Here is a 57671-nt window from a genome sequence, read left to right as displayed (position 1 = left end):
GAAGACTGCTCCAAGGCTCTTAAACCATTCATTGAAATATAGCCACTAGGATTAAAAATAGATTTTTTTACTGGTGTATTTAATAAATGGATTGGTTCATCCCCTAATACAGTACTTGGCTTAATAGCTCCTAATTTATACCCAGTTAGTAATGTTGCTGCCTTAACTGCAGAACCTGCCTCATAAGCTGTTGTAAAGGTGCCATACGAATAATCAACGACTTCATTCTTGCCTGTTTCAGGATTTTTTTCGATTTTTTTACCAACCATTGATAAAATATCGCCTGTATTTGGGTCCATCATTACTAAAAAGGCACGATCAAGTAAAGACGAAGCCCCCTGTGATTTTAATTTTAGCAACTCTTCCTCAACAATTTTTTCAGTTTCAGCTGTTAACTCGCTATCTAGTGTTAAGACTAAATCTTTACCAGGCTCGCCTTCATAGGTTGTAACGGTATCGACTACCTGCCCTTTTTTATTCGTAATATTTTTAACCACTGATTTTTGCCCTTGCAGTAAATCTTCATATTGCGCTTCAATATAACTTTCACCAACACGGTCATTTCGTGAATAATCACGAGCTAAATAATAATTCAGCTTTTCTTTCGGAATCCCTTTTGCTGGTACTGTTGTGCGTCCTAAAATAGCGAGTGACGATAATTTCAAACGCTTCCAGTCAGTTGTTGTGTTAACGCCTGGTAATTGAGTTAAACGCTCAGAGACACGTGCAAATTCATCGGCAGATACATTTTCACTCTTAATAATTTGCGGTGATAAATTGTATCCTGATACCATCTCTCGATAGATTGCTAATACTTCTATGTCCTTTTCTGTCAATTGCAATAATTCTTCGTTTGTGATTCGTTCACGAACAAGTTTATCTATCTGTGCATTGATTTGACTTTCCGTTACATCTTCTTGTGCCCTAATTTTCTTTTCTTCTTTCTCTGTTACTTTTGCATAGGCAGCGTCATGATTTTTTATAATCCAAAAATCTTGTTTGTCACGTAATGTGACACGGGTCGTTGGCTGCTCAATCAATTGTGCCAGCTTTTCGGCTATGTCTAGCATGTCCTTTGTTTTTGTCGTCGACATTTTCGTATACGTAATAGCATTTTCTGGTTGATTATCCACTAAAATACGCCCGTATCGATCATACATACGTCCCCTTGGCACACTTGTATTGACAGCTACCTCCTCTTTTCGCTCTAAATCGCGTACATATTCTTCCCCTTTTACGATTTGCATATAGCCAAGTCTAAAAATTAGCATCGAAAATACGATAAATATAGCAAAGAAAAGGACATTCATACGAAATGTTAAATTAGAGTTATGTTTTGCTTTAACACTCGTCGCGCGATTTTTTCCCGGTGCTTTGCGCATATGTATTCCCCTCCTCATCTAATTACAATTTAAATACACACGATATTTAGTATACCATTCGAAGGTACGACAGGAAAGCATGCACTTGCGAATTTATGATTGAAAACATCATTTTATTTGACGGCACTTTAAGTTGAAAAGTTTCTGTTTTTTACCGATTGCTTGAAAAATAATTTTCACATTAAATATTGGGAGGTGAGGCACAATGTGAAGCTTCCCCAAATTTTCCGGCGATTGTTCCTCCCTTTCAGCCAATAGGCGTGTGGGGCATTCACCTCCATCTTAAATAATATTGGATACCTTAAAGATTATAGAACCTAAAAAAAGGCAGTAAAAAAGGCTATGCCTCGGTGACTCATCACCTTTGACATAGCCTTCTATTAAACAGAGATTATTTTGCAGCTTGGAATTTAGCTTCTACTACATCCCAGTTTACTACGTTCCAGAATGCACCGATGTAATCTGGACGACGGTTTTGGTAGTTTAAGTAGTAAGCATGCTCCCAAACGTCTAAACCTAGGATTGGAGTTTTACCTTCCATAACTGGAGAGTCTTGGTTTGGAGTAGATGTAACAGCAACTGAGTCACCATCAACGATTAACCAAGCCCAACCTGAACCGAAGCGAGTTGTAGCAGCTTTTGCAAATTCTTCTTTGAATGCATCGAAAGAACCGAATTTAGCATCGATTGCTTTTGCAACTTCGCCAACTGGAGTTTTTGAACCGCCTGGGGCGATTACTTCCCAGAATAATGAGTGGTTAGCATGTCCGCCACCGTTGTTACGTACAGCAGTTTGTTTGTCAGCTGGAAGAGCATCAATGTTTGCGATAAGATCGTTAATGTCTTTTTCAGCAAATTCAGTGCCTTCTACTGCTGCGTTTAAGTTTGTTACATAAGTATTGTGGTGTTTAGAATGGTGAATTTCCATTGTTTTTGCATCGATATGTGGTTCTAATGCGTCATAAGCGTAAGTTAATTGTGGTAATTCGTAAGCCATTGTTAAGTTCCTCCCTAAAGTAAAGAAATAATTTAGTACATTCTTAGATTATCAAAATTGGTCAAACCATTCAACGAAAAATACTTCAAATTGAAGATTTCAGCCTTTTGACTGAAAAGCCAATACGATTACTATACTAACCTGTTTTTTAAATGGTTAAACTTCATATGGAAGAAAATCATATCGCTATAAAGAACACGACAATCATGACGATTTGAATTACTGCTTTTGCAAGTGTTGATGCTAAGAAGCCAACGAGAGAGCCAACACCGCTTTTTACAGCCTCTCCAAATGTACGACGCTCTACGATTAGCTCTGCAATCACCGCTCCTAAAAATGGACCGACTAGTATACCTACAACCGGAATGACGAAAGGGCCGATTAATAAACCAATGGTACTGCCCCACATACCAGCATTTGAACCACCAAATTTTTTAATACCAAAGGCATTCGCTACAGAATCAGCAACAAATAATATGACAACAAATATAATTTCACTCGCCCAGAACCACCAGCTTAGCTCTGCAAATGAAAAAAATAATCCATATACTAAAAAACCACCGATTAAAAAAAGCACACCTGGAATTATCGGGTAAACCAATCCAACAAATGAAATGACAAAGCAGGCAATCACTAAGATCCAGCCAACAACTTCCATAAAAATTCTCTCCTTTTGTCGTACATTGCCTTTCATACGGATTTACAAAGCTGAAGGTTTCATTTATCTTCATTCAGCAGATGTATTTGAAAAGGAATGAATTGTGCGGGCACTATTCAAAATCCAGACGCATTGTTTATCTGTGCGAAAGCGAAGCGACAGCAACAAATGTTTTCTGTAGCGAAAGCAAAGCGTCAGCTACAATTACGCCAAGGCGAAATCGATCTAATTTCTAATTCCTAAAATAGAGTCAGCTATATTTACAGCATGATCTCCTATACGTTCTAAATTGCTAACGATATCCGTATAGACGATTCCCGCCGCTCCATTACATTCATTTGTATTTAAGCGCGCAATATGCTTTTGTCTTAGCTTATCTTCCATATCATCTATCAAGCTTTCGAGCTCAGTTACTTCCTGTGCCAAGCTCAAACTAGCTGTATCCAGAGCCGCTATACTCTTTCGTACAGCTTCAATCGCTAAGCTAAACATGCCTATTAAATCTTGTCGTGCTGACTTACTTAAACTTACTTCGTGATGATCTTTATATTGTAAAAGCTCTAAAATATTTTCAAAATGGTCGCCAATTCGTTCAATGTCTCGTACATTTGTTAGAAGGGTATGGTGTCTTACTGAGTCTGCACGAGAAAGTGGCTGCTTAGACACCATCACTAAGTAATTCGTGATTTCCTTGTCTAAATGATTGATCGCTACTTCTAATTGTAAAACTGTAGGAATATGAGTAGCTTCTCCTGTTTTCATATATAAAAATGTTTCTTCTAAGCCATGAAGGGCATGCTCTCCCATACGTAGCACTTCCTCCTTTGCTTGCCCAAGTGCAATCGCTGGAGAAGAATCAATGAATGCTGGATCTAAATGCTTCGTTGTTACATCAATATTGCCATCATTCCCAGGAACTAGCTTCGTGACAAGTACAGCCAATCCTCCGATAAATGGCAGCTGAATCATCATATTAATAATGTTAAATGAGCCATGCGCTATCGCTATTTGCATTTTCGCCTCTAAATGGAATAGCCCGCTAACCCACTGAACGTAATGCATAAATGGTGTAAAGAACACCATGAAAATGATCGTACCTATAATATTAAATAACACGTGTGCCGCTGCCGCACGTTTAGCATATATAGAAGCACCCAGTGAAGCTAATACTGCCGTAATAGTCGTACCTATATTTTCACCAAATAAAATAGGTAAAGCACTATCTAAGCCAATTAAATGCTCAGCATACAAGCCCTGTAGCACACCAACAGTAGCTGTTGAGCTTTGGACGAGCAATGTAAAAACAGTCCCAAGAAAAATTCCTAAAATGGGCTGATTGCTTAGATGAATCGTTAATGATTCAAAGTCCGCTAATTGATGAAGTGACTGCATGCTTGCACTCATTAACTCTAATCCTAAAAATAATCCCCCGAAGCCAAATAATATTTGTCCAATATACTGATATGTCGCTTTCTTAAAGAAAAATAACAGCCCTGCACCAATCGCCAATAACGGATAAAAATAAATGCCGATATTAATACCAATAATAAATGCGGTTATGGTCGTTCCAATATTGGCCCCCATGATGACACCGATTGCTTGACGCAATGTTAAAAACCCTGCACTCACTAGCCCAACCGTAATCACCGTCGTTGCAGAGCTCGACTGGATACAAATCGTCACAATTATGCCTACTAACACTCCCATTAAAGGGTTTGTTGTAAAACGATTCAACCATTCACGCAGTCGATCATCTGCCGATTTTTGGAGCCCATCCCCCATAAATTTAATGGAAAATAAAAAGACTCCTAAACCGCCTAAAAATTGAAACAGTATGCTTTGCCAATCTATTGTCAATTGTATTCGCTCCAATTCCTACGTCTCTACTACTCTATTCCTAATCTTTAAATGATAGTATAGAAAAAGTAAAGAAAACCTTTAACTTCTTTACACAATATTAACATTTCATCATCGTATTCTCAGTTATTATTACTTATTTCATATCTTGTCAAAGTTGAACATGATAAAATATCGATTGGAGGAGATATGTTTATGAAACACTCGCAACTATTTATCGATAGCTTAATTCATCCAAAAAAACTTGCTACCTATCGTTTATTACCCATAGGAAAAGTCATTCAATATACCTTTCTTCTAATTACTGTTGTTACAGTTTTCTCATTTGGTCGTTTTACAGCTGGTATGTCTGTTGATACATTTGATATGAATAGTTTAAATGGTATAACTGAATACATAGAAGGCGTTAAATGGGTATTGTATCCCGTGACATTCATTATGCTTTTTGTTTTTACAACGATGCTTATTTTTGCACAAATTGCTCTCTATGCCTTGGCAGGTCTACTGATCTTAAAAGTCATGAAACGTCGCGGAGAATACCGTCATATTTGGCGTACTACAACATTTGCTATGACTTGGGCAACTCTAATAAGTATGCTATCAGATTATCTACCGATTAACAGTACAATTATCTCTGTTTTCTCTTTATTTTTAACAGTGACTCTACTTATCGTTGCCATGACTAAGTATCCAAAACAACCAAACACAAAATAATGTGCATGATTCCCCTCTCTTCTAAATATAGTGTAGAAAAGGAGGGGATTTTTTGCGTGCTTTAGTGTTAACAGCTATCATCATTATTTTTGCTTTTGTCGTGAAAGTAGATTTAACAGAAGGTTCATTACATCTTGCTACCATTTCTCCGAAAAATACGGAAAACGCCCTTTGTGAAAAGCTGCAAGAGCCAAATTATATCACTGTACAGACTATTCAAGGTGATACCATTCACAGTTTATTTGCACTTCATCCTGCCAAAGTACCCATGACCTTTCCTGAACGTTTACAACTTTTTTATGAATTGAATCCGCATTTACAATTACAGGCCCTTGTTCCTGGTGAAAATATTAAGCTTCCGCTGTCATTTGAATTTGAAAACAAATGTGGAAAATGAAAAGTTAGCGTTTCTTCCTTGTCCTTATTTTCTTACACTGCTAAAATAAATGTCAGTGACGGTCGAAAGTATGGCCCGAAAAGGAGAGAAAGTTAATGACTGAAATTTGTCACCGTACAAATACACGTCCCGTGCGTGTCGGTAACTTAACATTAGGTGGTAGTAATGAATTATTCATTCAAAGTATGTGTACAACAAAAACACATGATGTCGAAGCAACAGTAGCAGAAATTCTTCGTCTAGAGGAAGCAGGCTGTCAAATTGTTCGTGTCGCAGTTCCAGATGAGCGTGCAGCTGATGCGATTGCAGAAATTAAAAAACGTATCCATATTCCATTAGTAGCTGATATTCACTTTGATTATAAATTAGCATTAAAAGCAATTGAAAATGGTATCGATAAAGTTCGCATTAACCCAGGTAATATTGGGCGTAAAGAAAAAGTAGAGGCTGTTGTTAACGCAGCTAAGGCTAAAGGTATTCCGATCCGTATCGGGGTAAACGCTGGTTCATTAGAACGTCATATTTTAGAAAAATATGGTTACCCTACTGCAGACGGTATGGTAGAATCTGCCCTTCACCATATTAAAATCTTGGAGGACTTGGACTTTCACGATATTATCGTATCCATGAAGGCATCAGACGTAAATCTAGCGATTGAAGCCTATGAAAAAGCGGCTAAAGCCTTTGATTATCCTTTACACTTAGGAATTACTGAATCAGGTACATTATTTGCTGGTACAGTAAAATCAGCAGCAGGCCTTGGTGCAATTCTATCAAAAGGTATTGGTAATACATTACGTATATCACTATCAGCAGACCCTGTTGAAGAAATAAAAGTAGCACGTGAGCTATTAAAATCATTTGGTCTTGCTTCAAATATGGCAACCCTTATTTCTTGTCCAACATGTGGTCGTATCGAAATTGATTTAATTTCAATTGCCAATGAAGTAGAAGAATATATTTCTAAACTTAATGTACCGTTAAAAGTAGCTGTTCTTGGTTGTGCGGTTAACGGTCCTGGTGAAGCACGCGAAGCCGACATCGGTATTGCTGGTGCTCGTGGTGAAGGTTTACTATTTATGAAGGGCAAAACAGTTCGTAAAGTGCCTGAAGAAACAATGGTAGAAGAATTGAAAAAGGAAATCGATAAATTAGCAGCTGAAATGGTAGAAAAACGCGCGGCTGAAGAAGCTGAAAAAGCGAACGCCTAAGGAGGTGCTAGCATGAAAAAGCCCCGTTTCGGTATTGATATCGATGGAACAGTGACATGTCCTAGTACACTCATCCCACATATTAATAAACAATACAATGTAAATATTACACTCGACGATGTGTGCGAATATGATTTTTTATCAGCATTTCCCCACCCTGTTGATCGTGTAGCATTTAATACATGGTTTAAAGAAAATGAGCCATTTATGTATGAAGTATCTGAAGCAGCTAAAGATGCGAAACATATTTTAAATACGTGGAAAGAAAACTACGAACTTTATTACATCTCTGCACGTGGTGAGAATGTATCAGATGTTACGGTAAATTGGTTTAATTCACAGTCTATTCCGTACGATCATATCGAGCTCATTGGTAGTCACGATAAGGTTTCTGTAGCAAAAAAACATGGTGTTGAGGCATTCTTTGAGGATAAGCATGATAATGCAGTTATGCTTGCGGAGGAATTAAAAATACCGGTCGTATTATTTGACACTCCGTATAATCGTCTTGCTATTCCGGACAATGTCGTACGAGTTTATAACTGGCAAGAAGCCAACCAATTTATCACTAACTATTTTAAGTAAATAAGGGAGTCGTGTTCATGTATTGAACACGACTCTTCTTCTTTTATACATCAAGTATCCCTCGTAACCAACGCTCCACAAAATTTTCAAAGGTAATGCCATAATTTTCATAAACAGCATGGTAGACGAAATAAGTTCCTAATCGCTCAAGTAATTCATCATTAATCTTCATCACAAACCGCTCCTTTTCTTTTATCAATTTCGCCTTGGCGTAATTGCGTCCGGATTTTGAATTGTGCTCAGGCCTGCACAATGCAGGTCAGTTAGCCGTTTTCGCAGGATGTGAAGGTTTTAGGCTAACATCCTTATGCTCATTCCTTTGAAAATCCGTGACATCCGCCGGAGGCTTTGGGCCAACATGATGTTGGTTACTCAGTCGTTGCCACAGGACGTGGCGTTCTTAGACTGAGTTCCTCTATTTCAGCTGGTGCTTGGACATTCAAGGAAAAGAACTCACACCATCATTCATCTAACCACCCTCTGAGGTGAGAGTTTTTTGTACCTGACGCTTCGCTTTCGCTACAAAAACATTTGCTGAATGAAGATAAATTTACTAAATTTTCAGATACTTAAACTTACAATTTCTCGAACATTCTAGTGGAGGTCGCATCGTTGCAAAACCGTCACAATCTGCCGCCTTCATGCCCTTTCTTCATAGTTTTCTTTTCGTTAATATAGTAGTAACAACTTGCAATACTGGAGGGAATACTTGTGAGATGGATGACAAAGGTAGCTTGTATAACATGTCTTTGCGCGCTGCTAGCTGGCTGTGGTGATCGATTATCTGAAATTAAAGAAGCGGTTTCAGGCATAAATTCAGCAGCAGAAACTGCAGCCAGTGCAGTTGGTCGTGATGTACATGCTATACGAGCAATTGCCATTAACTATAAAGATACATCTTTTACGGTTAATGACCTGTTTAAAACTATTTTACGTGACGTACGCTGGGATTATGACGCTGAAAAAAGTGAGCTTCATGTGAGAGGCACATGGCAAGCACCACTATTTTCTGATCAGCAGTGGGATGATACAATGAAAAAACAACTAGCAGAAACAGGTGTAGTCAAGGTTACGTGCACTTTTGAGAACAATAAAATTGATAGCGCTCTCACAAATGTAACACTTATTTTTAATAACGAAACGATTCTAGAAATGACTGGCGAAGACGCACTTCATCACATATATGATACATTTTTACAAAAACAAACTCCGTAGCTTTTAATCAAGGCAGTTTTCTCAAAGATTGTTACTGTTTTTTTAAAAAAAGGCAGATTTAATCTACAAAACGTGTAGATTAAATTCTGTCTTTTTGTTTTGATATTTCGTGAATCGAAAATTTAACTAAAGCACCCCGTTTATCAAGTTAGAACAGTTCCCTAAGAAGGTTAATGGAATGTCTTCCGTATAGCAATAGTTCACAACGTTTATGATTGAGCTATATCTGTTTGGAAAAATGACTACATCGGCTGGATCGCCTGTTTTTGTTTAATTGTAAGTGTCATTGTCTAGTTGCAGCTTATTCTAGGCTGTTATTCTGTGATGCTAGGTGAGGATATGTATTTTTTCTAAATAATACTTCACGATAGCTAAATATTCTCTGGAGTAGTACTTAATACGAAATTCAGATGGTGTTGCAGCTGGTAAGCCGGTAACGTTAAGTCCTAAATCTTCACCAATGGATTCGGCTCGATATAGATGGAATCGATTTGTCACAACTACAACTGTGGAATCTTTGTCTATGAAATCCATTGAATACTGAAAGTTTTCAAGAGTGCGAGTAGAATTGGATTCGGTGATGATTCGTTGTTCATCAATACCTAATTGCATTAATGATTCTTTAATTACAGAAGCTTCAGACACAATTTCGTCCTGCCCCTGGCCACCAGAAGCGATTGCAATTGTATTTGGATTTTCTTTTAAGTATGCAGCTGCGGTCGTGATGCGCTCTAACAGCAGACTAGACGGTTGATCCCCCGATAAACGTGTACCTAAAATAATGAGGTAATCTGCATTTTCTTTCGCAGTATCTTTGCCTTGAGACACGATAAGTAAGTGTAGGCAAAGGAAAAAAACAAGTACTGCCGCGAGCAATATAGTGATAAGCTTGAATACCTTCTTCATAATAACCTCCTTATACACTGTAACGATTGACATTATATAAATTATCGGTAGCAAATTTCAATATATGAGATTGTTTTTTTAAGGCTTTTCTAAAAGATCGTTGCTATTACTACCCTTTATATCTTTTCTTAAATAGTCTGTGGAATAAATATAAAACGACAGTTAATAAGCTCAGAATAGAAAATTGTATTGTTGATGTCCAAAATATAAATATAACATCTGCGCCTAAAAAAATCTCGCCCGGTGGCAGTTCTTTAGAGGGCGAAGGGAACAAAATTATAAAGGAAGAAATAATAACAGAACAAAAGAATCCTAAATATATAGAAAGTAAGTATTTGTGGAATTCTAATTTAAATTTTATTAGCAAAAAGAAAATATAAATAGGTACAATAACAAAAGGAAAAATAAGAAGTTGCAAAAGAATCGAATCATAAAAAAACACTTGAGCAAAGCAAACAATAACAACGTATGCGATAGATACTATTGCATAGTTTATATTATTCATTTCATCCTCTACGATTAAATTCATACAACACACTATCCTCTCCTTTTAATCTTAATAATCCAATCTGCTTTATAGTAAGACGAACAGAATGGTGTGATGTTCCAATTTTTCTTCACCTAACCTGCACTATTAAGTGAAGAAACAACAATCTTTTAGAAAACATCCTTAAACAAACAAATAATTATGTCCTACTAAATGATGTAGGGTTTTTCGGCAAAACGAGTGGTCGATTTCCGTTCCGGCTGGGCACTTTCCCCGGGGCGACCGATGAACCCCAAGGAGTCGCCCAGCCTCCACTCCAACCACTTTTATACAACATACATCTTCAGGCATGTCACTTTAGTTTATAATGAAAACGAAACTTCAGTAAGAAATTTTTGTGCGAAAGAGCAGCGACAGTAGATGTACAATCGCATCACTGTTATAAGTCTATTCGGTTCGATTATAATGAGTAGCCATAGCGTTTACTTTTAAAATGCATAAAATTTATAAAAGTTCTATGCTATTGTTGATTGGAGTGGAAGGCTACTAGAGTGCTCCTGTCGCTTCGCTCTCGTCGCAGAGCAAAGTTTCCCGTAGTGAAAGCGAGACAGACGAGACCCTACACTGAGCGGAGGAAGCGGCTCGGGCGCTCGCCCACAGGAAAGCGAGTAGCCTGGAACTGAAGTCAACCCTCGTTTTGCCGAAGAGTCGTATTTTATTTAACATGACAATTTTATTGACTTATTGTTTTTCAAGGACATCTAGCTTTTCTAACATTTAGTTGTTAGGAAAGCTATTTTTATGTTCATCCAGCAAATAAGCCCCTCCCCCAAAAGAAATCTTACAATTTCGAAATATTGGACTCTCTTATTTGAAACCGACCAACCCGGCAAGTTATAATCAAAGTATCACGTGATGGTTTGGAGGTGTTTGCATTGGGACAGAGAGATTAAAAATTGGCGAGCTTGCAGAAAAAACAGGTATTACCAAAAGAACAATCGATTATTATACAAACATTGGCTTATTAGAAGCTGAACGTTCTGCATCCAATTATCGCTACTATGCCCCTGCAATGATTGAACGACTTCATATTATTGAGCAACGCAAACAGCAAGGTCTTTCACTCATAGATATACAACATGAACTAAACATCACTCCGCATGAAGAAATCGATGTACAAATGCTACGTGTAAAAATGCAAAACTTAGAGCAGGATGTAACTTTTCTACTTGAACAAATAAACAAACAAGACAATAAAGATATTGAAAAGATTAAAAAAAATGTTTCTACCGAAAGTATTGCACTCATGCAATCTTTACTTTTACTTATTCATAATTAGGAGGTGACGTTCTGTTCATACAGAACGACTATTTGGAGACCATACTCAACTTATCGATTTTCACCATTTTATTAGCTTTAACTGGCTTTTTCGTGGCAACGGAATTTGCTATTGTAAAAGTACGTTCCTCAAGGCTTGACCAATTAATTGCGGAGGGCAATAAGAGAGCCATTTCTGCAAAGTATGTTGTCAATCATTTAGACGAGTACTTATCTGCCTGTCAGCTTGGTATTACTGTAACAGCGCTTGGTATCGGGATGGTTGGTGAAAAAACCTTTGAATTTATGCTACACCCTCTTTTTAACTTGATTGGCATTTCAGATAAATATATGACGATCTTTACAATTGGTAGTGCTTTTGCCATTGCAACATTTTTACATGTTGTTATCGGGGAGTTGGCACCAAAAACTGCTGCGATTCAAAAGGCTGAAACGATTACACTCCATTTTGCCAAACCTATTATGTTGTTCTATAAAGCGATGTATCCATTTATCTGGTTCTTGAACGGCTCAGCTCGAGTATTAATTGGCATATTTGGTATGAAGCCAGCTTCAGAGCATGAGTTATCGCATACAGAGGAAGAATTACGATTACTGCTATCTGAAAGCTTTGAAAGTGGTGAAATCAATAAAACAGAGCTAAAGTTTGTAAATAATGTCTTTGAATTTGATGAACGGATCGCTCGTGAAATTATGGTTCCTCGAACAGAGATAATTGGAATTGAAAAAAATGAATCTTTTACAAATATGATTCATTTTATCGCCGAAGAAAAATATACTCGTTATCCTGTTTATGATGGTGATCGTGATAATATTTTAGGCTTTATCAACGTTAAGGAATTGTTTACACACGGTTTGCTTGAGCAACTTACAGACGATTCATTAATCCTTGAAGATTTCATTAATCCTGTCATACGAGTAATTGAAACGATTCCAATTCAAGAATTACTTGTGCGTATGCAAAAAGAGCGAATTCATATGGCCATTTTAATGGATGAATACGGCGGGACATCGGGGCTTGTAACAGTCGAGGATATTTTAGAAGAAATTGTAGGTGAGATTCGCGATGAGTTCGATGATGATGAAATTGCAGAAATCCGAAAAGTAAGTGACCATCACTATATTTTAAATGCAAAAATGCTCATTGAAGATGTTGAAAAACTATTAAATGTAACACTTGAAGCAGAAGAAGTCGAGACATTGGGCGGTTGGTTTTTAACAGTAAATAATGGCATTAAAGCAACTAAGAATATTGAGTTGGCCCCATATATATTTAGTATTTATGAGCAGCAAGGCCATCGGATTCATTACATCGAAGTCCGTCCCCTTCGCAATATATTACCTACTGTTTTAGAAGCATAATCTGACTGAACGATACGGTTCTCTTAATAGTTTATAACAATTTTAGCTTCACTAGTATCATTCAAATAGGGCCATTCTAGTTTTTCCAAATACTTTTTTCTTATTCCATTATTAGGCATATCCATATATAATAAATATATGGATATGATTCTATTTTCAGGGGGCATTACATATGAAATTGTTTAAACTATATCATTCGGACGGTATTCATATTATTACCGACGTCAAAAAACACAAAACTAACATTGAATTAAAAACAATTACAGGTGAAGTATTATATATTATCGTCGTAACAGATGAAAACTACACTGTGTACGATGATCGCTTTGCTGGTGCTTCAAAGCAATTAAATTCTGTGGAGGCATTTGATATTGACGGAAACTTCCGTAGCTTAGATTTTGATAATATGCGTTCACTCTTCAAAGAGGCATTTACGAAGCTATTACAAGAGATTGCAGAATGTGTCAATGAAAATGATGAGCTAGTAGATATTGATACACTACGTCATAAAATAAGCGCTCAAATTAAAGGTATCCATTTCCGCGTTATTTCTGACACGAAAAAATACGAAATATAAACATCTAACAGACTGTCCAATGAATAGATTGCAGACAGTCTGTTTTTTTACGTTTCAATTATTATTACTTTACTCTTAATTTAACCACAGTTACCCGCGAAACAAAAAACATCTCTTAGTACTTTCATGTATAATAGTATTTAACTATCTGGAAGAAAGGGTGTTTTGGATGGATCGTGAACAATTAATCACACTTATTTCAGAAAAACTGAAATTAATCCGTACCGAAAAAGATTTAACACAGGATCAGATGAGTGATTTACTCGGGCTCTCTAAAAAAACACTTGTTCAAATTGAAAAAGGTCGTATTTATACTGGCTGGACTACAACGGTTGCGGTTTGTGCATTATGCCGGGAAAGCTCAATTTTACAGCATGAGCTTGGCGGGGATCCACTTGAAGTTGCCGACTTAATCGCTAATAACGGAACCTTACAACCTAAGGAAAAAACGATGGGTGGATACATATGGTGGAAAAATCTTAGCGAGTACAATGGTTATCGCCTACAACAAAACGTCATTAGTCAGCATTTTCGAATTTTAGATACAGAAAACTATCGACTACTATCAACATTCGACGAGTCAATAGTACAGCAAGTATGGGAAAATCTTCAGGAATAACTCAATTATGCCTCGGCATAATTGCGTCCAGAATCGGCTTTGTGCTTAGGCTTGCATAAGGGCCGACACGATGTCGGTCATTTCGGCAATGCCACAGGACGGGCGTTTTACTTCGGCTCTTCTATCCACGACTTTACTGGTTCTATCCATCACTTTGCCTTTTCTATCCGTCGCTCCGTCTTCAGACTGAGTTCCTCTATTTCAGCGGATGTTTGGACACCCGCTGAAAAGTGACTTAAAACCGCATTCATCTCACCACCTATAGAGGTGAGAGACTTCTGTAGCTGACGCTTCGCTTTCGCTACCAAAACACTTGTAGCTGACGCTTCGCTTTCGCTACCAAAACACTTGCTGAAAAAAGTTAAATACTGTACTTTCGCATAGCGTAGCAGCATTACATCCAAATACTTCTACTTATGCGCGAGTAGTACTAGGATTGCAAGAATATTTGTTAATGCTGCACTTGCACCACCACCTTTCTCCATTCGCCCTTTTTCTTTATTTATTGCTTACTCTCACCTCTCTTAGCTCTTTTCATAATGCCATTACATCCATGCCTTAAATTTCCATCACCTTACCTCCTATAAAGATGGATTTTCTGTTCTATTATTACTCCTTAGCTACTTAAACCATCACTGAATACATTAAAAAATGGCATCACTATATTCTTCATAATCTTATTGAAATGGCTGTAGTAAATAATTCTCTCCCTTCGCTATTTCAACACTATAGACAAATGAATAAGGAAATGGAATCACTTCGTCATATGATAAAATGTAGCTAGAAACCGATAGAATGAAGTGATAACTTTTCATTCAAACTTTTGGTTAAAAGTTACATTAGTCGAAATTTGTAAAACTATTCTCTATACTTAATAATAGCTTCTCTAATACTGGAAAGGATGCTCTTTTATGGATCGAATACTAGCAATTAGTGATATACATGGGGAATTAGAACTTTTTGAAGAATTATTATTACAAGCTAATTATGCTACTATGCAAGATCAACTATTTTTACTTGGTGATTATATTGATCGAGGACCTGCATCTTGTGGCGTTTTAAACTTAGTGGGAGAATTGCAAGCAAAAGGTGCACGTGTTCTACTAGGAAATCATGAAGCCATTATGCTAAAAGCATGTCGCTCTGGTCATCCTAAGCCCTGGAATCATTGGGTGGGACTTTGCGGTGGTGATGCAACACTTGCAAGCTATGGTTATCAGTTAGACGATTTTAAAGAAGCCATTGAAAATGATACATTACCTAGCTTTATTCAGACCTTACCAAAGCTCGAAGAACATTTACAGCTTATCGAAACCTTTGATACTTACATCGAATTAGAGGATGCCATTTTTGTACATGGCGGTGTTGTTCCTGGAGTAGCTTTAGCAGAGACGGATCCCATACAATTTTTATGGATTCGTGAAGAATTTCATGTAGGTTATCAAGGCGAGAAAACTGTAGTCTTTGGTCATACACCTACCTACAGACTTCACCAAAGTCCAACTGATTACAGTGTCTATTTTGGTGAAAATAATATTATTGGGATTGATGGTGGAGCTGTTTTTGGAGGTAAGTTACACGCATTAGAATGGCCAAGTCGTCAAATAATCTCTGTGGAAAAGGAAAAGCCAACAAGTGTAGAATAACCTGTTGGCTTTTCGTGCTGATGAAGATAAAGCTTTAATACAATTTAAAAATAACACCTACTAAAGAGTACACAATAACCGTTGTAAATAAAATGGTCATATGGATAAGTGAGAAAACAAACATTTTTGTCGCCCACTTTATTTGATCTTTATTACTATGATAACCGTAAATACTCATCACAAGCCAGGCAATGCTTAGCAATAGAGCAACAAGCATAATGCCAACACTTAATGTGCCAAATAAAAAGCTTGATAATATTAATAAGATTAAATAAAAGTTCGATTGATAATAAGTACGACGCATCCCTTTTACAACTGGAAGCATTGGAACGTTTGCCGCTTCGTAATCAGCATGCTTACGAATGGCAATAGCATAGAAATGAGGCATCTGCCAAATAACCATAACTAAAAATAGGCCAAGTATCGCAGGATGTGTAATATCAGTAGAAACTGCAGCCCAACCAATTAAAGCTGGAACCGCCCCACCTATACTCCCTATTTCCGTATTATAAATCGTGCGACGTTTTGTCCACATTGTATAAGGTACTACATATAAAAATACTCCTAATAGACCAAATCCTGCAGCTAGTGGAGAAGCGAGTGCCAACACAGCTGCCCCGAGAATGAGCATGGCAAAAGCTAAAGTTAACGCTGATTTAGCTGACATTTCACCAGTTACAGTTGGTCGACTTTTCGTACGAGGCATTATAGCGTCAATGTCTCGGTCATACACATTATTAAATGTTCCAGCAGCACCAATAACAAGTGCTGAGCCAATCGTTGTGAAAATAATTTCAGGTATACTCTCTACAAAAGTCATTTTATTTTTGTACATACCTAGCGTTAATCCAGCCCACATAGGAATTAAATTGGATTTAATGATTCCTGTTTTTACTGTCTGCGCTAAAATAGAAGAGCGTGAGGACTTCTCCAATGACTTCTTGGAAGGTTGTTGTTTATGCTCCGTTTTTAGATTTTGTCCCATTCATCTTAATTCCTTTTCTCTCTTAATTTCTACACGCTTTACCATTAGAAAGCGACAAATTTTGTATTAGACATATCAAATTATTATTCTACCTCTTTTGATAGAGTCTGTCTCAATGTTCACATAAAGTACATGATTTTCTTTATTCTTTTATTTTCTACCTAATGAAAATAGAGATACACGTTCATTCACAACATCTTCTATGATACCACCGACTGACGTGAATTTGAACCTAATTGGCTTGATTCTTTACATATTACTATTCAAGTAAAACAATCTACTCTATACTAAGGTGTATGTTTTAACTATATGAAGGAGTGTCTACCACGTGAAATACGGATTTATCGGCCTTGGGAATATGACTACGGCCATTATTAAAGGAATGTGTAAAAGCGGAGATTTTGATCCTACTTTTATTTATGGCCATAATCGTACCAAAGCAAAAACAACAAAATTAGCAACCTCTTACGGTATTCAAGCCGTAAGCTCTATTGAAGATATTATGTCAAATTGTGACGTCATTATCCTCGGTGTTAAACCCCAAATGTTACCAGATGTTTTACCAGAGGTGAAAAAGCATTTACAAGACAACCATGTCATTGTTTCCATTGCTGCAGGTAAAAATATTTCATATTTTCAAGGTTATCTATCTGAAGTAACCCCTATTATTCGTGTAATGCCAAATATTAATGCGCTTATTGGTGCCTCTACAAGCTGCTATACAGCGAGTGAAGAAGTACCAGATGTGCAGCTTCAGCATGTCATTTCACTGTTTGAAACAGTTGGCACAATAATTGAGGTGCCTGAACACTTATTTTCCATATTTACAACGATTGGTGGTGCTTCTCCAGCCTTCACCTATATGTATATTGACGCTTTAGCACGTGCTGCTGTACGTGAAGGGATGCCAAAAAGCATGGCGCTTGATATTGCAGCAAATGCAGTACTCGGCAGTGCAAAAATGATTATACAATCACAGGAACATCCCTGGGCACTTGTAGATCAGGTATGCTCACCGGGAGGGACAACTATTCAAGGTGTATCCTCATTACAAAGCAATCATTTTGAAACAACGATTCACGATGCAGTAGCTGCCGTGACTGACAAAGATCGAAGCTTATCAAAATAACTCTTGATTGATTTACTAAAGAATAAAAACGAAACCGAGACATCCTATATGTCTCGGTTTTCATTTTATTGAATATTACCTTGTAATTCCTGTGCCAAAAATGCAGTTAGATCACGGAAATTTTCTGGTGTCACACCATGACCATCTGGATATTGTTTAAATGTCACAGTAGCACCAAATTGCTCAAATTTTTCTTTACTTTCAACGCCCCATTGTGACGGGATGACATAATCAAAATCACCATGAGAAATAAATGCATGTAAATGATTGACTGGGCGAATAGCAAATTCCTCTGTTACGAATTTTGGAGTGTAGCCGCTTAATGCTACAATTCCTGTAATTAAATTCCCCATTGCAAAAGCAAGTGACTGTGCCAAAACTGCCCCTTGACTGAATCCAAGTACGTACACTTTATGTGGATCAATTTGATATTCATCAATAGCCTCTAGAACAAATCGTTGTAGAGCAACTAATACTTTATCAAAAATTTCGCGGTCTGGTTTACCAACCTCCTGGATTGTGAAAAAAGCATAGCCAGGCTTTTGCGTAATAGGTCCGCGTAAGCTAAAAACATGGCATTGCTCTTTAAATTCCTGCACTAATTGCGGTAAATCATCTTCATTGCTACCCATTCCATGTAATAAAAAAATCGCTGGATATTTTTTATTTGGGTCCATATTCGTTGGTTGTGTATGTTTAAATGTAAATGGTGTATTCATTATAAAATTCCTTTCAGGTGAACTTAGTGTCACCTTATTATACTGCATAAGATATTAGCTATCATTATTAATAAACTATAGGCCCTTCGCCATATTGTGGGTTGATTTCCGTTCCGACTGGGCGCTTTCCTGGGGGCGTTCAGTCGGAACGGAAATCAACTTATATACATGACATACGTTTTAACAAATGTCACCCCAATTTTTAGTGATGAGCCAAACTATATTATTTCTGTTTTATTAATAATCCCATCTGTGTGATAGGCAATATAGCCATTAATTATGCGAATCGTTTCTTGTGGATCAGCGTTAAATAGCACTTTTGATTGCTCTGGTGTTGAGACAAGTACCGTTAATAAATCTACGCGCATTGAATGTCCCGCAGAGCTATAAGCATAATCGTAAACAATATCTTCCTCTGTCACATTGTCTGTCACATACTGCGTATGAAACAATTCTATAGCGGCATCCAATTGTTCTGCGACCTGCTGACGAATACGCATTTGATGCATCAATAGCTCTTCCTCAAGTACAGAGGTCTTTAACCACTCTTTCTTTTCGAGCATCTTCAAAAATTCTTTTTCCCAAACTTGCTCACTTTCAGTAAAATACAGCATATTCATCATTAACCTATCCCAAAAGTCAATTTGAGATTGTGCTGATTTACGCTGCATCTCTATTACTTCTTTAAAGTGCTCCTCAACCTTTGTAATATTCATATTGCGCACTAAATGATTACATACATTTTCAATAAATTTATTTGCCACTTCTTGTGCCATCAAAAAAACCCGTCCTTTATATCTACAAATCATTTCTCCACTATCATATCATGATTGTAGAATATAAAGAAATGGGTAACGTTTTATCTGCCATATAGGCTGGGCATAGATTTACATAGCTAACAAAAAAACATCCTCGTCATAAGACAAAACAAGGATGTTGTATGAACACTTTATGCTTCAGAAGCAGTAATTGAATCTAAAATATACTTTGCCTCATTGTGAAGTGTTTGGTAGTTCTCCTGTAATAAATTTGGAGGTATTGGTTTACTGAATAAGAAGCCCTGTACAGTATCACATTTGCTTTCTATTAGATATGATAGCTGTTCGATCTCTTCTATCCCTTCTGCAACTACCTTTAACTGTAGATGCTTTGCCATAGAGAGAATCATGTCAACTAATGCCTTGTCTGTAGAGTTCGATTGTATTTTCTGAACGAAAGACCGATCAATTTTCAAGCAATCTATAGGAAAATCCTTTAAATAAGATAATGACGAATAGCCTGTCCCAAAATCATCTACTGCGATCGTAACCCCAAGTGCCTTCAATTTGTGTAAGATCGTCGTCATATGATCAATATTGATGGTCATACTTTCTGTGATTTCTAGCTGCAAATATTTCGGCTCTAATTGTGTTTTCTCAAGAACATTATGAATAATTTCAACTAAATTTTGCTGAAAAAGTTGACCTAATGACAGATTGACCGCTACTTTAATGGGTGGCAATCCAGCTGCTTCCCAACTCTTTACTTGTTTACAGGCTGTTTCTAGTACCCATTGTCCTATAGGAACTATTAATCCCGATTCCTCAGCAATTGGAATAAAGACTCCCGGCGAAATCCAACCCTTTTTCGGATGCTGCCATCTGACTAAAGCCTCTACTGACTTAATTTGGCCAGTATGTAAATCTAGTTGCGGTTGATATTCTAAAAAAAGCTCTTGATTAGCTAATGCATCATGTAAATCATTTTCTAATAAAAGTCGTTCAGTCATTTCATTTGATATTGAAGACTCATAAAACCGTATACGTGTTGGCGTTTTCTGTGCTTCATGCATGGCATAAAGTGCAAATCTAATAAGTTCCTCTTCCCTACAAGAATCTGTTGGAAATAAAGCAATACCTATATTTAATTGACTATTTAGAGAAAAATGTTGTATTTGGAATGATTCTTCCATGACAAATTGAAGCTGTTGACTTAGTTGGATCAATTGATGAGTATTATTCACCTCATCAATATAAACGACAAAATAATCTTCTCTCAGTATGCATAGTAGATATTTCTCTGGTAAAACATTTTTCAATCTTTGCGCGATAAGACCTATCATTTGGTCTGCATATGTACTGCCTAAAGACGCTTTAATAGCAGAAATTCTTTCTATACCGATAGCAAGAATTGCCTTTTGTGAATTAGATATGTATAAATCTTTTTTTAATAATTCCATCAAAAAACGTTCATTTGGTAAATTCGTAATCTCATTATGATACGCCATATAATGCATCTTTTCACGAGATTCTTCTAAATGCTCTTGTGTATCAACTAACTGCTTAAAAGGTTTTTCGATAGATGAAAAATAAATAGCTCTAAATAAAAGATAAAATGCACATAACTCAAACATATGTCCTATGAAGTTTTTCATATCATAAACATCTTGATACATTGTATAAAGAAAATCACTCATTATTAAATAAAACGAACTACATAATAATAAAAATATAATTTTAGGTGCTTTCTTAAAATTTTTAAGTAATAGAACCATAATCACCAAATGAAGCGCTACAGCTGTATATTGTAAAGTATTTTTTAAAACGGTAGGACCTTTACCTTCTATCATAAGAGGTGGCAAAATAGGCGTTGGAGCATAAAGAATGCCAAAACAACTAATGATTATTACAAATGGCAAACTGTAAATTAACCAGCGATAAATTAATTTGATTTCCTTCTCCTTGACAAAATAAATACAAAGAAAACCAATCGATAATAGTAATCGACCAAGCATATAAAACCAAGTTGCCGCATACGGTGTACTTTCAGTTATGAAGAACGGCATTCCTGTATAGGTGAGTGTATGTGCCATTTCTATGAAGCTAATTGTTAAAAATAATGCCCCGACATAGAGGACTCTATTAGATAAAATATACGGTGATATTAACCACGTCTGAATCGAGATAGACATCGTCACCACAATGATGAGAATTTCCATCATTAAATGAATCGTAGGGTAGTTGTTCTCTCCAAATATTCCATAAAATTCATCACTACCTAATCCAATTACGATTAAGAAAGTCATTGATAATAGGATGAATTGAATGATGTGCCTCACGAACGGAAAATCCTCATTAAATTTCCACATTTAACCCCCTCCTTTGATCTCAAAATTTTTACAAAAAGCAGATTTCACTCAGCTTGAAGTTCTAAAACAAAAGAGTTTTACCTTAGATAAATCATGATATTTCTTTCTGTTCCACTATTTAACAAAGAAATTTTGGCATAATTATACTATAAGATTACCATTAAATAGCGACTTTTCAATCAAAACTCAAAACCGAATAGAAAAAGGGATAAATAACAAAAAAATAGGCTTATTATCATAAAATATTGTTTAATTCTGTTTGACTGAGCACCTTCATTTTGACGTCCATTAGTCACTTGAGTTAACGTGCGACTGCGAAGTACTAACGGAGCGACAGCAACAACAGTTTTTTTGTGCGAAAGCGTAGTGCTAACGAAGCGACAGCAACAAGCGTCTGTCTGGAGGCATTATCACAGAACGTGATACTTTTAGACTTCGTTCCTCAGGTCAGATTTCAGCAAAAAAAAGACGTCTCAACTTATTGAGACATCTTCTGACGCTTCGCTTTCGCTACCTAAACATTTGCTGAAAGAAGTTAAATGTTATGAAAATACATAGTTATCCATATTATCGATTGTATTTTGTATAGCATCTTTTAATGATCGCTGATGCTCGCCACAAACGTCTAGTGCTTCCTCTAATGTAATCGCAGCATTTGCCATAAACGGTGCCATCTGCAAATCCTTCGCTAATTGAATAAGAACAAGTGCTTTATTCCATTTCCAACGCGCATTTTTTGGATCTAAGTTAATAGCTTGCTCTAAGTAGCCAAGTGCATCGAATGGCAACCACCCAAAGCGATGCATCGTTTGACCTGTGATCCCCCAATATAACGCCTTGTTCGGGTTTTCTTTTACTGCTTGTCTAAAACAATGGACACTCTCGTTGTAATGATGTGCAAACAAAAACAGTTCACCTTGTGTAAAATAGGATTGTGCCTTTTCATTTGAAGTACCTGTTGTCGCTACATCCTCAAGTTCTTTAACACGCTCTGAAAACTCTGTTTCATCTTTTATCGCACGAATTTCGACGACGGTATCCGATTCAGGATAACTTTCATCCGCTCGTTCTTCATGTTGGGTTTCAACAACTAGTGCAGTCTTTGGATAGCTAGCAAAATCATACTCTTCTAATAATTTAATATATTTATAAGCTAACGCTTTCTCGTTTTCATCTGTAACTTGCTTAGCCGCCTCATAACACTTCATTAGCTCACCATTATAAAAATAATCATCCATTGTCATTCAATATTCCTCCAATGTACAACTCTTCAGTATATTTAGTATACACTACAAAAATAAAAAAGACTGATCAAAAATAACTTTTGATACAGTCTCAGCTTTACTTATTTTTTTAATACTTCTTTATTTAAAAATGTACGCAAATCTTCTTCTGATAACGCACCTACAAAACGATTAACCTCTTTACCACCTTCAAAGCGTATAAAAGTTGGTGTCGCTTTAATATGGTATTGATCCCATAAATCTTGGTTATATTCATAAACATTTATTTGGGCAATATCAACGCCAAGCTCCTTAGCAATAGGCATTAGCTTGGGTGTAAAAGCTTTACAGTGTACACATACTGGACTGAAGAAATAAGCATTTACATCTTCACCTGCCGCCAATCTTTTTTCAAGCTCATCGGGTAACATAATGTTTTGATAATTTTTGTCATCCAATTGATCAATTGTTTCTTGTTTCAGTTCTTTGTCGCCATAAGGATTATTTGCACTTGCTAATTTACTGTTGTTCGATACATTTGTTAGCACAATAATTGCTACAAATAACAAAACAATAACTGAGCCAATAATAAGTAATTTTTTCACTAGAATGTGTTCCTCCTTTTTTACACTAAAAACCCTAGTTTTAGTGTATTCGCGATTGATTATAAATGGTTTTTAAATCCTAGTAAACTAATTAGTCTTTGAAAATAAGTTTTTCCATAATTCAAACATAATTTGGCCCAAGTTTGGGAACATACATATAGAATGCTTAATACGAATGTGGGGTGGTTAATATGAAACACACTATCCAAAATGTTTTTCAAATTTATAAACGTGATATCCATAATATCTTAACAAACTGGGTAGTTGCTGTCATTATTGGTGGGCTTATTTTTTTACCTTCTCTTTACGCTTGGCTAAATATCTATGCCTCTATGGATCCCTACGCTCATACAGCCAACATGAAAATTGCTATTGTTAATGAAGACACAGGAGCAAATGTTAGAGGAGAGGATATTAATGTCGGTAACGAGGTAGTAGACACTTTAGGTACCAATCAAAACTTTACTTGGGATTTTACCTCTCATGAACAAGCCATTGATAATTTAAAAAACGGTAACTATTTTGCGGTTATTGTTGTCCCTAGTGATTTTTCTCAAAAACTAACCTCCATCCTGTCAAATGTGCCTACTAAAGCGCATATCGACTATTATGTAAATGAAAAAATAAATCCCATCGCACCCAAAATTACAAGTAAAGGTGCTAGTGGCCTAACGCAACAAGTTTCTAGCGAGTTTATTTCAACTGTCAATGGTACACTTTTTTCTATTTTTAATACGATCGGTGTTGAAATGGAAAGAGAAATTCCAGACTTCAGAAAGTTTGAAAACTATATTTTTACAATCGAACATCATCTCCCAGATATTGAAACATATTTAGCGCAAACTGCCAAAGGTGGGAAAGAAGCTGAAACATTACTAAACCATACAATTACCCAAGTTCCTGAGGTTGAAAAATTAACAAATGATGGTCTTACAACTATCCATCAAGGTTTAACATTGATTAATGAAGCTGATACACTGTTCAACCAGCTATCCCCTATCATTAAAAAAGATCTAGAAGCTGTACAAAATATTGCTCAACGATTTACAGATATAATAGGGAAGCTACAAAATACTAATGTGGATTCAGCTACCATTGCACAAATAAAGGAGACGATTAAAAATCAGCTGGATGCATCTCGCGAGAAAGTAAATACTAGTATCCAAACACTTGAAGCACTTCAAAAATTAACACAAGCTGATGCTTCGACTCGTAAACAGCTTGAAAACAAGGTGCAAAACATCCTGACAGCCCTACAGCAAAGCAATTCTGAAGATGTTAAGACTTTGCTAACGAATAATAAAATTATTGAACAACTTGAAGCTATTCGTGGAGATTTACAGGCAAATCCTAGTTTAACCGATTATTCTTTAAGCTCTTTAACAGCACTAAATCAGCTAAATACATTACTAACAGACGTCTCAACTAAAGTACAGCAGTTAAATAATATTGATGTCGAAACGATAAAAAAAGATCTGGCAGATGTTCAAAATGTTGCACAAAATGCTTCTAACAATCTTCAGCAATTTCTTACGCATTATAACGATAAGCTAGAGCCACAAATTCATACGACCTTGTCTTCTGCGAAAAATACGTTAACAAATGCTTCAACTATGCTAACGAATGTAAAAAGTTTTCTGCCTCAAGCAACAGATCGTTTAACCAATGCTAAAAATATGTTAGCAACAGCTAATAAGACAATTGGTACCGTACAATCAAATTTCCCTGCTTTAAGTACAAAAATTAAGGCTCTTGCAGACAAGCTGAGAAAATTAGAAAGTGAAGCTGATATTTCTGAAATCGTTCAATTATTGAAAAACGACGTTAATGCTGAGCGGGATTTCTTTGAGGAGCCTATTAAGCTTCAGGAACATAGAATGTTTCCAATTGCTAATTATGGAACAGCCATGACACCGTTTTACACTGTGCTTTCCATCTGGGTTGGTTGTTTATTATTAATTTCTCTTTTATCTGTAGATATTCACGATAATCATCAATACAGTATTCGCCAAATATACTTTGGACGTTTATTAACATTTGCAACTTTTTCATTTATTCAAACGCTCATTATTACAATAGGAGATATTGTTCTTTTAGATGGATCCATTAGTGCTCCTTACTTCTTTATTCCATTTGGGCTATTTATTAGCTTAGTGTTCATTACAGTAGTCTATACGCTAGTATCCGTATTCGGAAATGTTGGAAAAGCGTTAGCCATTGTCATGTTAGTGCTGCAAATTGCTGGTTCGGGTGGCACATATCCCGTAGAATTACTACCTAAGTTTTTCCAAATGATAAATCCATTTCTTCCTTTCACTTATGCAATTGGAATGATGCGAGAGGCAGTTGGTGGTATTATTTGGTCAAAGGTATGGATTGATCTTGCCTTTTTATCTTTCTTCTGGCTCATTTTCATTCTATTTGGTGTCTTCTTAAAAAAATTACTGAGTGAGAAAATGGAACTTTTCATGAACAAAACACGCGGATTAGATATATTTCATTAATTTTCACTTGCGCTTCCTGTAAATGTTTAAGTGCACGATGTTATAATGGAAGTATTGTAAACATGTAGGAGGCGCTTTTGTTGAAAAAACTTCTATCAATTTTTGTTTTGTCGTTATTCGTGTTAAGTGCTTGTGGTGTAGATAAACAGGTTGTTGAAAAAAAGCAGAATGAAGCACAAAAAGAAGCTTCACATGAAGAACATGGACATGCTTCTGGAGATATTCAAGAGGAAACAGCATCTGCTGATGTTTTACCATCGTTTTTAGATAATAAATCAGAAGATATTCGCTTAGTGTATCAAATTGCTGGACAGTCTACAGAAGTTTTAGAGTGGATACCATGCTATTGTGGATGTGGTGAATCAGCTGGACATAAAAGCAATTTAAACTGCTTTATTCAGGAAAAGCGCGAGGTTGGCACAATCGTCTGGGATGATCACGGTACCCGTTGTCTCGTTTGCTTAGAGATTGCTGTACAGTCTGCAAAAATGCATAAAGACGGTATGAGCCTGAAAGAAATTCGTCAAACAATTGATGAGACTTATAAAGAAGGGTACGCAAAACCAACACCGACTGATATGCCTGCTTAATAACAAAAAACTCATCTTTATGATGAGTTTTTTTGTTATTTAACGAGTTGTAGCACCGTTTTAAAATGTGGATGATCTGCACGTTGTAGTAACTCGTATAAAATCATTTCCACACTCGTTGGTAAAATTCCAAGTGCTTTCATCTTCTCTAGCCCGATCTCTTTATTGGCCTTAGTACGAGAGGACACTGCATCTGCAACAACTTCAACTTCAAACCCTTGTTCTTTTAGCTGTCGGGCTGTTTGGTAGACACAAATATGTGTTTCGATACCTGTCAAGATAAATTGAGAACGACCACTTGCCTTCAATGCATCGACAAACTCTTGGTCCTGGCACGCACTAAAAGCCATTTTAGCAATAGGTTGTTGACCTTGAATATGCTGAGCAATATTTAACGCAGTCCCACCTAAACGACTAGGATTTTGCTCGAGCCATAAAATAGGTACATCCAATGCTTGCATAGCTTGTACCAGCTTGGCCACATTTTCAATCACCGCTTCACTTTCATCAACAATTGTCGCTAACTTCCCTTGTACATCGACGACAACTAAACACGCTTCTTCTATTGTAAACATTTAAAACACCCCTTCTATCCGTTTTCACAATTCATTATACCGAAAGTTACTTGTTTATGTGGTAGGTTAGAAAAATTTCGTCCATCTAACTTTATCAGTCCTAGAAAAGCAGTCAATGTTGGCTGTTTTTTGTGTTCCTTTCTCCCTACCTAACTATCCCTTCTCAATGTATTAAACTATACCCTATAAGAGCATAGACTACACCCGCGAAAAGCGTCCTTCTGGAGTGGAATGTACAAGTGAGATAGGAGAAATTCCATTTAAATAAACACGAACATTTTATGATTCCACTGTTTAAGCAATGTGTAAATCACGAAACATCAACTCATTTATGTACATCCACTTTTCAGTTCGTTCGTATTTAAACTAAAAACGCAATTATAAATTTTACCTCAATTGTGTACATTTTGTTGCGTGCCCGTCATTATTCTGCTTGAATAGTGAGAATTTTATTTTTTCTCTTGAAAATTGAGTTATAATCCAGTAAAGTGCTTTTATCGGTCAGTATTCCACTTAATCTATTATCTATAAATGAAAAAAGTTAGCTAGATGACTATGAATTGATTGTAAAAGCCCGATAGATTCAATAAGTTTAACCTTATAAAACCAAACAAGGAGTGTACCACTTTGACACAACGTGCATACAATTTTAACGCAGGCCCTTCTGCCCTACCACTAGAAGTATTAGAAAAAGCCCAACAACAATTAGTAAACTTCCGTGACTCAGGCATGTCAATTATGGAAATGAGCCACCGCAGTGCCATTTTCGATGAAGTACATAATGAAGCAATTGCTTTATTAAAAAAGCTTTATGCTATCCCAGAAAACTATGAAGTCCTTTTCCTACAAGGTGGAGCTAGTCTTCAATTTACTATGATACCGATGAACTTCCTACAAGCAGATCAAAAAGCAAGCTATGTATTATCAGGTTCATGGTCTGAAAAAGCATTCAAAGAGGCTAAATTATTTGGTACGCCCGTAGAAGCCGCTAGTACAAAAGAAAATCAATATCGCAATATCCCAGCTTTAGCAGACATTCAATTCAATGAAGAGGATGCATATTTGCATATCACTTCAAACAATACGATTTACGGTACACAATGGAAGGAATTCCCTGAAACAGGTAATGTACCGTTAGTTGCGGATATGTCTAGTGATATTCTTTCTAAACCAGTCGATGTAAGTAAATTTGGTCTTATTTATGCAGGGGCTCAAAAAAACCTTGGTCCATCTGGTGTAACAGTAGTCATTATTCGCAAAGATTTATTAGAGAAAGCGAATGTAAATATTCCTACAATGCTTAAATATTCAACTCATGCTGACAGCAACTCTTTATACAATACACCTCCAACTTTTGGTATCTATATGTTAGGTGAAGTATTAAAATGGGTAGAATCAAAAGGCGGCGTTGCTGAAATTGCCAAGCATAATGAGTTAAAAGGAAAAGTAATTTATGATGCTATTGACAATAGCAACGGATTCTATAAAGGTCATGCAACACCTGAAAGCCGTTCTTTAATGAACATCACTTTCCGTGTTGCTGATGAAGAGCTTGAAAAGCAATTCCTTGCAGAAGCAAAAGCAGCAGGATTTGTTGGACTTAATGGACATCGTTCTGTAGGCGGCTGCCGTGCTTCTACTTATAACGCTGTACCGTTAGAGACTTGTGAAGCATTACGTGACTTTATGGTAGAATTCCAACAAAAACATCAATAATAATCTATTTCGCCTTGGCGTAATTGCGTCCGGAGGCTTTAGGCCAGCACGAAGTTGGTCACTCAGTCATTGCCACAGGACGTGGCGTTCTTAGACGGAGTTCCTCTATTTCAGTAAGTGATTGGATACCCACTGAAAAGGGGCCACACATTCGCATCCATCTTCACCTTCAGAGATGGGACCCTTTTACTGAATGAAGATAAAAAGACGAATGATTTACTTAACGTAATCATTCGTCTTTTTAATTTGCGGAAGAAGACAAATACACGTGAAGCAGCAAATACCTTTTATTCAATATGAAAGGAAATAAATCTTTTTAAATGCCTAGCGGACATATTACCAATCTCTTTTCACTCAAAAATCATAGATTATTAGAGTGAGTCACAATAATAGTTGGTGAAGGCCTTTGTAACCTGATACACCTGCAATAACTCTAACATTGAAGCTACTTAGAAAAACATAGTTATTATTAAAGGGGTAGTTCCAAGTGAAACCTCACTTGAAACTACCCCTTTCTTCAAATATTGTTATGTCAGATTTTACAAAGTTTCATGCTTACACTCTGGACATTTACCATAGATCTCAAATTTATGATTTTCAATTTCATAGTCTGGTAGCTTTTCTCCAAGCATTTCCATAGGGCAGAGATTTAGCTCCTTAACATTGCCGCAATCCATACAAATAAAATGATGGTGATGATGTTCAGACTCACAATGCATACGGAAATTTCGCTCCCCAGATAACTCAGTTTCCTCCAATATTCCTAGCTTCACAAACGTTGCAAGGTTGCGATATATCGTATCGAAACTCATACCTGGAAAATCTTTTTTCAAAACATCTAATAAGTCTCGAGCAGTTAGATATTTATCTGTTGCTGCAAACATATCTAATATTAACTCCCGCTTATCTGTTTTTTTAAAGCCGTTTTCTTTTAAAATTTCCCACGCTCTAGAAATATTCACTGCGCTACCTCCTCCCGTTTTGTAGCCATTTTAAATACTATTTTCTTCACTAGTATAACAAGTAACAAAATTAAGATAGAAGTGACGACAATTGTACCACCAGGTGCTAAATCTAAATAAAAGGCACTGACTAAACCGATTAACACAGCCGCTTCGCCAAAGACAATTGCATAGATGATTGTTTGCTTAAAGCCCTTTGCAAGTCGCATTGCGGCAGCCACTGGTAACGTCATAAGTGATGATACAAGTAAAATACCGACGATGCGCATACTTGCAGCAATAACAAGCGCTGTAACTATCATAAATAAGAGATGAATCCAACGTGCAGGCAGACCGCTAGCTTTTGCATATTCCTCATCGAAAGATAAAACAAAAAGTTCCTTAAAAAATATAAACAAAAAGATAATAACAACGACAGCAATTCCTACCACTACCCATAAATCCTGACGTGATACAGCTGACACTGAACCAAATAAATAGCTCATTAAATCCGTGCTAAAGCCACTTGCAAGCGAGATAAATATAGCACTAATACCAATCCCACCTGACATAATAATTGGAATGGCAAGCTCTTCATAGTGCTTATATAAACGTCTAAGACGCTCAATTAATATTGAACCGCTGACAGAGGCAAGTATGCCTAAGTAAATTGGATTTAGCATTGCCAAGGCTGTAACAGATTGACTGATATATAAGCTTCCCGCTATACCTGCCAGTGTCACATGTGATAAGGCATCTGCAATAAGTGAGAGCCTGCGAACGACAATAAAAACACCTAGCAGCGGTGCCAGTATGCCAATTAATAGCCCAGAGAAAAAGGCATTTTGTAAAAATTCATAGTTAAAAATTGCTTCGATCATTATGCCTTCTCCTTCTAGTGAATCTTTCTCACAGAATGGCCATACCATGCATCAAGCGCATCCTGGGAAATTGTATCAAATTCATTTTTGTAACCGTGGAAGTGGATGGTTTGATTTAAACATGCCACATGACTGATACGGTTCGATACTGTATCAACATCGTGTGTTACAAGAATCATTGTAATTCCCTGTTCCCGATTCAATTTCGCCAGCATATCATAAAATGACTGCACATTCTCATGATCAATGCCGACAGTTGGTTCATCTAATATTAATAGCCTCGGTTCACTAACTAATGCTCTTGCAATAAAGACACGTTGCTGTTGCCCACCAGATAACTCACCAATATTACGATTCATAAATGCTTCCATTCCAACAGCTTTTAATGCTTCTAACACTTTTTCCTTCGCATCTCGTCCAGGTCTTTTAAATAATCCTAATTTTTTGGATAATCCACTTTTCACTACTTCTTGGACGGTTGCTGGAAACCCTGAATTGAAGGCATTAGATTTTTGTGACACATACCCTATCCATTCACGATGCTTAAAAGTCGTACTTGGTTCACCAAATAGCTTTATTTCTCCAGACATTGGTTTTAGTAACCCTAAAATAATTTTTAATAATGTAGATTTCCCTGACCCGTTCGGACCGAGAAGTGCTAAAAAATCTCCCTCTTCTACACGGAAAGAGATATTTTTTAATACTTGCGTATAGTCATATTGAAATGACACGTTTTCAATATCAATTAATGATTTTTTCATGTATGTTCTCTTCTTTCTAATTCAAAATCATTACGATTTACAAGTTGTAAGTATAAATGAAAGTACAGTTTTTGTAAAGAAAATAAGATTGCTATTCTACTGTTAATATTTCAAGTTGTTATAGACATTGATTCTGACACATTAATGTGAAGGTTTTCATAGCTGTCACGACGTTCGCAAGAATGATTTTGTTTCAAGAAACTAAACAACTTTAAAAGGAGGATTAGCTTTGAGTATTCAATTTTTACAGCAATTAACACAAAGTAGTGATAAGGAAGTTGTTGCGATTGCACGTGCTGAAGGATTTGAAATTACTACTTCTGAAGTAAGAAAACTCCGGCCTTATTTGGAGCAATTCTCATTTACGTGGCTCTTTTTAGGTATTCCAAAAGATATTCTTGTAGAGGTTGAAGCTGTTTTAGGTAGAAAGCGTTCCAGACAACTAATTGCATTGTTTACGAAATAAAAGAAAGGCCCGAAAATCAGTCTTATGCTAGCTGATTTCGGGCTTTTTATTCTATCCTCTTAGAGCATCGATTAACTCTGGTTTAAACTCGCCATTACGAAGCATTTCAATTTCATGTTTATAAGGAGCCGATTTTGATTTGGCATCACTATTTAATGCAACATATGGTGTTTCTAGGATTTTAGGAATCTCCATTAATTGTGGATGATGCACAATATTTTTTAATGCATCAAAGCCAATATGACCGAAGCCAATATTTTCGTGACGGTCTTTTCCTGCACCACGGACATTTTTTGAATCATTGATATGCAGGACTTTGATACGATCAACACCTATTAGTTTATCAAACTCATTTAAAACGCCATCAAAATCTTCTACAATATTATAACCAGCGTCATGAGTATGGCATGTATCAAAGCAAACTGAAAGACGCTCATTATGTGTTACACCGTCTATAATTTTAGCAAGCTCTTCAAAGGAACGACCACATTCAGTTCCCTTCCCCGCCATTGTCTCTAATGCGATTTGTACAGGATACTCCTGTGACAACACTTCGTTTAAACCTTCAATAATCTTGGCAATACCTGCGTCTGCTCCCGCACCTACATGGGCACCTGGATGCAAAACAATTTGTGTTGCTTCCAACGCCGCTGTACGTTCGATTTCAGTTTGTAAAAAATCTACACCTAGACGGAAAGTTTCAGGTTTTTCTGTGTTCGCAATATTTATAATGTATGGAGCATGGACAACAATATTCGTCATACCATGCTCTTTCATGTATAGTAAGCCATTCATAATATTAAGGTCAGCAATTGCTTTACGACGAGTGTTTTGCGGTGCTCCTGTATAAATCATAAAGGTATTTGCCCCATATGAAAGGGCCTCTTTACTTGATCCGAGCAACATTTCTTTTCCGCTCATTGAAACATGTGATCCAAGTAGCATTTGAATGCCTCCTTATTTTTTACCGCGAGCTTTTAATCGACGTTCACGTTTTTTAACTTTTTCCATTTCCCATTTCATATTACGCTTGTAGCCTGGTTTTACTTTTTTCGGCTTACGCACTAATGCTTTTGCTTTCGCATCGATTTCATTTTCATGCTTCACACGATTTTTACGTGCATGGCGATCTTTTAGTTCAGACCATTCGCCATCTTTTACATCTTTTTGAACGAATGGAATGCCCATTTTCTCAACACGTACTACTGCATCCTCATCTGATGGCTCAAACAAAGTGATAGCAGTTCCTTTATTTCCTGCACGCGCTGTACGTCCCACACGATGAATAAAGAATTCTAAGTCCTCTGGAATTTCGTAGTTAATGACATGTGAAATTCCTTGAATATCGATACCACGCGCTGCAAGATCTGTTGCAACGATATATTGATAGTCCAACTCTCGAATTTGCTTCATCATCTTCTTACGATCACGTGGACTTAAATCACCATGTATTTGACCACAGCGAATCCCGTTTTCATTTAAGTAGCCTGCAACATGCTCTGCTGTTTTTCGTGTGTTGGTGAAAATTACCGCTAAAAATGGATTGATTCCTTCAATAACTTCCAACAGACGTTTGTTACGTGATTTAGAACGCACTGGTACAAGCACAAAGTCGATTCCTTCTGCGACTGGGCGTTTATCGTTCATATGGATATGAACAGGTGCTTCCATATATTTTTTTAAGAAAGGCTGAAGCTTTTCTGGAATTGTTGCTGAGAATACAAACATTTCAAGCTTTTCTGGCATTTGGGAAGCAAAACCATCGATTTCTTCTATGAAGCCCATATCGAAGGCTAAATCTGCCTCGTCGACAACTAACATTGACGTCGTATGCACAAATAACGCTTGCGCTGAAACTAGATCACGAATACGCCCTGGTGTCCCGACAACAATTTGTGGTTGCGTTTTTAACTTATCAATGGAGCGTTGTTTGTCTGTACCTCCAATAAATAGTTTCGCTTGAATAGTTGTTCCTTCTATTAATTGATTTAACGCATCAAAAATCTGTTGCGCAAGCTCACGTGTAGGTGACGTAATAACAGCTTGTACTTCCTGCTTGTCAGCATTAATTCGTTGTACAATCGGAATTAAAAAACTATGTGTTTTTCCCGTCCCTGTATGTGCTTGTCCGATTGCACTCTTGCCTTTTAAAAGTAACGGAATGATTTCCTTTTGAATCGGCGTTGGTTCTGTAAAGCCAAGTCTTGCAATTGCGTCCTGCAAAAATGGCTGAAAATTATAATCAGTATATTTTGACATAATTCGTTCCTCCTAACATCTTTCCCATTGTATCATGATTCAACTTGTAGGTATATTAACGTCCTATTATCTAAAGCATGAACATAATTTTATATTTTTATCATAACTGTAGCGAAGCCCTTATCAAAGTTACTCGAAATGCAGTAAATATGCAATAAATTTTGCCTTGGCGTAATTGCGTCCGACATGGAAAGCGCCCATTCGGAGCGAAAATCAACCTTTTTTAATACACTTTATTTTATATTTATTATTTTTTTGATAAGCTGAAGCGCTAAAATGCTGTTAAAAAAAGTAAAAAATTAGTTTTTTTCATGTCAATTTATTGTTAACTAATGCCTTGAAGAATTACCATATGTTACGATAAAAATGTAAGATACTAGAGGAGGTTGACTTATTATGAAAGCAGCAAGATGGTATAAAGCAAAAGACATCCGTGTAGAAAACATTGAAGAACCAGTAATTTCACCTGGAAAAGTAAAAATTAAAGTACATTGGACAGGGATTTGTGGTAGTGATTTACATGAGTACACAGCTGGTCCAATATTCATTCCAGTGGAACAACCTCACTATGTAAGTAAAGATATTGCGCCAATTGTTATGGGACATGAGTTCTCTGGTGAAGTAGTAGAAATTGGCGAAGGTGTTACAAAAGTACATGTAGGAGATCCTGTAGTTGTAGAACCTATTCTTGCATGTGGCGAATGTGCAGCTTGCAAAAAAGGAAAGTACAATATTTGTAAACACTTAGGGTTCCATGGTCTTTCTGGCGGTGGCGGAGGTTTCTCTGAATATACAATGGTAGATGAAAAAATGGTACACAAAATGCCAGAGGGTCTTTCCTATGAACAAGGTGCACTTGTTGAACCAGCGGCAGTAGCATTACATGCAGTTCGTCAAAGTAAACTAAAGGCTGGAGATACAGCAGCTGTCTTTGGTACTGGGCCAATCGGTCTTCTTGTAATCGAGGCATTGCGTGCAGCTGGAGCAGCCGAAATTTATGCGGTAGAGCTTTCAGCAGAGCGTGCTGCTAAAGCATTAGAGCTTGGTGCTACAGCAGTTATTAATCCTAAAGATGAGGATGCAGTAGCTCGTCTACATGAATTAACAAATGGTGGCGTAGATGTTGCATTTGAAGTAACAGGTGTTCCTGTAGTATTACAGCAAGCTATTGATTCTACAACATTTGAAGGAGAAACAATTATCGTTTCTATTTGGGAAACTGCCGCTTCTATTCTGCCTAACAATATTGTACTGACAGAGCGTTCTGTAAAAGGTATTATTGCTTATCGCGATATTTTCCCAGCCGTTATGGAATTAATGAAACAAGGCTATTTCCCTGCCGAAAAACTTGTTACGAAACGAATTGTTCTTGATGAAGTCGTAACAGAAGGCTTCGAGGCACTAATGAAAGAAAAAAATCATATTAAAATCCTTGTAAATTCACAAGCTTAATTTATTTATAGCGACAGGTAGAGAAAACTAAGAAGCTTTTCTCTACCTGTTTTTATTTGTTAAATTTTTATCCCTCTATTGCTCATCATCATAACGTAGGGTTGATTTCCGTTCCGACTGGGCGCTTTGTTGTTGCTGTCGCTACGCTTTCGCACAGAGCAAAGCTTCCTGGGGGCGTCCGATGAGCCGCTTCGCTTCGCTGCAGGGTCTCATCTGTGACGCTGATCCCCGAGGAGTCGCCCAGCCTCCACTCCAATCAACTTATATACATGGTAAACTTATTAACAAATGTCATCCCTAACTTTTGGTGATGAACCTATTTCTCATCCATTTTTTTCATAATATCTAGATTGGCTATTAGGTAGTTTACCCTATTTTCTCCAAAAGTTCCTAACGTACGTTTTTCTGTATTTGCTTCTATAATTTTTTCAATCTCATCCTTCGAAAGCCCACTTGCTTGGGCAATTCGTTCGACTTGTATTTCTGCAGCCTTCACACTAATATGTGGATCCAACCCTGAGCCTGAAGCGGTCATTAAATCAGCGGGTATGTCTTGTCGTTTTACGGCTGGGTTTGCTAGTAAAAAATTCTCAATATCTGCTTCTATCCGTTTCTTCAATTCTGGATTGGATGGTGCAAAGTTAAAAGTTCCAGAGCTAACACCACTATAGTTCACATGGCCATTTTCGTCTGGTATCGTATCCTCTTTCGTATAGACATTATAGTTAACAGATGAAACTCGCCCCCAGAAATATTCTGGTGTAGTAAAAGCTTGACCGATTAATTCTGAACCAACATCTTCACCATTCATTTCTATTAAACTGCCATTTGCTTTATGATGAAATAGCCCTTGAGCTAATGCAGTCACTGCAAACGGGTATATAAAACCACATAAAACGAACATTGTCATTGTGATGAGTAAAGCTTGCTTTGAGTTCTCAAAAAATTTTCGCATGTACTTTCCTCCTATAACCCAAACATATGGGATAGTGGTCCAACTAGTAAATCAATCAACTTAATGCCAATAAAGGGAGCGATAATCCCACCTACGCCATAAACAAGTAAGTTTTTATTTAATAATTTTGTAGCACTCATTGGCTCATACTTTACACCCTTCATTGCAATAGGTATTAATAGTGGTATAATCACTGCATTAAAAATTAAAGCAGAAATAATCGCACTTGATGGTGAATTGAGTTTCATAATGTTTAATGTCGCCATCTCTGGTACAGCGACCATAAGCATAGCTGGAATAATGGCAAAATACTTTGCGATATCATTTGCAATACTGAAAGTCGTTAACGCACCTCGCGTCATGAGCAACTGCTTCCCTATCTCTACAACTTCAATAATTTTAGTAGGATTTGAATCTAAATCGACCATGTTCGCAGCTTCCTTTGCAGCGTTCGTTCCCGAATTCATGGCAAGACCTACGTTAGCTTGCGCTAATGCGGGGGCATCATTCGTTCCGTCACCTGTCATAGCTACTACTTTCCCTAGTGCCTGCTCATCTTTAATAACTTGAATTTTGTCTTCTGGCTTACTTTCTGCAATAAAGCTGTCAACCCCCGCTTCCTTTGCGATGGCTGCTGCAGTTAGTGGATTATCTCCTGTACACATGATCGTTTTAATACCCATTGCTCGGAGCTGTTCAAAGCGCTCCTTGAGTCCGGCCTTTACGACATCCTTTAAGTAAATGACACCTAAAATTTTTTCGTTTAACGCTACTACTAGTGGTGTTCCGCCAACAGAAGATACTTGTTGAATCAGCTGTTCCAAATTTGTAGGAATGCTATGACCTGCGTTTATGCTCTCTTTTTTTATCGTATCATAGGCTCCTTTTCGAATTTTTGTGCCATCTTTCATATCTAAACCACTCATACGAGTCTGTGCGGTAAAAGGAATATGTTCACTTGACTTGATAATGTTTTCTTCATCGTCAGTATTCACTCCTAATTCACAAGCGAGTGACAAAATAGACTTTCCTTCAGGTGTATCATCCGTTAAAGAACTAAGCCATGCAGCTTGCATTAAATCTTTACTTTCCACCCCTTTTACTGGGAGAAATTCTGCTGCCATGCGATTTCCATAAGTAATAGTTCCAGTTTTATCTAAAATTAATGTATCTACATCTCCACACGCCTCCACGGCTCTCCCAGACATCGCAATGACATTAAACTGAGTAACTCTATCCATGCCTGCAATACCGATTGCCGACAATAATCCACCAATTGTTGTGGGAATTAAACAAACTGTAAGTGCAATTAACGTTGCGATAGAAATCGGTACATTTAAATAAGTTGTCATCGGATAGAGTGTCACAACAACTAATAAGAAAATAATCGTTAAGCTTACTAAAAGTGTATTGAGTGCTATCTCATTCGGCGTTTTTTTACGACTAGCTCCTTCGATGAGCGTGATCATTTTATCTAAAAATGATTCTCCAGGCATCGAGGTAATTTCGATCATCAGCCAATCACTCGTAACCGTCGTACCACCTGTAACTGATGAAAAATCTCCACCCCGCTCCTTTACAACAGGCGCTGATTCACCTGTTATCGCCGATTCATCCACAGTAGCAATTCCTTCAATGACTTCTCCATCATTCGGAATAACTTCTCCTGCCTGAACTAAAACAATATCGCCCTTTTTTAATTCATGTGCCTGTTTAAGTATTTCTGAGCCATCACTAAGTAAAACACGAGCCTGTGTAACTGTTTTTGTCTTTTTTAACGTTTGAACCTGTGCCTTTCCTCGTCCTTCAGCAATCGACTCAGCAAAGTTTGCAAATAGAATGGTTACAAAAAGAATGACAGCGACGATCGCATTATACAATCGATCATGTTCTCCTCCTCCGCTACTAAACATATTCGGAAAGAGGGTTAATAGCAGTACAAACATAAACCCTACTTCTACTACAAACATAACAGGATTTTTTAGCATATATAGTGGACTAAATTTCTTTAAAGCATCTAGAATCGAGCTTTTTAGCATATTGCCCGTCATCAAACCTTTTCTTGCTGTTTCCATAGGTGTCTCTCCTTATTTATGAATAAAGTTGTAAGTGCTCTGTAATTGGCCCGAGTGCTAATGCCGGTAAAAATGTAAGAGCACCAATCATTAAAACGATAGCAACAAGTAAAAATGTAAAAATAGTATTATCTGTTCTCAATGTTCCCACCGAATCACTGTGAAACATTTTTTTCGCAAGTAGAGACGCTATAGCTAGTTGAATAATGATCGTCAAATAACGTCCGAAGAACATTGCAAGCCCTGTCGTCACATTCCAAAATGTTGAGTTGTCAGCTAATCCTTCAAAACCTGAGCCATTGTTAGCAGAGGCAGATGCAAATTCATATAGAACTTGAGATAAACCATGTGCACCTGGATTCGTTATGGCTGCTACTCCTGACGGTGTTAGTACTGCAAGTGCTGAAAATAGCAAAATAATAGCAGGATGGATTAGAATACAAAGCGCAATTAGCTTCATTTCCTTCTCCTCAATTTTCTTACCTAAAAACTGAGGTGTTCGACCAATCATCAAACAGGCGATAAAAATTGTTAATAACACATACATCATCATGTTCATCAGGCCTACTCCCTTGCCTCCAAACACAACATTTAGCATCATATTAAACATAGGTACAAGACCACCAAGCGGCGTTAATGTATCATGCATATTGTTGACAGACCCAGTTGTAAAAGCAGTTGTCACTGTCGTAAATAACGCTGATTGTGCCACCCCAAAGCGCATCTCTTTTCCTTCCATACTTCCAAGCTCCTGTGCAATTCCGAGCTCACTAATGATCGGATTACCAGCTCTCTCCGCAACATACACCGTCACCAATCCAACTAGGAACAGCGCACTCATTGCCACAAAAATGGCTAGCCCTTGCTTTCCAAAGATGGTTTTCCTTTTTCCATATGCAACCATTAAACTAAATGCAACTACACAAGCACCTGGTAATAGCATCATAGATAGCATTTCCACAATATTAGAAATGACCGTTGGGTTTTCGAAAGGTGTTGTTGAATTCGCCCCATTAAAGCCACCACCATTTGTTCCTATATGCTTGATAGATTCAAGAGAAGCTACAGGTCCAAGTGCAATATCTTGTAATTTACCTTCTATTGTTTGTACCGTTTTATTCGCACTTAAGGTTTGTGGTGAACCTTGAGATACTAAAATAATGGCAACGACAATAGATATAGGCATTAACACACGTGTGATAACACGCACAAAATCCACGAAGAAATTACCAATAGTGTCGGTTTTAGCAACGAGACGACGGCAGAACGCCATACAAGCCGCATAACCAGTAGCTGCAGATGTAAACATCATAAAGATAATGATTAGCATCTGTGATAAATAACTTAGTCCTGATTCGCCACTATAGTGCTGAAGATTTGTATTCGTCATAAATGAAATAATGGTATTAAACGAAAGTGTTGCTTCCATATTGTCAATATCATTTGGGTTTAAAAACAACATTGCTTGAATTCGTAAAAGAACATATCCAATAAACACCATAAAGGCATTCGACAAAATTAATGAGAGAATATACTGTTTACCAGTCATGTCTCCTTGCTTAATGCCGCATAACTTATAAATAACTGCATCAAATCTATCCATTATTGGATCAAGCCATGTTTTTTGTTGCATTGTCACCCGAAATAGATAGTGACCAGTTAAAATAACGATTGGTAAAGAAATAATTAATACGATGGCGATTTGCCACATACCACAATACCTCCTACAAGCCTATTAATAGTTTTCAGGATAAAGTAATGCATGCCCTAGATAACCAAAAAGGAACACAAGTACAATCCCCATAACAATCGACATTTTTTATTCCTCCTTACTTTTCATCGACTAACTTGAAGCACCAAGCTGTTAATGCATATAGACATGTAAAGCTTATAATGAGTAAGCCAATCATATAAAAGTCCATCAATCGAAACACCCCTTCTCTAATTTGGATGCTCTCATCATACTAACTTTCAAATTAATGTAGTGTTAGGAAATCGCTTTTTCTATTAAGAAACTATAAAGAGGGAAAATCTTAATACTTTCTTAATGGAAGATAACGCTATAATACAAATGAGGTGAAAGAGGATGGAAAATACACGTCCAACTCCAGAGACGTTTTTAGCGAGGCTTCAACAAGAGGAACAATTTATAGGGAAGCTAAAGATCTTTCTTGGTTATGCTGCTGGAGTAGGTAAAACTTATGCAATGCTAGATGCAGCACATCAAGCACAAAAACTTGGTAAAGATGTGGTAGTTGGCTATGTAGAACCACATCCTCGTCCAGATACGTTAGCTTTACTCGAGGGACTTGAGCAAATTCCTACGAAAAAAATAATTTATAAAGGGAAACCTTTTCAGGAATTAGATATTGATGAAGTACTTAAGCGCAAACCGGAAATTGTCATTATTGATGAATTGGCACATACCAATGTTCCAACGATGCGTCACAAGAAACGTTTTGGAGATGTAGAGGAATTACTTGCAAAGGGTATTCATGTCTATACAACCGTAAATATTCAACATATTGAAAGCCTACACGATATAGTAGAAGAAATAACCGGGATAAAAGTACGAGAGCGTATTCCAGATTATTTAATTGATCAAGCCGCACAAATAAAAATTGTCGATATTGAACCAGATGAGTTGATCCAGCGCCTACTAGAAGGCAAAATTTATATAAGACAACAAGCTGAAAAAGCGTTGCAATCTTTTTTTCGTAAACAAAATTTAGTATCGCTTCGAGAAATTGCACTACGGAGAGCTGCTGATACAATTAACTATAAGCAGGTAAACAGCGACGAATCTATTAAGCATCATGTACAAATCGAAGAGCATTTACTTGTTGGTATTAGTAGCTCTCCTACAAATGCCAAGGTTATTCGAACTACTGCGCGACTAGCGCAGGCATTACATGGGAAATTTACAGCTCTTTACGTTCAAAACGTCCAAGAGCATATTAGGAATAACGCAAATTCTGAACGACTTCAGCAGCATATAAAGCTTGTTGAACAGCTTGGCGGCCATGTCGTAATTGTTCAAGAAGATGATGTAGCTGCTGCTCTTGCCAACTATGCACAAATTAGTGGTGTCACCAAATTAGTCATCGGTAGAACTAGCATGAGAAAAAAATGGTGGCGACCAAACACCAAAATTAGTGATCGACTCAACGAATTTGTGCCGAATTTAGCCATACATATAGTCCCAGATCAGGAAAATGAACAATTCTACTTCCCTACTGTAAAAAATAAGCTGTCATTTGAATGGCTTGACTTATTAAAAATGGCTATAGTGTTTGGCATAGTATCAGTTGTTGGGCTATATTTTTACACAATTGGTGTCAGCGACTCGAACATTATCACTATCTACATTTTAGGTGTTTTAATTCTTGCCATTTGGTCATCAGGATGGATGATGAGCATTATTAGCTCCATCATAGCAGTACTACTTTTTAATTATTTTTTTACAGAACCACGATTTTCATTTAACGCCTATCATCGCGACTATCCGATAACCTTTGTGATCATGTTCCTTTCAGGAGTGATTACAAGTAGCTTAACGAAAAAAATAAAGGAGCAAACCATTGTAGCTGTTCGTAAATCTTATCGAATGGAGGTGCTCCTTGATACAAATCGTAGGCTTCAACATGCTAAGTCAATAGAAGAAATTATTACTGAAGGCATGTCACAAATCGTTAAATTAGTAGAAAAACCAGTACAATTTTTTGAAATAGAAAATAACTTAATTGTGAACTCTATTTTTTTCCGTACCGAGAGCATATCTAGTATTGAAAATAAGAAGATAGCATCCCTTTTTGAGAATCCGAATGAGCATGGTGTAGTAAGCTGGGTTATCAATAATAAGCATGTAGCAGGGGTATCCACTGATATATTTCCTGAAGTGAATGCCTACTATTTACCGGTTATTTCAAATGGGCGTGTTAAAGGCGTTATTGGTATTGCCCTGTCAAAGCAATCACCATTACCTGCATTTGAGCGTAATATTTTGCATGCCATTATTAATGATTTTTCATTCGCACTTGATAAATGGTATTTACAAAAACTCAATGCAGAAGTAGCTAGAGAAGCTGAAATGGAACAGATGCGAGCAAACCTTTTGCGCGCCGTTTCTCATGATTTAAGAACACCACTAACTGCTATTTCCGGTAATGCAGATATATTACTATCTAATGCACCTCAAATTCGTGAGGATGAAAAAAGCAAAATATATGAGGATATTTATAAAAATTCGAAATGGCTTGTACAAATGGTTGAAAACTTACTTGCTGTGTCTAAGTTAGAAGATGGACAATTTGCAATGGAGATGCAATTAGAACTTGTAGAAGATATTATTCAAGAGGCACTCACGCATGTTGTTCGTTTAAACAATACACATGAAATATCCTATCATATTGAACCAGAATTTTTATTTGCTGTAATGGATGCACGACTGATTATTCAAGTTCTAATTAATATTATTGATAATGCATTGACTTACACACCATCAGGTAGTGTTATTACTATAAAGGTCAATGAATCTGAACGGTTCGTACACTTTAGCATTGCAGATAACGGACCTGGCATTGATGATGCTATAAAAAACTGCCTTTTTGAGCCATTTACTACCGGAAAAGTACAGCGCACCGATAGTCGAAGAGGCTTGGGTTTAGGCTTAGCGCTATGTCAAACAATTTTAAAATTACATGAGAGTGAAATAACAGTTTCAGATAATAAACCAAAAGGAACGATATTTAAGTTTTCACTGAAAAAAAGTTCATTACCAAAAATTAGGGATGACCTATATTAAATTGGAGTGGAGCTTGGGCAGTTTCTCGGGATCAGTGTCATAGATGGGACTCTAATCAGACGTCCCTATGATGTAAACGACCAATTGGAATAGAAATCCCTCCACTCACGTTCTGGGGATGCGCTGAAAAAGGAGTAGTGAAATTCGATGAGTAAACGAATTCTAGTAGTAGAAGACGATGTAGCCATTGGTAATTTAATTAAAATGACATTAGCAACTCAGCAGTATGAATTCGACATTGCACGAGATGGAAATAGTGCTCTACAAAAGGCTCTTGCTATGAATCCAGACGTTATTATTTTGGATTTAGGACTACCAGACATAGACGGTGTAGAGCTTATAACGAAAATTAGAAGCTGGACTCAAACACCAATTATCGTAGTTAGTGCACGAGGCGAAGAGCACGATAAAATCAATGCTTTAGATGCTGGTGCAGACGATTATGTTACAAAGCCTTTCAGTGTTGAAGAGCTATTAGCCCGAATTCGAGTAGCTTTGAGAAGAATGTCTTTTGAGCATCAGCTAGAAAATGAATCTTCTATTTTTGTAAATGGTCATTTACAAATAAACTACGCGGCAAATACAGTGTTTGTAAATGGGAAAGAAGTTCATTTGACACCTATTGAATATAAGCTCTTGGTTATTTTATCAAAACATGTCGGTAAAGTTTTAACGCATAATTTTATTTTAAAGGAAGTTTGGCACAACGCACTTCAATCGGATGTTCCAAGTCTAAGGGTTTTTATGGCTACTCTTCGAAAAAAAATAGAGAACAATCCAGCTAACCCAAAGTTAATCCAGACACATGTCCGCGTTGGGTATAGAATGCTTCGTTGTCACGATGAAGAATAAGGTTTGATCTTACTTTAACTCTGCTATTCCAATACTACTTTCAACAGTAAACTTATTATTGATACACTAGATAAAAAATGATAAGATTTTTTTGATAATGATTATCACTCACAAGAAAGTAGGTAGATCTTATGAACCTTCACGCGGTTCAATTGGGGGAAAAAGTTAAAGTAAAAGATCTACAGCAAATTGACTCTCTTTTATGTAAACGATTAAATGCTTTTGGAATAAAAGAAGGCTGTCAAGTTTGTATGGTCCAAAAAGGATGGTTTTCTGGAGCTTGTATATTGGAATGTCAAGGACAGAAAATCGGGCTTAGAAAAAAAGATTTAATGGATATAAAGGTCGAACAAGTATGAGTAGATTAGCTTTAATAGGAAACCCTAATATCGGTAAAACATCATTGTTCAATACATTGACAAATTCATATGAATACGTTGGCAATTGGAGTGGTGTAACCGTTGAAAAAAAAGTAGGACAAGTAAAAAGACTACAAAAGGAAATAATTGATTTACCTGGTGTATATACGCTTAACCCCATTTCAAGAGATGAAAGTGTTGTCACTTCATTTTTACTTGAAGATCAGGTGGATGGAATTTTAAATATTATCGATGCCTCTAATTTCGAACGAAATATGCAATTAACAGTAGATATACTTGAACTTAGCAAACCTGTTTTCGTTTGTTTAAATATGATAGACGTTGCGAAAAAGAAAGGCATTTCAATTGATGTCGAAAAATTAGAGAATTCTTTGGGAGTACCTGTTATTCCAATAAGCGCTCGTACTGGTAAAGGTGTCGAAGGTATTTATGCTGCTATTCAAGCCTCCGATCGTACTCAACAACGTTTTACATTTACCTATGATGACCTAATTGAAGAAGGCATCTCAAAAATTGAAGCATTGTTACAACATGTTCCTGAAGAACAAAGAAGATGGTGTACTATTCAATTTCTAATAGGAAATGAAGCTGTTGACGTTTTTTTGAAAGAAAAGGAATACTTTGAACAGCTTGCTGCAATGCGAGATGCTTTAGAGAAGCAAATAGGTGAACCACTAAATAAAGCTATTGCTAAAAAACGTGATTTATATATATCTAACATCTACAAAGAAGTAATCATACAAGAGAAAAGTGAAACACAATGGTCAGAGAAAGTTGATAAAATTTTAACACATCCGATTTTAGGTATTCCGATTTTCTTAGCGCTTATGTTTTTAATGTTTCAAGCAACGTTTGCATGGATCGGTACCCCGCTTTCTGATTTCCTGGATGGCATTGTAGGCGGCCCTCTTACAGATATTGTTACTCAAGTCTTAGAAGCTATTGGTGCAGCCCCTTTTATTATTAATTTAATTTGTGATGGGATCATTGCAGGTGTTGGCGGCGTCTTAGTTTTCATACCACAAATCTTTGTACTATTTTTCTTTATTTCACTATTAGAAGATTCAGGGTATATGGCGAGAATTGCTGTTGTCATGGATCGCCTTATGGAATTTTTCGGTTTAAACGGCAAGGCTTTTATTCCGATGATTGTAAGCTTCGGATGTAACGTTCCTGGCGTAATGGCTGCAAGAACAATTGAACAGCCAAAAGAACGACTATTAACTATACTAGTAGCTCCGTTTATGAGCTGTTCAGCAAGATTACCTGTGTATGCTTTATTTGGCGCAGCATTCTTTACTAAACATCAATCTTTAGTGGTATTCTCCCTATATATAATGGGAATAGTGATAGCACTTATTGTGACAAAAATATTATCAATGACGATTTTGAAAAATGAAACTTCAGTTTTTATTGTTGAATTACCAGCCTATCATGTACCACAGCTTAAAACACTTTGGCGTTCTACTTGGGAAAAAGGAAAAGGATTTTTCCGCAAAGCTGGTACTATTATCTTTGCCGGCTCCGTGATTATTTGGCTTCTTTCTTATTTAGGACCACATGGCGCTAATGTCAATATGGATGACAGCTTTTTAGCAATTATTGGAGGCGCTTTTGGTGTATTGTTTATCCCGCTTGGCTTTGGAACATGGCAAGCTGGTGCATCCCTTATTGCTGGTTTCCTGGCAAAAGAAGTGATTGTTTCGACAATGGCGATTATTTATGGCGTAAGTGAAGGTGTCTTATCGTCTACAATGACCACTCATTTTACTGCTTTGAGCGCTTATACATTCTTGGCCTTTGTTTTACTTTATATGCCTTGTTTAGCCACAGTAGGCGCAATAAAAAGGGAAACACAGTCTGTGAAATGGACTTTATTTGCAACAATATATCCATTTGTTGTAGCTTATCTTATTGCACTTATGATTTATGGTATCGGGAACTTATTGATGTGAGGTGTAGAGAATGTCTTTATTGATTAATATCTTAATCGGTAGTATTATATTTGGCTATGCTGGTATTACCTTATATAAGAGCATTAAGAAACAGAAGAAGGGCAAGTGCGCATCATGCTCATTACAGAAGAGTTGTTCCTCTAACGTTTGTGCCCCTCCTTCTAAACTGAGAGATATTTCCCATAAATAAATTTGTAGAAAAATAGAGCGAGGTAATTCCAAATGGTTAATTCATTTGGAAACTACCTCGCTTTTTTGTGATCTTTTAGACATGGAGGGCTTTGACGGAAACCAACCCCACATTATGATAATGAGCCTTATATTTTAAATTTATTGATTTCTTCCTTCACGGACACCGCTTCTGCACTTAATGCCTTTGCAACAGCATTAATTTCTTGAATGGTCGCAGTTTGCTCTTCGATTGTCGATGCTATTGTTTCAGATTGCTGTGCAGCATAATTGGAAGAAGAGGACATTTCATTGACCGACGCTGCCATTTCTTCAGTACTTGCAGAAATTTGTTGCGTAGAAGCAGACACATCCTCAATCTGAGATGTCATATCACCAATCGCTTTTAAAATTCCATCAAAGGCATTTTGGGCATTCTGAATAAATGTGACACCCTCATCTACATTTAATACAGTTACACTTACTGCCTTTTCTACTTCCTTCGTTTCTTGCTGAATAAGTGCTATGACATCCACTATTTGATTGGCAGATGCTTTTGATTCCTCTGCTAATTTGCGTACTTCATCTGCCACGACTGCAAATCCTTTTCCATGCTCCCCTGCACGAGCCGCCTCAATCGCAGCATTTAGTGCTAGAAGATTTGTTTGCTCAGTAATGTCAGTAATTACTTTCGTAATATTAACAATTTCAGCTGATTGTGTGCTTAGCATCTTAATTCGCTCATTTGTTGTATTTGAAGATTGTTGGATAATCGACATTTGGTCTTCTGCGATATGTAACGTTTTTTCACCATCATTTGCAATAGATTGTGTATCTACCGCTTTAGAATGAAGCATTTGAGTAGCCTCCGCAATACGTTGAACACCTTGAGCAGTTTCATCCATTGCTATCGAACTTTCACGACCAGTAACAGCTGCTTGGTGATCACTAATTGCCATTCTCTCTACAAGGTTTGCAATATCATGAGAGGAATTTGAAATTTCATCTGTACTTGCTGCTAACTCTTCAGCTGCTGATGTTGTATGCTCAACATTTGCAGTCATACTATGTATTAATGAATGTAAATTAGATTTCATCAAATTAAAAGAATCTGCTAAATCTTTAATTTCATCCTTCGTTCTGACTTCAATATCCTTTTGACATAAATCTCCTTTTGCAATTACCTTTGCTGCAGAAGTTAGCTTATTGACGGGAACAACGATAGAACGTACGAATACAATCCCAACTGCTATACAAATCATTAAAATAATACAGAACATCCATAAGAACCACTGCTTATTATCATTAATAAGCTTTTCAACATTTGCTAAAGAATTTTGCATGTCTGTAATGTTTTCTTGTTGAAACAAATCTACTTTGTCATTAATCTCAACGGATGTAGTATCAAATTCAAGCATCATTTTATTCCCTAACTCAGGCCCACCTTGAATATAGCTGTTAGCCATTTTTTGACCAGCACTATAATACTCATCAAACGCTACTTTAATCGCATCTAATCTTTCCTGGTCTTCCGGATGCATTTTTTTCACTTGTTCCAAATCTTTATAAAAAATTTTACTATATTTTTCTGCTTGCTCAAATCCATCATCTAAATTATCGAGTGCTCTTGTTGCACTAATATCAGTCAAAAACTGCTGAACCTGCACAACTGCTAACTTCATCTCATCTGCTAATAACGTCGTTTGAAGTGTTTTTTCTTTTATCAAATGTACTTGTTCTTGTTGGGATTTGGCATTTTGTTGTTGAAAAATCCCCATAACTAAAACTAATAATACAATAAGACCAAACGACACTATACTTCTAATTTTAATTGTCACAAAATACCTCCTATTTTTTACCGCCGCTATCAAAAAATATTTTATCAATTTATTTACATTAATGTAATACATTCAAATCTTCTTTTTCTAAAATGATGATTTACTAACAAATCATTATACCTTTCAAAACGGCTGGAAAAGTGAAAAAAATGTGTAGTTTTCAAGAATTTTTTACCACTAATTAACTACAAATAAAATAAGTAAACCTTCCAGGATATAGTGAGATACATTTACAATCGCCCTAATTATTTATTTGTGCGTGTCGAACGCTAACTTACCCATCTGCATATCATATTTATAATCAGGTATGTCATCAATGTTAAATCACTATCGAAAGGAGATCGTTATGGTATTTAGACCACAGTTCCCGATGTATCCTGGTGGCATGAGAATGCCCATGCAAATGCCGATGCAAATGCCCATGCAAATGCCCATGCAAATGCCAACACCTCCACAAATGTCACCGCAGTCCTTTTTCCAGCCTGGAGGCTTCCCAAATCCACGAATTCCAGGTGGCTTTCCAATGTCCAGTGGAATAGGAGCATTTGGAGGACAAATGCCAATGCCATCAATGCAGGAACCTTCAAAAATCGGTTCATTTTTGCAGCAGGCGAATAGCTTATTTAACTCAGCGAAAACATATACGCCTTACATTCAGCAAGCAATGCCAATGGTAAAAAATATTCCGTCACTTTTAAAATTGTATAAAGGTTTTCAAGGTCTTCCTGCTGCAGGAGCTGCCGCAGGTGCTGCAGCAGTAGCAGCTGAAGCAGCGACTAGTGGAGGAGCAGGTTCAACTAAAAGTCGAAAAGCGTCTCGACAAAATGGATCATTTACTCCTGCTGAACCACTTCCATCTAAGCCCCGTATATTCCAGCCGCCTATGTAGATGAAGGTTTCTTTGTATTCGCCGTCCCTGTCCGTTATAATGTAGATAGGTAAGCTTGAAAGGAGTCACAACCATGCAAGTATTAAAAATTAATCCACGTGGCTATTGCTACGGTGTTGTTGATGCGATGGTCATCGCTCGAAACGCCGCACTCGATAAAACATTACCAAGACCTATCTACATTTTAGGTATGATTGTGCATAATAAACATGTTACAGATGCCTTTGAAGCAGATGGCATCATCACATTAGATGGCGAGAATCGTTTAGAAATTATTGAACAAGTTGAAACTGGCACTGTTATTTTCACAGCCCATGGTGTTTCACCCGAAATTCGTGAAATTGCGAAGCGAAAAGGCTTAGTATCCATTGATGCTACATGTCCTGACGTAACAGTTACACACGATTTAATTCGTGAAAAATCAGCAAATGGCTATGATATTATATATATCGGTAAAAAAGGCCATCCCGAGCCAGAAGGAGCAATTGGCGTTGCACCAGATCATGTGCATTTAGTGCAATCATCCACTGATATTGATACATTAAATTTAACGAATGATAAATTACTAGTAACGAATCAAACGACGATGAGTCAATGGGATGTCGCTCATTTAATGGATAGTTTAAAAGAGAAATTCCCACATATTGAAGTGCATAAGGAGATTTGTTTGGCAACCCAGGTACGCCAAGAGGCAGTTGCTAAGCAAGCTGGGGAAGCAGATTTACTTATTGTTGTTGGTGACCCAAAATCCAATAACTCGAATCGTTTAACGCAGGTGTCTGTTGAAATAGCAGGGACGCCATCTTATCGAATTGCAGACGTTTCTGAGCTGAAAATTGAATGGTTAAAAGGAATTAATTCCGTCGCCGTTACAGCAGGTGCTTCAACGCCAACACCAATTGTAAAAGAGGTTATTTCATTCCTTGATCAATTCGATGAAAATGATGAATCAACACATATCATTAAGCGTACAGTTACAATAGATAAAATTTTACCTAAAATTAAAACGCCAAAGCCTGTTGAAAAAATTATGCCTTACTAAGAACAAATGCGCTAAAGCGCTCGTTTACATCCGACAAGCGCTAGAGAGCCCGAAGCAAAAGTAAACGCTCCACCACTTTTGCCCGAGGGATCGAAGCGACCTCGAGGATGTAGCGCTTTTGCCTAGACGAAAACTATGCCTTTGGTTATCCATAACTTAAAAATCAATAATTACTTTAACAGTAAAAAATCCTGATTGTCTATTTTAACAATCAGGATTTTTCATTATTTACTAAAATAATAATTGACCGGACGACCAATGCCACCATAATGCACATCCATCGTAATTTCCTCTTGCTTCTCTAAATAATCTAAGTATCGTCTTGCTGTTACGCGTGCAATACCTACGCCACTGGCAACTTCTTCTGCCGATGCTCCTTCTACAGATTGCAAATAGTGCACAACTTTCTCAAGTGTTGCACGATTAAAACCTTTAGGTAAACTTTTTTCTGACCGTAAGACATTTGATTGCTGAACCTCATTATGCCCACCATGATAATGGAATAACTGATCAAGCTCCCCTTGTGTTAGCTCACGCTCCGTTTGCATTTGCTTTTTGAAGCGCAAATAATTTTCAAGCGTTCCTTGCACTCGTTCAAATGAAAAAGGTTTCATAATATAATCAAAGACGCCCAGATGCAGGACCTGTTTTACAGTTTCCATATCATTAGCAGCAGTTACCGTAATTACATCTACTGGTAACTTGAGTTCACGAATTTTTCGTAAGCTTGTCACTCCATCCTGCTCTGGCATGAAAATATCCATAAATACTAATTCTGGTTTAAGTTTTCGAATTTGGGCAATCCCTTCAACTCCATTTGAGGCTTGTCCAATTACTTCAAATCCAGCTATCTTCTCAATAAATTGGCGATTAACCTCTCGCACCATTGGATCGTCCTCTATTAATAAAACCTTTGTTTGTGTCACTGTTAGTCCTCCATACACTCTGTTCTATCTCTAAATGTGTAAATATTCACTTAAGGAAGCTATCTAAGAGAGCGTCACACTGTTCCCGTAGAATTTCTCGCTTCAATTTCAACTATTCATATTACATTTCTCATAGGATTGATCTCCATTACAACCAAGCTCTTTCTTAGGGACGTCAAATGAACCCCAAGGAGTCGTCCAGTCTTTACTCCAATCAAAACAACGTTATCACCAACATTTGATAATGAGTCTATTAAGTATGGTAAAAAGTTATTAAAAAGCTTGTTCCTTTATTCGGTTCACTTATGACTTCAATTTCTCCCTTTCCTTTTTGTACAATTTCTTTTATTAAAAAAAGTCCAATGCCTCGACCTTTTTTCTCTTTTGTTGAATAGCCATTATCAAAAATATGTGCCTTTACTTCATTTGTCATGCCTATACCATTATCTGTTACTAAGATTGCCAACACATCCTCATCCTCATCAACAGAAACATGGATAACTTTTTCTTCAATTTGTACATCCCTTAATGCATCAAAAGCATTTTCAATTAAGTTACCAAACAAAATAACGAAATCATGATGATCTAGATTGTTAGGAAATGTTGTCAAACGGCTTTCTCTATCAATCTCCAGTAGAATTCCTTGTTCTTTTGCATAGGAAATTTTACTAAGCAATAGCCCTGAAATATTTTCATTTTTAATCCGTTCATTTAGAAAGTTTGTAATTTCATCGTGTTCTTCTTTTACTTGCGTTAAGTAAGAAAGTGCTTGTTTATGATGTCCAAGCTGTAAAAGACCAGCAATTGTGTGCAATTTATTTTTATGCTCATGTGTTTGTACGCGTAATGCTTGTACAAATGCCTTAACACCCGTTAATTCCTCTGCAAGCTTTTTCACTTCTGTACGATCCTTAAACATGGCCACAGCTCCAACCGTTTTCCCATTAACTTGTATAGGAATACGATTACTCATAATACTATGATCATTAATATAGAGCTCACGATTGAAAATAGGTTGATCTAGCTCCAAAATTTCCGGTAATCGTGTATCAGGTAAAACGTCAAAAATTTTCTTCCCTATTAATGTTGACGCTTGTTTGTGTACACCTAATATTTCACATGCTTTTTCATTAAATATTGTGATTGTCAAGTCATTATCAATAGCAATAATCCCTTCATGCATCGCGTTAAAGGTTTCTGTTCGTTCTACATACATTTTAGCAATTTCGTGAGGCTCTAGCCCAAACATTTGCTTTTTCATATGAATCCCTAAAGTATGGGCCCCCCATGCACTAAAGAAAAGAGACAATAAGATAGTAATCATTAATTCTGTTTGAATAGATTGTAGTAACTCTGCAATAGTTAAAACACTATAGCCTACTACTACTACACCTATTTGTCTTCCTTCTTTACTCATGATCGGGACGAATGCTCGTACCATATCTCCATGCTCACCATGTGCGATGGATGTATAATAATGCTCAGAAAATGCAGCGTTTAGATCACCTGACTCCGAGACTTGCCCGATCTCCTCTGTATTTGGATGTGAGTACTTGCGCCTTTGCATATCCAGTGCAACAATATACTGTGCGCCATTGATATCACGTATTTCTTCCACTACAGGATTTATGTGTTTCGTAGCCTCGTTAAAATTATTATTTGAAATGTAAGTTTTCAGCTCAGGAAGCTGTGATACTGTTTTTGCCACAAGTAAAGCTTGATCTCCAAGCTTATCCTTTTGCTCATTCATGACAAACCCTAGCAAAAATGTTCCACCTATACTAAAGGAGAGCATGAGAATAAAAAAAGTCAGAGACATAATTTTTCTCTTCATCGATAATTTTTGAAATTTCAAGATGTACGCCTCCCTCTTACTATATTTTAGCTTACTCCATATGTTAGAATAACAAAAACATCAGAAAATACGAATAAATTGGGTGTAATAGATGAAAAAATTTATTATTGGAACTATAGTAACCGTTTTACTGTTAACGATAGCGATTGGTGTTCAACAGGGGTTACTATTCGCCAAGCCTCTCCCCTATGACGATGAGCAAAAAGGCTTGGATACACAAATTACGATTCATTTAAGTCATGTTGTTGCTGAGAATACACCAAAAGGACAGGCGGCAAGTAAATTCGCCGAGCTTGTTGAGGAAAAAACAAATGGTGAGGTGAAGGTCCACGTCTACCCAAACTCCTCCTTGTTTAATGATGGAAATGAGTTTCAAGCTTTGCAAAATGGACAAGTAGAAATGATTATCCCTACTTTTTCAAAGATGACATCCCATATACCAAACTGGCAGGTTCTCGATCTACCTTACCTTTTTAATACGGATGACGAAGTTCATGAGGTTCTTACAGGTTCGATCGGTGAACAATTGTTAAATGAGCTTAAACCTTTTCATATAAAAGGACTGGGCTTTTGGCATAATGGCTTTAAACATTTGACCTCTGTCGATCACCCTATTCAAACATTTGAAGATTTAAAAGGCTTACGTGTCCGTACAATGCCAAGTAAAACTCTTGAAAAGCAATTCGAGGCTGTTGGTGCTACACCAATCCCGACTCCCTTCAGCGAGGTTTTCACTGATTTAGAATCGAATGCCATCGATGCTCAAGAAAACACAGCGTCCAATATTTATTCTAAAGGTTTCTATAAAGTACAGAAGCATATGACATTAACAAAGCATGGCATTTTAGGATACACCGTTTTAATTAACGAAAAGTTTTGGAAGTCCTTACCTTTAAAAATTCAAAAACAGATTATGGAGGCTATGAAAGAAACAACAGACTGGCAATTTGAGCAAGCTGTAGAAATAAACAAAGAAGATTTGCAAAAACTTGAGCAGCAGGATAACTTTGAGATTTATACGATGAGCAATAAGGAACGCAAACGATTTAAAGAAAAACTAGCACCTGTCTATGATTTTTATAGAAACAATGTACAAAATAATGATGTTTTATCGGAAATTGAAAAAATTGTTTCCCCTTAAAGTATTTCTTCACTGCGGGATCAATACTTTTGTTCATTAATGATAAAATCCTCACAAGCGTGGGGATTTTTTTCTTTTGTATTATAATAGATTTCAAAATTATAAAACTACTATAAAACAGCCACAAACCCTTGTTATTACTAGTTTCATTCATCCCTCAACTAAAAATGAACAAAATGAACAATAGAAACTTTACGGTCATAAAAACTATTGTCGGAAAATTTCAGCTATGATAGCCTCATGAAAGCGTTCACATAATATTCATAAATAGTGTAAGGGGAGAACTTTATGCGTATAAATTTTAAAAACTTAACTGTACAAGTACTGATTGCTATTGTACTAGGTATTATTGTAGGTGCTACGTTCCCAGAGTTCGGAGCGAAGTTGAAAATATTAGCAGATATTTTTATTAAATTAATTAAGATGTTAATAGCTCCTATCATTTTCTTAACAGTTGTTATTGGAATTGGTAGTATGGGTGATGTAAAAAAAGTTGGTAAAATTGGCGGGAAGGCATTAATCTATTTTGAAATTGTCTCTACTTTCGCACTTGCAATCGGCTTAATCGTTGTCAATATTGTACAACCTGGTAAAGGCTTTAATACAGCGGCTGCAAATGGTGCAGATGTTTCCCAATATACAGAGGCAGCAGCAGCTACAGAGCATGGTATTGGTGCATTTTTTATGCAAATTATACCTGATAATGTTGTCGGAGCACTTGCAAATGGAGAGTTATTACCTGTTTTATTCTCAGCTGTTTTATTTGGCATAGCTGCTGCTGCTATTGGTGAACCAGCTAAACCAGTTATTAAATTTTTCGAACAAGTAGCAGATATATTCTTTAAAATTGTTAATATGGTCATGAAGGTTTCACCGATTGGGGCATTTGGTGCTATGAGCTACACAATCGGAAACTTCGGTCTTAAATCACTAGGAAACTTAGGATTTTTAATGCTTTCCGTTTATATTACAATGTTTATTTTTATCGTATTCATTATTGGGCTTATTACACGTTACTTTGGATTCAGTATCTTTAAGTTTATTAAATATATTAAAGATGAAATTTTCATCGTTATTGGGACATCATCATCAGAATCTGCACTCCCTTCGATGATGCGCAAATTAGAAAACTATGGTTGCTCTAAACAGGTCGTTGGTCTTGTCATTCCAACGGGGTACTCCTTTAACTTAGATGGTACATCCATTTACTTATCCATGGCGGCTATTTTTATCGCACAAGCTTATGGAATTGATTTAGATATTTGGCATCAAATTACATTGCTTGCTATTTTAATGCTAACATCTAAAGGTGCGGCTGGTGTAACAGGCTCAGGCTTTATTACTCTCGCAGCAACATTAGCAGCATTCCCAATGATTCCAGTAGAAGGGATTGCACTTTTAATCGGGGTCGATCGCTTTATGTCAGAAGCCCGCGCCGTTACAAACTTAATTGGTAATGGTGTAGCAACAGTTGTCGTTTCAAAAATGGAAAAAGAATTCGATCCAGAGCAGGAAAAACGTGCTCTTGCAGGAGAAGTTACAACTCAACAATAAAATGAAAGGTTGACCGAACGTGAAGAATTTCACATGTTCGGTCAGCCTTTTTCAGTGGTAAACTTCATATTCCATTTTTAAAAACTCGAATGTGCTTCCGTTTGTTGCTTGCATAAAAGTAGATACATCTTTCTTCCTGATCTGCTTCCATATCATAAAATGAATATTCCCCGTCATAATGTTAATTAAAGGCGATGTCTTCTGCTTCCTCTTGTGTCATAATACTAAATTTATAGTTCATTGAAATCCACCTCTCTAACTGTTTATTAAAATTTTTATTGAAGGTGAAACCTAGAGTAAAGCTTCTCCGTATAGTAAGTAGATTGGAGGCTTTTTTTATGACTACATTTACCCTTACCTATCCAAAAGCTTTCGAAAGCTTTGCAAATATCCCTATTATGAATGAACAAAATGAGACAGTTTGTGTGCTTCAAAAGGTTGAACGTTCATCCGTTGGAAAAGTAATTAACGCTGTTATGCTCGCTGCTGCACAACAGTCATTACCACATCGCTATGAAACACGCACTACTTTAGGGGCACCACTTTTTCAAGTGCATTCTACACTATTAACAAAGGGTGTTAGCCATCAGCTAATTATGCCAGATGGATCCATTCTACCGATACAACGGAAAACGGTTCAATTACTTGAATCCTCCTACTCTTTTACAATGGATGGACTCGCTTTTCGCTTTGAAAAGGATTTTACTTCAACTGCCTATTTATATTGTAATGATGAAAAAATAGCAAGCGCTAGTAATATAGAAACTGAACTTGTGCGTACTGGTATATCTTTTAAGCTTTTTAATTCTGACGATACGCTCTTTGTTGCTTTGCTAGCAACTCTGTATCAGGCTTTATTTTCAATGAGTAATTAGGGGCTTATCACCATAGAGTGGGTTGATTTCCGTTCCAACTGGGCGCTTTGCTAGGGGTGTTCGATGAGCCCCTTCACTCGCCAGTCCCTCGGAGTAGGTCGACCTCACCTCAATCAGCTAGTGGCAGAAAAAGCAGTTTTGGCGGCGAAGCGGACGGCTTTAGCGGCGGAAAAAGCAATTTTAGCGGCGGAGCGGACGGCTTTAGCGGCGGAAAAAGCAATTTTAGCGGCGAAGTGGACGGCTTTAGCGGCGGAAAAAGCAATTTTAGTGGCGAAGTGGACGACTCTAGCTACGGAAAACAAAGTTCTATCAACCGAGAGTAAGCTCCTAATTAACATAAATACATACCGGTTTAAATAGAAAATGAAAAAAACTCCTATTGTTGAAGTGACCCCTAAAAGTTAGACACGGTTATTTCATTAGGCAGCTTGGGTAAAACGAGTTCGGTATTGCACCGGACTCGTTTTTAATTTTGCCT

53 protein-coding genes and 1 pseudogene (1 of these 54 running past the window's edge) are annotated in these 57671 nt (G+C 36.9%); 27 read left to right on the top strand and 27 right to left on the bottom strand.

What is annotated here, in order from left to right; all coding sequences use genetic code 11:
• The 4 genes from ABH968_RS05220 to ABH968_RS05205 form a co-directional block, all read right to left on the bottom strand.
• On the bottom strand, nt 1-1382 hold the 5' portion of the coding sequence (locus tag ABH968_RS05220; RefSeq protein ID WP_370042971.1) for a peptidoglycan D,D-transpeptidase FtsI family protein. 823 nt of this gene lie to the left of the window's left edge; the window shows 1382 of its 2205 coding nt (coding positions 1-1382); it begins with the start codon at nt 1380-1382; the stop codon falls past the left edge of the window.
• A 391-nt stretch (nt 1383-1773) separates the two neighbouring features.
• Nucleotides 1774-2379, bottom strand: coding sequence for a superoxide dismutase (locus ABH968_RS05215; protein ID WP_248716503.1), 606 nt, complete (start codon nt 2377-2379; stop codon nt 1774-1776).
• Nucleotides 2380-2557: 178 nt separating this feature from the next.
• A complete protein-coding gene (locus tag ABH968_RS05210) occupies nt 2558-3037 on the bottom strand; it encodes a DUF456 domain-containing protein (RefSeq protein WP_370042970.1) in 480 nt (159 codons plus the stop codon).
• A gap of 225 nt (nt 3038-3262) precedes the next feature.
• Entirely contained in the window at nt 3263-4894 is a 1632-nt protein-coding gene (locus tag ABH968_RS05205; RefSeq protein ID WP_370042969.1) for a Na/Pi cotransporter family protein, read from the bottom strand.
• Nucleotides 4895-5089: 195 nt separating this feature from the next.
• On the opposite strand from ABH968_RS05205, the gene ABH968_RS05200 reads away from it, so the two are divergent.
• From ABH968_RS05200 to ABH968_RS05185, 4 genes are all read left to right on the top strand, one after another.
• Complete coding sequence (locus ABH968_RS05200; RefSeq protein ID WP_370042968.1) at nt 5090-5608, top strand: DUF1189 family protein; 519 nt, start codon at nt 5090-5092, stop codon at nt 5606-5608.
• Between the two features lie 52 nt (nt 5609-5660).
• A complete protein-coding gene (locus ABH968_RS05195) occupies nt 5661-6005 on the top strand; it encodes a hypothetical protein (protein WP_370042967.1) in 345 nt (114 codons plus the stop codon).
• 95 nt (nt 6006-6100) lie between these two features.
• Nucleotides 6101-7216 carry a flavodoxin-dependent (E)-4-hydroxy-3-methylbut-2-enyl-diphosphate synthase gene (gene ispG, locus ABH968_RS05190; RefSeq protein ID WP_370042966.1) on the top strand — a complete coding sequence of 372 codons (1116 nt, stop codon included), beginning with the start codon at nt 6101-6103 and terminating at the stop codon, nt 7214-7216.
• A 12-nt stretch (nt 7217-7228) separates the two neighbouring features.
• Nucleotides 7229-7801 (top strand): 5' nucleotidase, NT5C type, encoded by a 573-nt coding sequence (locus ABH968_RS05185; protein WP_370042965.1) that lies wholly within the window; start codon nt 7229-7231, stop codon nt 7799-7801.
• Between the two features lie 43 nt (nt 7802-7844).
• Here the strand turns inward: ABH968_RS05185 and ABH968_RS05180 are convergent, their stop codons facing one another.
• On the bottom strand, nt 7845-7973 hold the full coding sequence (locus ABH968_RS05180) for a hypothetical protein (protein ID WP_256469430.1): 129 nt from the start codon (nt 7971-7973) through the stop codon (nt 7845-7847).
• Between the two features lie 548 nt (nt 7974-8521).
• On the opposite strand from ABH968_RS05180, the gene ABH968_RS05175 reads away from it, so the two are divergent.
• Nucleotides 8522-9016 (top strand): hypothetical protein, encoded by a 495-nt coding sequence (locus ABH968_RS05175; RefSeq protein WP_370043145.1) that lies wholly within the window; start codon nt 8522-8524, stop codon nt 9014-9016.
• 327 nt (nt 9017-9343) lie between these two features.
• Here the strand turns inward: ABH968_RS05175 and ABH968_RS05170 are convergent, their stop codons facing one another.
• Both ABH968_RS05170 and ABH968_RS05165 read right to left on the bottom strand, forming a co-directional pair.
• A complete protein-coding gene (locus tag ABH968_RS05170; RefSeq protein ID WP_370042964.1) occupies nt 9344-9922 on the bottom strand; it encodes a YdcF family protein in 579 nt (192 codons plus the stop codon).
• Nucleotides 9923-10031: 109 nt separating this feature from the next.
• Nucleotides 10032-10451 (bottom strand): hypothetical protein, encoded by a 420-nt coding sequence (locus ABH968_RS05165; protein ID WP_370042963.1) that lies wholly within the window; start codon nt 10449-10451, stop codon nt 10032-10034.
• Between the two features lie 892 nt (nt 10452-11343).
• On the opposite strand from ABH968_RS05165, the gene ABH968_RS05160 reads away from it, so the two are divergent.
• From ABH968_RS05160 to ABH968_RS05145, 4 genes are all read left to right on the top strand, one after another.
• Nucleotides 11344-11748 carry a MerR family transcriptional regulator gene (locus ABH968_RS05160; RefSeq protein ID WP_370043144.1) on the top strand — a complete coding sequence of 135 codons (405 nt, stop codon included), beginning with the start codon at nt 11344-11346 and terminating at the stop codon, nt 11746-11748.
• 32 nt (nt 11749-11780) lie between these two features.
• Nucleotides 11781-13109, top strand: a complete 1329-nt coding sequence (locus tag ABH968_RS05155) for a hemolysin family protein (RefSeq protein ID WP_370042962.1) — start codon at nt 11781-11783, stop codon at nt 13107-13109.
• A 172-nt stretch (nt 13110-13281) separates the two neighbouring features.
• On the top strand, nt 13282-13686 hold the full coding sequence (locus ABH968_RS05150; RefSeq protein ID WP_370042961.1) for a hypothetical protein: 405 nt from the start codon (nt 13282-13284) through the stop codon (nt 13684-13686).
• Nucleotides 13687-13855: 169 nt separating this feature from the next.
• Complete coding sequence (locus tag ABH968_RS05145) at nt 13856-14305, top strand: helix-turn-helix transcriptional regulator (RefSeq protein ID WP_370042960.1); 450 nt, start codon at nt 13856-13858, stop codon at nt 14303-14305.
• A 149-nt stretch (nt 14306-14454) separates the two neighbouring features.
• On the opposite strand, the gene ABH968_RS05140 is transcribed toward ABH968_RS05145, so the two are convergent.
• Entirely contained in the window at nt 14455-14700 is a 246-nt protein-coding gene (locus ABH968_RS05140; protein WP_370042959.1) for a hypothetical protein, read from the bottom strand.
• Between the two features lie 516 nt (nt 14701-15216).
• Here ABH968_RS05140 and ABH968_RS05135 point away from each other — a divergent pair.
• Entirely contained in the window at nt 15217-15951 is a 735-nt protein-coding gene (locus ABH968_RS05135) for a metallophosphoesterase (protein WP_370042958.1), read from the top strand.
• A gap of 34 nt (nt 15952-15985) precedes the next feature.
• Here the strand turns inward: ABH968_RS05135 and cyoE are convergent, their stop codons facing one another.
• Nucleotides 15986-16936 (bottom strand): heme o synthase, encoded by a 951-nt coding sequence (gene cyoE, locus ABH968_RS05130; RefSeq protein WP_370042957.1) that lies wholly within the window; start codon nt 16934-16936, stop codon nt 15986-15988.
• A 328-nt stretch (nt 16937-17264) separates the two neighbouring features.
• Here cyoE and proC point away from each other — a divergent pair, with 328 nt between their 5' ends.
• Nucleotides 17265-18065 (top strand): pyrroline-5-carboxylate reductase, encoded by an 801-nt coding sequence (gene proC / locus ABH968_RS05125; protein ID WP_370042956.1) that lies wholly within the window; start codon nt 17265-17267, stop codon nt 18063-18065.
• Between the two features lie 65 nt (nt 18066-18130).
• On the opposite strand, the gene ABH968_RS05120 is transcribed toward proC, so the two are convergent.
• From ABH968_RS05120 to ABH968_RS05100, 5 genes are all read right to left on the bottom strand, one after another.
• Nucleotides 18131-18784, bottom strand: coding sequence for an alpha/beta hydrolase (locus ABH968_RS05120; RefSeq protein WP_370042955.1), 654 nt, complete (start codon nt 18782-18784; stop codon nt 18131-18133).
• A gap of 218 nt (nt 18785-19002) precedes the next feature.
• A complete protein-coding gene (locus ABH968_RS05115) occupies nt 19003-19560 on the bottom strand; it encodes a hypothetical protein (RefSeq protein ID WP_370043143.1) in 558 nt (185 codons plus the stop codon).
• Between the two features lie 173 nt (nt 19561-19733).
• Nucleotides 19734-21911, bottom strand: a complete 2178-nt coding sequence (locus tag ABH968_RS05110; protein ID WP_370042954.1) for a bifunctional diguanylate cyclase/phosphodiesterase — start codon at nt 21909-21911, stop codon at nt 19734-19736.
• Nucleotides 21912-22453: 542 nt separating this feature from the next.
• A complete protein-coding gene (locus tag ABH968_RS05105; RefSeq protein WP_370042953.1) occupies nt 22454-23155 on the bottom strand; it encodes a tetratricopeptide repeat protein in 702 nt (233 codons plus the stop codon).
• A 101-nt stretch (nt 23156-23256) separates the two neighbouring features.
• On the bottom strand, nt 23257-23739 hold the full coding sequence (locus tag ABH968_RS05100; protein WP_370042952.1) for a thioredoxin family protein: 483 nt from the start codon (nt 23737-23739) through the stop codon (nt 23257-23259).
• Nucleotides 23740-23930: 191 nt separating this feature from the next.
• Here ABH968_RS05100 and ABH968_RS05095 point away from each other — a divergent pair, with 191 nt between their 5' ends.
• Both ABH968_RS05095 and ABH968_RS05090 read left to right on the top strand, forming a co-directional pair.
• Complete coding sequence (locus tag ABH968_RS05095) at nt 23931-26243, top strand: YhgE/Pip family protein (protein WP_370042951.1); 2313 nt, start codon at nt 23931-23933, stop codon at nt 26241-26243.
• Nucleotides 26244-26323: 80 nt separating this feature from the next.
• On the top strand, nt 26324-26833 hold the full coding sequence (locus ABH968_RS05090) for a PCYCGC motif-containing (lipo)protein (RefSeq protein ID WP_370042950.1): 510 nt from the start codon (nt 26324-26326) through the stop codon (nt 26831-26833).
• 35 nt (nt 26834-26868) lie between these two features.
• Here the strand turns inward: ABH968_RS05090 and ABH968_RS05085 are convergent, their stop codons facing one another.
• Entirely contained in the window at nt 26869-27408 is a 540-nt protein-coding gene (locus tag ABH968_RS05085; protein WP_370042949.1) for a hydrolase, read from the bottom strand.
• A gap of 627 nt (nt 27409-28035) precedes the next feature.
• On the opposite strand from ABH968_RS05085, the gene serC reads away from it, so the two are divergent.
• On the top strand, nt 28036-29124 hold the full coding sequence (gene serC, locus ABH968_RS05080) for a 3-phosphoserine/phosphohydroxythreonine transaminase (protein ID WP_370042948.1): 1089 nt from the start codon (nt 28036-28038) through the stop codon (nt 29122-29124).
• Nucleotides 29125-29663: 539 nt separating this feature from the next.
• On the opposite strand, the gene ABH968_RS05075 is transcribed toward serC, so the two are convergent.
• Genes ABH968_RS05075 through ABH968_RS05065 form a run of 3 tightly spaced genes read right to left on the bottom strand, consistent with a single transcriptional unit; the run spans nt 29664 to nt 31707 of the window.
• On the bottom strand, nt 29664-30086 hold the full coding sequence (locus ABH968_RS05075; protein ID WP_370042947.1) for a Fur family transcriptional regulator: 423 nt from the start codon (nt 30084-30086) through the stop codon (nt 29664-29666).
• A complete protein-coding gene (locus tag ABH968_RS05070; RefSeq protein WP_370042946.1) occupies nt 30083-30946 on the bottom strand; it encodes a metal ABC transporter permease in 864 nt (287 codons plus the stop codon). The genes ABH968_RS05075 and ABH968_RS05070 overlap by 4 nt, the downstream gene beginning before the upstream one ends.
• A 14-nt stretch (nt 30947-30960) precedes the next feature.
• Nucleotides 30961-31707 (bottom strand): metal ABC transporter ATP-binding protein, encoded by a 747-nt coding sequence (locus tag ABH968_RS05065; protein ID WP_053484616.1) that lies wholly within the window; start codon nt 31705-31707, stop codon nt 30961-30963.
• Between the two features lie 229 nt (nt 31708-31936).
• Between ABH968_RS05065 and ABH968_RS05060 the strand changes: the two genes are divergently transcribed.
• On the top strand, nt 31937-32173 hold the full coding sequence (locus tag ABH968_RS05060; protein ID WP_053484617.1) for a Nif11 family protein: 237 nt from the start codon (nt 31937-31939) through the stop codon (nt 32171-32173).
• A gap of 51 nt (nt 32174-32224) precedes the next feature.
• On the opposite strand, the gene ABH968_RS05055 is transcribed toward ABH968_RS05060, so the two are convergent.
• The gene (locus tag ABH968_RS05055) at nt 32225-33118 is read right to left on the bottom strand and encodes a deoxyribonuclease IV (protein WP_370042945.1); all 894 of its coding nucleotides are present in this window, start codon (nt 33116-33118) and stop codon (nt 32225-32227) included.
• Between the two features lie 12 nt (nt 33119-33130).
• A complete protein-coding gene (locus tag ABH968_RS05050) occupies nt 33131-34432 on the bottom strand; it encodes a DEAD/DEAH box helicase (RefSeq protein WP_370042944.1) in 1302 nt (433 codons plus the stop codon).
• Between the two features lie 396 nt (nt 34433-34828).
• On the opposite strand from ABH968_RS05050, the gene ABH968_RS05045 reads away from it, so the two are divergent.
• Nucleotides 34829-35884, top strand: a complete 1056-nt coding sequence (locus ABH968_RS05045) for a 2,3-butanediol dehydrogenase (protein WP_370042943.1) — start codon at nt 34829-34831, stop codon at nt 35882-35884.
• 316 nt (nt 35885-36200) lie between these two features.
• Here the strand turns inward: ABH968_RS05045 and kdpC are convergent, their stop codons facing one another.
• From kdpC to kdpA, 3 genes are read right to left on the bottom strand one after another with little or no spacing between them, the layout of a single operon-like run.
• Nucleotides 36201-36839, bottom strand: coding sequence for a potassium-transporting ATPase subunit KdpC (kdpC, locus tag ABH968_RS05040; RefSeq protein WP_370042942.1), 639 nt, complete (start codon nt 36837-36839; stop codon nt 36201-36203).
• A gap of 11 nt (nt 36840-36850) precedes the next feature.
• On the bottom strand, nt 36851-38914 hold the full coding sequence (gene kdpB, locus ABH968_RS05035; protein ID WP_370042941.1) for a potassium-transporting ATPase subunit KdpB: 2064 nt from the start codon (nt 38912-38914) through the stop codon (nt 36851-36853).
• Between the two features lie 16 nt (nt 38915-38930).
• Nucleotides 38931-40625, bottom strand: coding sequence for a potassium-transporting ATPase subunit KdpA (kdpA, locus tag ABH968_RS05030; protein WP_370042940.1), 1695 nt, complete (start codon nt 40623-40625; stop codon nt 38931-38933).
• 375 nt (nt 40626-41000) lie between these two features.
• On the opposite strand from kdpA, the gene ABH968_RS05025 reads away from it, so the two are divergent.
• The 5 genes from ABH968_RS05025 to ABH968_RS05005 all read left to right on the top strand — a co-directional run bounded on the left by ABH968_RS05025 (nt 41001) and on the right by ABH968_RS05005 (nt 47095).
• Nucleotides 41001-43718 (top strand): ATP-binding protein, encoded by a 2718-nt coding sequence (locus tag ABH968_RS05025; protein WP_370042939.1) that lies wholly within the window; start codon nt 41001-41003, stop codon nt 43716-43718.
• 147 nt (nt 43719-43865) lie between these two features.
• Nucleotides 43866-44570, top strand: coding sequence for a response regulator transcription factor (locus ABH968_RS05020; protein WP_370042938.1), 705 nt, complete (start codon nt 43866-43868; stop codon nt 44568-44570).
• 131 nt (nt 44571-44701) lie between these two features.
• Complete coding sequence (locus ABH968_RS05015; protein ID WP_049663835.1) at nt 44702-44929, top strand: FeoA family protein; 228 nt, start codon at nt 44702-44704, stop codon at nt 44927-44929.
• Entirely contained in the window at nt 44926-46905 is a 1980-nt protein-coding gene (gene feoB, locus ABH968_RS05010; RefSeq protein ID WP_370042937.1) for a ferrous iron transport protein B, read from the top strand. The genes ABH968_RS05015 and feoB overlap by 4 nt, the downstream gene beginning before the upstream one ends.
• 10 nt (nt 46906-46915) lie before the next feature.
• Nucleotides 46916-47095 (top strand): FeoB-associated Cys-rich membrane protein, encoded by a 180-nt coding sequence (locus tag ABH968_RS05005; RefSeq protein ID WP_370042936.1) that lies wholly within the window; start codon nt 46916-46918, stop codon nt 47093-47095.
• Nucleotides 47096-47222: 127 nt separating this feature from the next.
• Here the strand turns inward: ABH968_RS05005 and ABH968_RS05000 are convergent, their stop codons facing one another.
• Complete coding sequence (locus tag ABH968_RS05000) at nt 47223-48911, bottom strand: methyl-accepting chemotaxis protein (protein ID WP_370042935.1); 1689 nt, start codon at nt 48909-48911, stop codon at nt 47223-47225.
• 346 nt (nt 48912-49257) lie between these two features.
• Between ABH968_RS05000 and vrrA the strand changes: the two genes are divergently transcribed.
• Nucleotides 49258-49800, top strand: a complete 543-nt coding sequence (gene vrrA, locus ABH968_RS04995; RefSeq protein WP_370042934.1) for a VrrA/YqfQ family protein — start codon at nt 49258-49260, stop codon at nt 49798-49800.
• Between the two features lie 73 nt (nt 49801-49873).
• Nucleotides 49874-50842, top strand: a complete 969-nt coding sequence (locus ABH968_RS04990) for a 4-hydroxy-3-methylbut-2-enyl diphosphate reductase (RefSeq protein WP_370042933.1) — start codon at nt 49874-49876, stop codon at nt 50840-50842.
• Between the two features lie 224 nt (nt 50843-51066).
• Here the strand turns inward: ABH968_RS04990 and ABH968_RS04985 are convergent, their stop codons facing one another.
• Together ABH968_RS04985 and ABH968_RS04980 are read right to left on the bottom strand one after the other, a co-directional pair.
• Nucleotides 51067-51768 carry a response regulator gene (locus ABH968_RS04985; protein ID WP_370042932.1) on the bottom strand — a complete coding sequence of 234 codons (702 nt, stop codon included), beginning with the start codon at nt 51766-51768 and terminating at the stop codon, nt 51067-51069.
• A gap of 253 nt (nt 51769-52021) precedes the next feature.
• A complete protein-coding gene (locus ABH968_RS04980; protein ID WP_483308115.1) occupies nt 52022-53602 on the bottom strand; it encodes an ATP-binding protein in 1581 nt (526 codons plus the stop codon).
• Nucleotides 53603-53714: 112 nt separating this feature from the next.
• Between ABH968_RS04980 and ABH968_RS04975 the strand changes: the two genes are divergently transcribed.
• Nucleotides 53715-54764: a TRAP transporter substrate-binding protein gene (locus ABH968_RS04975; protein ID WP_370042931.1), complete on the top strand. Its 1050-nt coding sequence runs from the start codon at nt 53715-53717 to the stop codon at nt 54762-54764.
• Nucleotides 54765-55052: 288 nt separating this feature from the next.
• Complete coding sequence (locus tag ABH968_RS04970; protein ID WP_370042930.1) at nt 55053-56318, top strand: dicarboxylate/amino acid:cation symporter; 1266 nt, start codon at nt 55053-55055, stop codon at nt 56316-56318.
• 132 nt (nt 56319-56450) lie between these two features.
• Here the strand turns inward: ABH968_RS04970 and ABH968_RS04965 are convergent.
• A pseudogene (locus tag ABH968_RS04965) lies at nt 56451-56559 on the bottom strand (GNAT family N-acetyltransferase); the annotation flags it as partial.
• Between the two features lie 97 nt (nt 56560-56656).
• Between ABH968_RS04965 and ABH968_RS04960 the strand changes: the two are divergent.
• Together ABH968_RS04960 and ABH968_RS04955 are read left to right on the top strand one after the other, a co-directional pair.
• Nucleotides 56657-57193, top strand: a complete 537-nt coding sequence (locus tag ABH968_RS04960; RefSeq protein WP_370042929.1) for a tubby C-terminal domain-like protein — start codon at nt 56657-56659, stop codon at nt 57191-57193.
• 63 nt (nt 57194-57256) lie between these two features.
• Nucleotides 57257-57553 carry a hypothetical protein gene (locus ABH968_RS04955; protein WP_370042928.1) on the top strand — a complete coding sequence of 99 codons (297 nt, stop codon included), beginning with the start codon at nt 57257-57259 and terminating at the stop codon, nt 57551-57553.
• The last annotated feature ends 118 nt before the right edge of the window (nt 57554-57671 follow it).

Source organism: Lysinibacillus sp. RC79 (assembly GCF_041262405.1).
Taxonomy (GTDB): Bacteria; Bacillota; Bacilli; order Bacillales_A; family Planococcaceae; genus Lysinibacillus.
Note: the sequence above shows the minus strand (reverse complement) of the source record. Positions and strands in the feature narration are given on the sequence as shown.

Bases quoted from the DNA above. Each gene is read 5' to 3' on its own strand.
- ABH968_RS05215 (WP_248716503.1), bottom strand. From the start codon at position 2,379: ATGGCTTACGAATTACCACAATTAACTTACGCTTATGACGCATTAGAA.
- ABH968_RS05210 (WP_370042970.1), bottom strand. From the start codon at position 3,037: ATGGAAGTTGTTGGCTGGATCTTAGTGATTGCCTGCTTTGTCATTTCA.
- ABH968_RS05200 (WP_370042968.1), top strand. From the start codon at position 5,090: ATGAAACACTCGCAACTATTTATCGATAGCTTAATTCATCCAAAAAAA.
- ispG (WP_370042966.1), top strand. From the start codon at position 6,101: ATGACTGAAATTTGTCACCGTACAAATACACGTCCCGTGCGTGTCGGT.
- ABH968_RS05185 (WP_370042965.1), top strand. From the start codon at position 7,229: ATGAAAAAGCCCCGTTTCGGTATTGATATCGATGGAACAGTGACATGT.
- ABH968_RS05180 (WP_256469430.1), bottom strand. From the start codon at position 7,973: ATGAAGATTAATGATGAATTACTTGAGCGATTAGGAACTTATTTCGTC.
- ABH968_RS05175 (WP_370043145.1), top strand. From the start codon at position 8,522: ATGACAAAGGTAGCTTGTATAACATGTCTTTGCGCGCTGCTAGCTGGC.
- ABH968_RS05170 (WP_370042964.1), bottom strand. From the start codon at position 9,922: ATGAAGAAGGTATTCAAGCTTATCACTATATTGCTCGCGGCAGTACTT.
- ABH968_RS05165 (WP_370042963.1), bottom strand. From the start codon at position 10,451: ATGAATTTAATCGTAGAGGATGAAATGAATAATATAAACTATGCAATA.
- ABH968_RS05150 (WP_370042961.1), top strand. From the start codon at position 13,282: ATGAAATTGTTTAAACTATATCATTCGGACGGTATTCATATTATTACC.
- ABH968_RS05145 (WP_370042960.1), top strand. From the start codon at position 13,856: ATGGATCGTGAACAATTAATCACACTTATTTCAGAAAAACTGAAATTA.
- ABH968_RS05140 (WP_370042959.1), bottom strand. From the start codon at position 14,700: ATGCTGCTACGCTATGCGAAAGTACAGTATTTAACTTTTTTCAGCAAG.
- ABH968_RS05135 (WP_370042958.1), top strand. From the start codon at position 15,217: ATGGATCGAATACTAGCAATTAGTGATATACATGGGGAATTAGAACTT.
- cyoE (WP_370042957.1), bottom strand. From the start codon at position 16,936: ATGGGACAAAATCTAAAAACGGAGCATAAACAACAACCTTCCAAGAAG.
- ABH968_RS05120 (WP_370042955.1), bottom strand. From the start codon at position 18,784: ATGAATACACCATTTACATTTAAACATACACAACCAACGAATATGGAC.
- ABH968_RS05115 (WP_370043143.1), bottom strand. From the start codon at position 19,560: ATGGCACAAGAAGTGGCAAATAAATTTATTGAAAATGTATGTAATCAT.
- ABH968_RS05110 (WP_370042954.1), bottom strand. From the start codon at position 21,911: ATGTGGAAATTTAATGAGGATTTTCCGTTCGTGAGGCACATCATTCAA.
- ABH968_RS05105 (WP_370042953.1), bottom strand. From the start codon at position 23,155: ATGACAATGGATGATTATTTTTATAATGGTGAGCTAATGAAGTGTTAT.
- ABH968_RS05095 (WP_370042951.1), top strand. From the start codon at position 23,931: ATGAAACACACTATCCAAAATGTTTTTCAAATTTATAAACGTGATATC.
- ABH968_RS05085 (WP_370042949.1), bottom strand. From the start codon at position 27,408: ATGTTTACAATAGAAGAAGCGTGTTTAGTTGTCGTCGATGTACAAGGG.
- ABH968_RS05070 (WP_370042946.1), bottom strand. From the start codon at position 30,946: ATGATCGAAGCAATTTTTAACTATGAATTTTTACAAAATGCCTTTTTC.
- ABH968_RS05065 (WP_053484616.1), bottom strand. From the start codon at position 31,707: ATGAAAAAATCATTAATTGATATTGAAAACGTGTCATTTCAATATGAC.
- ABH968_RS05055 (WP_370042945.1), bottom strand. From the start codon at position 33,118: ATGCTACTTGGATCACATGTTTCAATGAGCGGAAAAGAAATGTTGCTC.
- ABH968_RS05050 (WP_370042944.1), bottom strand. From the start codon at position 34,432: ATGTCAAAATATACTGATTATAATTTTCAGCCATTTTTGCAGGACGCA.
- ABH968_RS05045 (WP_370042943.1), top strand. From the start codon at position 34,829: ATGAAAGCAGCAAGATGGTATAAAGCAAAAGACATCCGTGTAGAAAAC.
- kdpC (WP_370042942.1), bottom strand. From the start codon at position 36,839: ATGCGAAAATTTTTTGAGAACTCAAAGCAAGCTTTACTCATCACAATG.
- kdpB (WP_370042941.1), bottom strand. From the start codon at position 38,914: ATGGAAACAGCAAGAAAAGGTTTGATGACGGGCAATATGCTAAAAAGC.
- kdpA (WP_370042940.1), bottom strand. From the start codon at position 40,625: ATGTGGCAAATCGCCATCGTATTAATTATTTCTTTACCAATCGTTATT.
- ABH968_RS05025 (WP_370042939.1), top strand. From the start codon at position 41,001: ATGGAAAATACACGTCCAACTCCAGAGACGTTTTTAGCGAGGCTTCAA.
- ABH968_RS05020 (WP_370042938.1), top strand. From the start codon at position 43,866: ATGAGTAAACGAATTCTAGTAGTAGAAGACGATGTAGCCATTGGTAAT.
- ABH968_RS05015 (WP_049663835.1), top strand. From the start codon at position 44,702: ATGAACCTTCACGCGGTTCAATTGGGGGAAAAAGTTAAAGTAAAAGAT.
- feoB (WP_370042937.1), top strand. From the start codon at position 44,926: ATGAGTAGATTAGCTTTAATAGGAAACCCTAATATCGGTAAAACATCA.
- ABH968_RS05005 (WP_370042936.1), top strand. From the start codon at position 46,916: ATGTCTTTATTGATTAATATCTTAATCGGTAGTATTATATTTGGCTAT.
- vrrA (WP_370042934.1), top strand. From the start codon at position 49,258: ATGGTATTTAGACCACAGTTCCCGATGTATCCTGGTGGCATGAGAATG.
- ABH968_RS04990 (WP_370042933.1), top strand. From the start codon at position 49,874: ATGCAAGTATTAAAAATTAATCCACGTGGCTATTGCTACGGTGTTGTT.
- ABH968_RS04980 (WP_483308115.1), bottom strand. From the start codon at position 53,602: ATGAAGAGAAAAATTATGTCTCTGACTTTTTTTATTCTCATGCTCTCC.
- ABH968_RS04975 (WP_370042931.1), top strand. From the start codon at position 53,715: ATGAAAAAATTTATTATTGGAACTATAGTAACCGTTTTACTGTTAACG.
- ABH968_RS04970 (WP_370042930.1), top strand. From the start codon at position 55,053: ATGCGTATAAATTTTAAAAACTTAACTGTACAAGTACTGATTGCTATT.
- ABH968_RS04960 (WP_370042929.1), top strand. From the start codon at position 56,657: ATGACTACATTTACCCTTACCTATCCAAAAGCTTTCGAAAGCTTTGCA.
- ABH968_RS04955 (WP_370042928.1), top strand. From the start codon at position 57,257: ATGAGCCCCTTCACTCGCCAGTCCCTCGGAGTAGGTCGACCTCACCTC.